Annotated in this window: 49 protein-coding genes and 1 pseudogene (2 of these 50 running past the window's edge); 20 read left to right on the top strand and 30 right to left on the bottom strand. The window is 70.5% G+C overall.

The features are described 5' to 3' along the window. The 3 genes in view from ACIBKX_RS19325 to ACIBKX_RS19315 are tightly spaced (at most 29 nt apart) and all read right to left on the bottom strand, a layout consistent with a single transcriptional unit that may run on beyond the window. Positions 1 to 181, bottom strand: the beginning of a protein-coding gene (locus ACIBKX_RS19325) for an amino acid ABC transporter ATP-binding protein (protein WP_363271491.1). It extends 584 nt beyond the left edge of the window; 181 of the gene's 765 nt are visible here — the first part of the coding sequence; it begins with the start codon at positions 179 to 181; its stop codon lies off the left edge, out of view. Then, entirely contained in the window at positions 178 to 1,152 is a 975-nt protein-coding gene (locus ACIBKX_RS19320) for an amino acid ABC transporter permease (RefSeq protein ID WP_363271490.1), read from the bottom strand. The genes ACIBKX_RS19325 and ACIBKX_RS19320 overlap by 4 nt, the downstream gene beginning before the upstream one ends. Positions 1,153 to 1,181: 29 nt before the next feature. Next, on the bottom strand, positions 1,182 to 2,141 hold the full coding sequence (locus ACIBKX_RS19315) for an ABC transporter substrate-binding protein (protein WP_363271489.1): 960 nt from the start codon (positions 2,139 to 2,141) through the stop codon (positions 1,182 to 1,184). 551 nt (positions 2,142 to 2,692) lie between these two features. On the opposite strand from ACIBKX_RS19315, the gene ACIBKX_RS19310 reads away from it, so the two are divergent. From ACIBKX_RS19310 to ACIBKX_RS19295, 4 genes are all read left to right on the top strand, one after another. Beyond that, the gene (locus ACIBKX_RS19310; protein WP_363271488.1) at positions 2,693 to 3,907 is read left to right on the top strand and encodes an NADP-dependent malic enzyme; all 1,215 of its coding nucleotides are present in this window, start codon (positions 2,693 to 2,695) and stop codon (positions 3,905 to 3,907) included. A 125-nt stretch (positions 3,908 to 4,032) separates the two neighbouring features. After that, the gene (locus ACIBKX_RS19305) at positions 4,033 to 4,995 is read left to right on the top strand and encodes a zinc-binding dehydrogenase (protein WP_363271487.1); all 963 of its coding nucleotides are present in this window, start codon (positions 4,033 to 4,035) and stop codon (positions 4,993 to 4,995) included. A 92-nt stretch (positions 4,996 to 5,087) separates the two neighbouring features. After that, entirely contained in the window at positions 5,088 to 5,297 is a 210-nt protein-coding gene (locus ACIBKX_RS19300) for a helix-turn-helix domain-containing protein (RefSeq protein WP_135334012.1), read from the top strand. Then, positions 5,297 to 5,872: a Clp protease N-terminal domain-containing protein gene (locus ACIBKX_RS19295; RefSeq protein WP_363271486.1), complete on the top strand. Its 576-nt coding sequence runs from the start codon at positions 5,297 to 5,299 to the stop codon at positions 5,870 to 5,872. Before ACIBKX_RS19300 ends, ACIBKX_RS19295 begins: the two co-directional genes overlap by 1 nt. Positions 5,873 to 5,919: 47 nt before the next feature. Here ACIBKX_RS19295 and ACIBKX_RS19290 read toward each other — a convergent pair whose 3' ends face one another. Next, positions 5,920 to 7,002 (bottom strand): helix-turn-helix transcriptional regulator, encoded by a 1,083-nt coding sequence (locus tag ACIBKX_RS19290; RefSeq protein WP_363271485.1) that lies wholly within the window; start codon positions 7,000 to 7,002, stop codon positions 5,920 to 5,922. 1 nt (position 7,003) lies between these two features. Beyond that, positions 7,004 to 7,882 (bottom strand): DUF4097 family beta strand repeat-containing protein, encoded by an 879-nt coding sequence (locus ACIBKX_RS19285; RefSeq protein ID WP_363271484.1) that lies wholly within the window; start codon positions 7,880 to 7,882, stop codon positions 7,004 to 7,006. Positions 7,883 to 8,108: 226 nt separating this feature from the next. Between ACIBKX_RS19285 and ACIBKX_RS19280 the strand changes: the two genes are divergently transcribed. Next, positions 8,109 to 8,948 (top strand): hypothetical protein, encoded by an 840-nt coding sequence (locus ACIBKX_RS19280; RefSeq protein ID WP_363271483.1) that lies wholly within the window; start codon positions 8,109 to 8,111, stop codon positions 8,946 to 8,948. 193 nt (positions 8,949 to 9,141) lie between these two features. Here the strand turns inward: ACIBKX_RS19280 and ACIBKX_RS19275 are convergent, their stop codons facing one another. Next, positions 9,142 to 9,735, bottom strand: a complete 594-nt coding sequence (locus tag ACIBKX_RS19275) for a TetR/AcrR family transcriptional regulator (protein ID WP_363271482.1) — start codon at positions 9,733 to 9,735, stop codon at positions 9,142 to 9,144. Between the two features lie 129 nt (positions 9,736 to 9,864). On the opposite strand from ACIBKX_RS19275, the pseudogene ACIBKX_RS19270 reads away from it, so the two are divergent. Continuing rightward, positions 9,865 to 10,766, top strand: a pseudogene (locus ACIBKX_RS19270) (TIGR03620 family F420-dependent LLM class oxidoreductase). A gap of 6 nt (positions 10,767 to 10,772) precedes the next feature. On the opposite strand, the gene ACIBKX_RS19265 reads toward ACIBKX_RS19270, so the two are convergent. The 5 genes from ACIBKX_RS19265 to ACIBKX_RS19245 all read right to left on the bottom strand — a co-directional run bounded on the left by ACIBKX_RS19265 (position 10,773) and on the right by ACIBKX_RS19245 (position 17,791). Continuing rightward, on the bottom strand, positions 10,773 to 10,955 hold the full coding sequence (locus tag ACIBKX_RS19265) for a DUF6104 family protein (RefSeq protein WP_003961784.1): 183 nt from the start codon (positions 10,953 to 10,955) through the stop codon (positions 10,773 to 10,775). A 171-nt stretch (positions 10,956 to 11,126) separates the two neighbouring features. Next, on the bottom strand, positions 11,127 to 14,948 hold the full coding sequence (locus ACIBKX_RS19260) for a multifunctional oxoglutarate decarboxylase/oxoglutarate dehydrogenase thiamine pyrophosphate-binding subunit/dihydrolipoyllysine-residue succinyltransferase subunit (RefSeq protein WP_363271481.1): 3,822 nt from the start codon (positions 14,946 to 14,948) through the stop codon (positions 11,127 to 11,129). Between the two features lie 265 nt (positions 14,949 to 15,213). Beyond that, positions 15,214 to 16,293: a HAMP domain-containing sensor histidine kinase gene (locus tag ACIBKX_RS19255; RefSeq protein WP_363271480.1), complete on the bottom strand. Its 1,080-nt coding sequence runs from the start codon at positions 16,291 to 16,293 to the stop codon at positions 15,214 to 15,216. Positions 16,294 to 16,306: 13 nt separating this feature from the next. Continuing rightward, the gene (locus ACIBKX_RS19250; protein ID WP_135330435.1) at positions 16,307 to 17,047 is read right to left on the bottom strand and encodes a response regulator transcription factor; all 741 of its coding nucleotides are present in this window, start codon (positions 17,045 to 17,047) and stop codon (positions 16,307 to 16,309) included. A gap of 66 nt (positions 17,048 to 17,113) precedes the next feature. Then, positions 17,114 to 17,791, bottom strand: coding sequence for a spermidine synthase (locus ACIBKX_RS19245; protein ID WP_363271479.1), 678 nt, complete (start codon positions 17,789 to 17,791; stop codon positions 17,114 to 17,116). Positions 17,792 to 17,965: 174 nt separating this feature from the next. On the opposite strand from ACIBKX_RS19245, the gene ACIBKX_RS19240 reads away from it, so the two are divergent. Further along, the gene (locus ACIBKX_RS19240; RefSeq protein WP_363271478.1) at positions 17,966 to 18,709 is read left to right on the top strand and encodes a rhomboid-like protein; all 744 of its coding nucleotides are present in this window, start codon (positions 17,966 to 17,968) and stop codon (positions 18,707 to 18,709) included. A 36-nt stretch (positions 18,710 to 18,745) separates the two neighbouring features. On the opposite strand, the gene ACIBKX_RS19235 is transcribed toward ACIBKX_RS19240, so the two are convergent. After that, the gene (locus tag ACIBKX_RS19235; protein WP_363271477.1) at positions 18,746 to 19,765 is read right to left on the bottom strand and encodes a methyltransferase; all 1,020 of its coding nucleotides are present in this window, start codon (positions 19,763 to 19,765) and stop codon (positions 18,746 to 18,748) included. 139 nt (positions 19,766 to 19,904) lie between these two features. Here ACIBKX_RS19235 and lon point away from each other — a divergent pair, with 139 nt between their 5' ends. Continuing rightward, a complete protein-coding gene (gene lon / locus ACIBKX_RS19230) occupies positions 19,905 to 22,352 on the top strand; it encodes an endopeptidase La (protein ID WP_363271476.1) in 2,448 nt (815 codons plus the stop codon). A gap of 76 nt (positions 22,353 to 22,428) precedes the next feature. Here the strand turns inward: lon and ACIBKX_RS19225 are convergent, their stop codons facing one another. Then, entirely contained in the window at positions 22,429 to 23,271 is an 843-nt protein-coding gene (locus ACIBKX_RS19225; RefSeq protein ID WP_363271475.1) for a lysozyme, read from the bottom strand. A 279-nt stretch (positions 23,272 to 23,550) separates the two neighbouring features. On the opposite strand from ACIBKX_RS19225, the gene ACIBKX_RS19220 reads away from it, so the two are divergent. Next, positions 23,551 to 24,039 (top strand): MarR family transcriptional regulator, encoded by a 489-nt coding sequence (locus tag ACIBKX_RS19220; RefSeq protein ID WP_363271474.1) that lies wholly within the window; start codon positions 23,551 to 23,553, stop codon positions 24,037 to 24,039. Positions 24,040 to 24,103: 64 nt separating this feature from the next. Here ACIBKX_RS19220 and ACIBKX_RS19215 read toward each other — a convergent pair whose 3' ends face one another. Beyond that, positions 24,104 to 24,886, bottom strand: a complete 783-nt coding sequence (locus ACIBKX_RS19215; protein ID WP_363271473.1) for a hypothetical protein — start codon at positions 24,884 to 24,886, stop codon at positions 24,104 to 24,106. Positions 24,887 to 25,240: 354 nt separating this feature from the next. On the opposite strand from ACIBKX_RS19215, the gene ACIBKX_RS19210 reads away from it, so the two are divergent. From ACIBKX_RS19210 to ACIBKX_RS19190, 5 genes are all read left to right on the top strand, one after another. Beyond that, positions 25,241 to 28,132, top strand: a complete 2,892-nt coding sequence (locus ACIBKX_RS19210; protein ID WP_399375837.1) for a nitrate- and nitrite sensing domain-containing protein — start codon at positions 25,241 to 25,243, stop codon at positions 28,130 to 28,132. Positions 28,133 to 28,140: 8 nt separating this feature from the next. Beyond that, positions 28,141 to 28,644: a roadblock/LC7 domain-containing protein gene (locus ACIBKX_RS19205; protein WP_363271472.1), complete on the top strand. Its 504-nt coding sequence runs from the start codon at positions 28,141 to 28,143 to the stop codon at positions 28,642 to 28,644. Further along, positions 28,641 to 29,045, top strand: coding sequence for a DUF742 domain-containing protein (locus ACIBKX_RS19200; protein ID WP_363271471.1), 405 nt, complete (start codon positions 28,641 to 28,643; stop codon positions 29,043 to 29,045). Before ACIBKX_RS19205 ends, ACIBKX_RS19200 begins: the two co-directional genes overlap by 4 nt. Next, a complete protein-coding gene (locus tag ACIBKX_RS19195; RefSeq protein ID WP_363271470.1) occupies positions 29,026 to 29,655 on the top strand; it encodes an ATP/GTP-binding protein in 630 nt (209 codons plus the stop codon). The genes ACIBKX_RS19200 and ACIBKX_RS19195 overlap by 20 nt, the downstream gene beginning before the upstream one ends. 129 nt (positions 29,656 to 29,784) lie before the next feature. Then, the gene (locus ACIBKX_RS19190) at positions 29,785 to 31,020 is read left to right on the top strand and encodes a styrene monooxygenase/indole monooxygenase family protein (protein WP_363271469.1); all 1,236 of its coding nucleotides are present in this window, start codon (positions 29,785 to 29,787) and stop codon (positions 31,018 to 31,020) included. A 1,530-nt stretch (positions 31,021 to 32,550) separates the two neighbouring features. On the opposite strand, the gene ACIBKX_RS19185 is transcribed toward ACIBKX_RS19190, so the two are convergent. From ACIBKX_RS19185 to ACIBKX_RS19170, 4 genes are all read right to left on the bottom strand, one after another. Then, complete coding sequence (locus ACIBKX_RS19185; RefSeq protein WP_363277642.1) at positions 32,551 to 33,690, bottom strand: C40 family peptidase; 1,140 nt, start codon at positions 33,688 to 33,690, stop codon at positions 32,551 to 32,553. A gap of 151 nt (positions 33,691 to 33,841) precedes the next feature. Continuing rightward, positions 33,842 to 34,114: a hypothetical protein gene (locus ACIBKX_RS19180; protein WP_363277643.1), complete on the bottom strand. Its 273-nt coding sequence runs from the start codon at positions 34,112 to 34,114 to the stop codon at positions 33,842 to 33,844. A gap of 60 nt (positions 34,115 to 34,174) precedes the next feature. Continuing rightward, positions 34,175 to 34,909, bottom strand: a complete 735-nt coding sequence (locus ACIBKX_RS19175; protein ID WP_363277644.1) for a TetR/AcrR family transcriptional regulator — start codon at positions 34,907 to 34,909, stop codon at positions 34,175 to 34,177. Between the two features lie 66 nt (positions 34,910 to 34,975). After that, entirely contained in the window at positions 34,976 to 35,914 is a 939-nt protein-coding gene (locus ACIBKX_RS19170; protein WP_363277645.1) for a diiron oxygenase, read from the bottom strand. Between the two features lie 214 nt (positions 35,915 to 36,128). Here ACIBKX_RS19170 and ACIBKX_RS19165 point away from each other — a divergent pair, with 214 nt between their 5' ends. Further along, a complete protein-coding gene (locus tag ACIBKX_RS19165) occupies positions 36,129 to 37,238 on the top strand; it encodes a ferritin-like domain-containing protein (protein WP_363277646.1) in 1,110 nt (369 codons plus the stop codon). A 93-nt stretch (positions 37,239 to 37,331) separates the two neighbouring features. Here ACIBKX_RS19165 and ACIBKX_RS19160 read toward each other — a convergent pair whose 3' ends face one another. The 6 genes from ACIBKX_RS19160 to ACIBKX_RS19135 all read right to left on the bottom strand — a co-directional run bounded on the left by ACIBKX_RS19160 (position 37,332) and on the right by ACIBKX_RS19135 (position 43,482). After that, positions 37,332 to 38,792 (bottom strand): penicillin-binding transpeptidase domain-containing protein, encoded by a 1,461-nt coding sequence (locus ACIBKX_RS19160; protein WP_363277647.1) that lies wholly within the window; start codon positions 38,790 to 38,792, stop codon positions 37,332 to 37,334. Continuing rightward, a complete protein-coding gene (locus ACIBKX_RS19155; RefSeq protein WP_363277648.1) occupies positions 38,789 to 40,153 on the bottom strand; it encodes an FtsW/RodA/SpoVE family cell cycle protein in 1,365 nt (454 codons plus the stop codon). Before ACIBKX_RS19155 ends, ACIBKX_RS19160 begins: the two co-directional genes overlap by 4 nt. Positions 40,154 to 40,227: 74 nt before the next feature. After that, positions 40,228 to 40,587: an SH3 domain-containing protein gene (locus ACIBKX_RS19150; RefSeq protein ID WP_363277649.1), complete on the bottom strand. Its 360-nt coding sequence runs from the start codon at positions 40,585 to 40,587 to the stop codon at positions 40,228 to 40,230. Positions 40,588 to 40,720: 133 nt separating this feature from the next. Next, positions 40,721 to 42,022: a HAMP domain-containing sensor histidine kinase gene (locus ACIBKX_RS19145; protein WP_363277650.1), complete on the bottom strand. Its 1,302-nt coding sequence runs from the start codon at positions 42,020 to 42,022 to the stop codon at positions 40,721 to 40,723. After that, positions 42,019 to 42,753 carry a hypothetical protein gene (locus ACIBKX_RS19140; RefSeq protein ID WP_363277651.1) on the bottom strand — a complete coding sequence of 245 codons (735 nt, stop codon included), beginning with the start codon at positions 42,751 to 42,753 and terminating at the stop codon, positions 42,019 to 42,021. Before ACIBKX_RS19140 ends, ACIBKX_RS19145 begins: the two co-directional genes overlap by 4 nt. A 60-nt stretch (positions 42,754 to 42,813) precedes the next feature. Beyond that, complete coding sequence (locus tag ACIBKX_RS19135; protein ID WP_363277652.1) at positions 42,814 to 43,482, bottom strand: class F sortase; 669 nt, start codon at positions 43,480 to 43,482, stop codon at positions 42,814 to 42,816. Positions 43,483 to 43,659: 177 nt separating this feature from the next. On the opposite strand from ACIBKX_RS19135, the gene ACIBKX_RS19130 reads away from it, so the two are divergent. Beyond that, the gene (locus tag ACIBKX_RS19130) at positions 43,660 to 44,466 is read left to right on the top strand and encodes a nuclease-related domain-containing protein (RefSeq protein WP_363277653.1); all 807 of its coding nucleotides are present in this window, start codon (positions 43,660 to 43,662) and stop codon (positions 44,464 to 44,466) included. Positions 44,467 to 44,498: 32 nt separating this feature from the next. Here ACIBKX_RS19130 and ACIBKX_RS19125 read toward each other — a convergent pair whose 3' ends face one another. From ACIBKX_RS19125 to ligD, 3 genes are all read right to left on the bottom strand, one after another. Beyond that, on the bottom strand, positions 44,499 to 44,927 hold the full coding sequence (locus tag ACIBKX_RS19125) for a nuclear transport factor 2 family protein (protein ID WP_363277654.1): 429 nt from the start codon (positions 44,925 to 44,927) through the stop codon (positions 44,499 to 44,501). A gap of 113 nt (positions 44,928 to 45,040) precedes the next feature. Then, a complete protein-coding gene (locus tag ACIBKX_RS19120) occupies positions 45,041 to 45,922 on the bottom strand; it encodes an ATP-dependent DNA ligase (protein WP_363277655.1) in 882 nt (293 codons plus the stop codon). Beyond that, positions 45,919 to 46,815, bottom strand: a complete 897-nt coding sequence (ligD, locus tag ACIBKX_RS19115; protein ID WP_363277656.1) for a non-homologous end-joining DNA ligase — start codon at positions 46,813 to 46,815, stop codon at positions 45,919 to 45,921. The genes ACIBKX_RS19120 and ligD overlap by 4 nt, the downstream gene beginning before the upstream one ends. Before the next feature lie 80 nt (positions 46,816 to 46,895). Between ligD and ACIBKX_RS19110 the strand changes: the two genes are divergently transcribed. After that, positions 46,896 to 47,903, top strand: coding sequence for a Ku protein (locus ACIBKX_RS19110; protein WP_363277657.1), 1,008 nt, complete (start codon positions 46,896 to 46,898; stop codon positions 47,901 to 47,903). A 321-nt stretch (positions 47,904 to 48,224) separates the two neighbouring features. Here the strand turns inward: ACIBKX_RS19110 and ACIBKX_RS19105 are convergent, their stop codons facing one another. Next, a complete protein-coding gene (locus ACIBKX_RS19105) occupies positions 48,225 to 49,022 on the bottom strand; it encodes a class I SAM-dependent methyltransferase family protein (protein WP_363277658.1) in 798 nt (265 codons plus the stop codon). Between the two features lie 121 nt (positions 49,023 to 49,143). Here ACIBKX_RS19105 and ACIBKX_RS19100 point away from each other — a divergent pair, with 121 nt between their 5' ends. Next, on the top strand, positions 49,144 to 49,413 hold the full coding sequence (locus tag ACIBKX_RS19100; protein WP_363277667.1) for a type B 50S ribosomal protein L31: 270 nt from the start codon (positions 49,144 to 49,146) through the stop codon (positions 49,411 to 49,413). A gap of 37 nt (positions 49,414 to 49,450) precedes the next feature. Then, positions 49,451 to 50,791, top strand: a complete 1,341-nt coding sequence (locus ACIBKX_RS19095; protein ID WP_363277659.1) for a DUF1254 domain-containing protein — start codon at positions 49,451 to 49,453, stop codon at positions 50,789 to 50,791. Between the two features lie 148 nt (positions 50,792 to 50,939). Here the strand turns inward: ACIBKX_RS19095 and ACIBKX_RS19090 are convergent, their stop codons facing one another. Then, positions 50,940 to 51,356, bottom strand: coding sequence for an SRPBCC family protein (locus ACIBKX_RS19090; protein WP_363277660.1), 417 nt, complete (start codon positions 51,354 to 51,356; stop codon positions 50,940 to 50,942). A 250-nt stretch (positions 51,357 to 51,606) separates the two neighbouring features. After that, complete coding sequence (locus ACIBKX_RS19085; protein ID WP_363277661.1) at positions 51,607 to 54,528, bottom strand: AAA family ATPase; 2,922 nt, start codon at positions 54,526 to 54,528, stop codon at positions 51,607 to 51,609. A gap of 553 nt (positions 54,529 to 55,081) precedes the next feature. Here ACIBKX_RS19085 and ACIBKX_RS19080 point away from each other — a divergent pair. After that, positions 55,082 to 56,606, top strand: the 5' portion of a protein-coding gene (locus ACIBKX_RS19080; protein ID WP_399375836.1) for an AAA family ATPase. It continues 1,292 nt past the right edge of the window; the window shows 1,525 of its 2,817 coding nt (coding positions 1-1,525); its start codon is at positions 55,082 to 55,084; its stop codon lies beyond the right edge, outside the window.

Below are 56,606 nucleotides of genomic sequence, written 5' to 3'. Positions count from 1 at the left end.
GTCCGGCGTTGATCTGCTCCAGGTGGTTGATGCAGCGCAGGAAGGTCGACTTGCCGGAGCCGGACGGGCCGACGAGGCAGAACACCTCGCGGGGCGCGACCTCCAGGTCGATTCCCTTGAGCACGTCCACGTGACCGTAGGACTTGTGGACGCCCTCGGCCTTCACCATGGGGGTGGTCATGCTGCGCCTCCCTTCGGGCGGCCGAGAGACAGCATGTTCGCCTTCACCTTCTGCCAGGGGGTGTCCGGGAGCTGCCGCAACGACCCCCTCGCGTAACGTCGTTCGAGGTAGTACTGGCCGACGCTGAAGACGCTGGTCATCGCGAGGTACCAGACGGATGCGACGAAGAGCATCTCCATGACCGCGAAGGACGTCGAGCCGATCACCGTCGCCGCCCGCAGCAGATCCACATAGGTGACCACGGTGACGAGGGAGGACGTCTTCAGGAGGTTGATGAACTCGTTGCCCGTCGGCGGGATGATCACGCGCATCGCCTGCGGCAGCACGATCCTGCGGGTGGTCTTCGTGCTGGTCATGCCGAGCGCGTGGGCCGCCTCGGTCTGACCGTGGTCGACCGACTGGATGCCGGCCCGGACGATCTCCGCCATGTACGCGCCCTCGTTGAGGCCGAGGCCGAGGAGGGCGACCATGAACGGCGTCATGACGTCCGTCATCTCGTCCTTGTAGATGAACGGGATGTTGAAGACGGGGAAGATCAGCGCCAGGTTGAACCACAGCAGCAGCTGTACGTAGACCGGGGTGCCGCGGAAGAACCAGATGTACAGCCAGGCGACACCGCTCGTCACCGGGTTCTTCGACATCCGCATGACGGCGAAGAGAAGGCCGAGCACCAGGCCGATGATCATCGAGAGGACGCTGATCAGAAGGGTGCGTCCGGCGCCCTTCACGATGCGGTCGTCGAAGATCATGCTTCCGACGGTGTCCCACTTCACGTTGCCCTGGGAGAACGCGTAGATCAGCATGCCGAGGAGAGCTATGACCACGACGCCGCTGACCCAGCGGCCGTAGTGGCGGACCGGGATGGCCCGGATGGCCTCGGGCGGCGTGGTCGTCTTGGTGACAGACACGGAGGCCGGTTCCGCCTTCGGCGGGATGTCGTCGCTCGGCGTCTTGTCGAACTTGTCAGTCACAGTGACTGCCCTTCAATGGTGCTCGACGGTCACTTGCCGGCGTTGATGGTGGCCTTCTTGACGGCGCTGTCCTCGACCTTCCACTTGGCGAGGACCTTGTCGTACTCGCCGTTCTTGATGATCGCGTCGAGCGCGGCCTTGAGGGCGTCACGCAGCTCGGTGTTCTCCTTGGTGACGGCGATGCCGAACGGGCCGGCGTCGGTGATGCCGCCCGTGACCTCGAAGTCCTTGCCGCCGCCGGCCGTCTTGGCGATGTGCTGGGAGACGGGGGAGTCATTGAGGTCGGCGACCGCACCGCCGGACTTCACCCGGGTCTGGGCCTCGGCGTCGTTCTCGAAGGCGCCGATGTCGAGGGCCTTCTTGCCGTCCTTCTTGCACTTCTCGGACTGCGCCTTGAACGTGTCCTCGTAGATCGTTCCGCGCTGCACGGCGACCTTCTTGCCGCACAGGTCGTCCATGGACTCGATGCCCTCGGGGTTGCCCTTCTTCACGAGGAGCGAGACGCCCGACATGAAGTAGTCGACGAAGTCGACGCCCGAGCCGACCTTCTTGCCCTTGTCGTCCAGGCCCTGCTGGCGCTTCTTGGTGTCCGACATGGCGGACATGACGATGTCCTGGCGGCCCGAGTTCAGCGAGCTGATGAGTCCGTCGAAGGTGCCGGACGTGAACTTGAACTCGACGCCGAGCTGCTTGCCGAGGGCGGCCGCGAGGTCGGGGTCGATGCCGACGATCTTGCCGCCCTCCTCGAACTCCATGGGGGCGTACTGGGCGTCCGTACCGACGTTGATGACGCCCTTGTCCTGGATCTTCTTCGGCAGCTTGTCGAAGAGCGGGGCGTCGTTCGTGCTGTCCTTGGCCTTCCCGGAGTCGGTCTGGTCACCGCAGCCGGTGAGCAGCAGTGCGCCCGCGACCGCGATCGCACCGACCGCGGTCATCCGGGACCTCACGGACCTACCGGTGGTCGAGCGACAAATGGGGCGTGCGGTCATGAGGGTCCTCCGGCGGATGAGGGAGTTGCCGAGTGGTCGTGCACACCTCTTCGAGTGTCGCGACCTCGTGTGATGACGGCATCCTGCCATTCGGACCGTCCGATTCTGGGTGCTCGAGATGTCAAAATCGGATAACGAGCAGGCTTCGAACCTCAACAGGTCAGGACAACCGGGTCGTACCGGCTGGTAGCCATGTCCCGCCATTTGAGATCTTCCCGGGATCTCGCCATCTGGACCTATGAAATGTCGCATTCGGGAAATTCGGGCAAGGGGCATCCGTCCGTCCCTCAAGGGGCATCTGCGCGTACTTGTTGGATCACCACAAGGTGCGCGCGTGTGTGAGGTAACCAATCCCACTCGCCCGTGGCAAGGGGCGTCAGGTAGAAAGGTGCGTTACACCCCTCATCCGGGGCCCAGGGCGCGTGTGCGGCGCGCCCGCGTGTCTGTACCTCCCCCCGCCGACAGGCAGGGAACAGATGCGGTGCCCGCCCACTTCTCAACCAGGAGTGGACACCCTCAACTGATGATTAAAGACTTAAGGGGTCAGAAAAGTGGCAGCGGAGATCGTCAATCCTCGCAGCGACAGCAGTACGGGTCACGAAGGCGCTGAAGAGCCCTTCGATCCGGCGTTTGCGCTGCACCGCGGCGGCAAGATGGCCGTGCAGGCCACCGTGCCCGTGCGGGACAAGGACGACCTGTCCCTGGCGTACACGCCCGGCGTCGCGAAAGTGTGCACCGCGATCGCCGAGCAGCCGGAGCTGGTGAACGACTACACATGGAAGTCGAACGTGGTGGCCGTCGTGACCGACGGCACGGCCGTGCTCGGGCTCGGTGACATCGGTCCCGAGGCCTCCCTCCCGGTGATGGAGGGCAAGGCCATTCTCTTCAAGCAGTTCGGTGGCGTCGACGCGGTCCCGATCGCGCTCGCGACGACCGACACGGACGAGATCGTCGAGACCGTGGTCCGGCTCGCGCCGTCCTTCGGTGGTGTGAACCTCGAGGACATCTCGGCTCCGCGCTGCTTCGAGATCGAGCGCAAGCTCCAGGAGCGGCTCGACATTCCCGTTTTCCACGACGACCAGCACGGTACGGCCGTCGTGACGCTGGCCGCCCTGCGGAACGCGGCGAAGCTGACCGGGCGCACGCTCGGTGATCTGCGCGCCGTGATCTCCGGTGCGGGCGCGGCCGGTGTCGCCATCGCCAAGTTCCTGCTCGAGGCGGGCATCGGCGATGTGGCGGTCGCGGACCGCAAGGGCGTCGTGAGCCGGGACCGGGAGGACCTCACCCCGGTCAAGCGCGAGCTGGCGGAGATCACCAACAAGGCCGGCCTCAGCGGCTCCCTGGAGAGCGCGCTCGCGGGTGCCGATGTGTTCATCGGCGTCTCGGGCGGCACGGTTCCGGAGCCGGCCGTCGCCTCGATGGCGAAGGACGCGTTCGTGTTCGCCATGGCCAACCCGAACCCCGAGGTCCACCCGGACGTCGCCCACAAGTACGCGGCCGTCGTCGCGACCGGGCGCTCGGACTACCCGAACCAGATCAACAACGTCCTCGCCTTCCCCGGCATCTTCGCCGGTGCGCTCCAGGTGCGGGCCTCGCGGATCACCGAGGGCATGAAGATCGCCGCGGCGGACGCGCTGGCCGACGTCGTGGGCGACGAGCTCTCCGCCGCGTACGTGATCCCCTCGCCGTTCGACGAGCGGGTCGCCCCCGCGGTCACCGCGGCGGTCGCCGCGGCTGCCCGCGCGGAGGGTGTCGCGCGCCGCTGAGCGGTGCGCCGGAAGTGTGACCACGCGCCCCGTGTCGTACGTATTCGCGTACGGCACGGGGCGCGGCGCGTGTCACAGCCGTAGCCGGTTACGCACCGGTGTGCCCGCGGCCTATCGTCGGCCCCATGTTCGCCGCCTACGCCGCCCGCATCGACCGTGACCAGCCACTGAACGGCCTTGAGTTGGGGGAGCGGCCCGCCCCCGATCCGCGCCCCGGCTGGTCGACCGTGAACGTCAGGGCCGCCTCCCTCAACCATCACGACCTGTGGTCCCTGCGCGGGGTCGGTCTCGCCGAGGACAAGCTGCCGATGATCCTCGGCTGTGACGCCGCCGGGATCGACGAGGACGGCAACGAGGTCGTCCTGCACTCCGTCATCGGGCAGACCGGACACGGGGTCGGCCCCCGCGAGGGCCGCTCGATCCTCACCGAGAAGTACCAGGGCACCTTCGCCGAGCAGGTCTCCGTGCCGACCTGGAATCTGCTGCCCAAGCCGAAGCAGCTGTCGTTCGCCGAGGCGGCCTGTCTGCCGACCGCCTGGCTCACCGCGTACCGCATGCTCTTCACCAACGCCGGGGTGCGTCCCGGCGATTCGGTCCTCGTGCAGGGCGCCGGCGGCGGGGTCGCCACGGCCGCGATCGTGCTCGGCAAGGCGGCGGGGCTCCGCGTCTACGCGACCAGCAGGGACGAGGCCAAGCGGAAGCGGGCCCTGGAGCTGGGCGCGGTGGAGGCCGTCGAGTCCGGGGCGCGGCTGCCGGAGCGGGTCGACGCCGTCATCGAGACGGTGGGCGCGGCGACGTGGTCGCACTCGGTCAAGTCCCTGAAGCCGGGCGGCACGCTGGTGATCTCCGGCGCGACGAGCGGTGACCGCCCCTCGAACGCCGAGCTGACGCGGGTCTTCTTCCTGGAGCTGAAGATCGTGGGCTCGACCATGGGGACGAAGGACGAGCTGGAGGACCTGCTGGCCTTCTGCGCGGCCACGGGTGTACGGCCCGTCATCGACGAGGTGCTGCCGCTGGACCGGGCGCGGGAGGGCTTCGAGCGGATCGAGTCGGGAGGGCAGTTCGGGAAGATCGTGCTGGAGGCGTGAGGGCCGTCGCCTTCCCTTGACGCCCGCCTGTTGCTGCCCGCCTATGTCAACCATGGTTGACACTTTCCTCCTGTCAACGTAAGTTGACATGCATGACCGAAGCAACGGATCTCGCCGAGCGCGCGGGTGACCGTGATCCACGAGTCGGGCTGCGAGCCGTCACCGCGCTGCGGAAGCTGGTGGAGCAGCTGGAGGCCGTGCAGGTGCGCAGTGCGCGCCGGCAGGGCTGGTCGTGGCAGGAGATCGCCGCGGAGCTCGGAGTGAGCAGGCAGGCCGTGCACAAGAAGTACGGGAGGCAGTGATGTTCGAGCGGTTCACCAAGGACGCGCGGGCCGTGGTCGAGGGCGCGGTCGAGCACGCCGAGCGGGAGGAGGCCGACTCCGTCGACGACGGGCACATGCTGCTCGCGCTGCTCGACCGCGAGGCGAGCCGGGCCTCCTTCGCCCTGGCCTCGCTCGGGGCCGCGGGTCGCCGGGAGTCGATCGAGCGGGCGCTGGGCGAGACCCGGCGCCGGGGCGGGCTCTCGCAGGCGGACACGGAGGCGCTGGCGGGGCTCGGCGTCGACGTGGACGCGATCGTCTCCCGCGTGGAGGAGGCGCATGGCGCCGGCGCGCTGGCCGGCGGCGGGAAGGGCGGCCGGGGCGGCGGCCGGGTCAGGCGGGCCTTCGCCGGGCACCGGCCCTTCACCCGCGAGGCCAAGGACACCCTGGAGAAGTCCCTGCGCATCGCCACGGCCCGGCGCGCCCGCACCATCGGTGACGAGCACATCCTGCTGGCCCTCACCGTCCGCCCGGGCCCCGTCGGCGAGGTCCTCGCCGATCATGGCGTCACGCATGAGTCGGTGGAGAGGGTGCTGTTCGGGTCGGGGGCGCAGTAGGGGAGGCAGGGGGGCGGGGCGGCCGGAGTCGCCGGGCGCCCCCCTTTTCACCCCTGCGGCCCGTGCAGCGCCGCGTTGATCCGGGCCGCCGCCGCCGACAAGTGGGAGCGGGCCTCGCGGAGTTGATCCTCCGTCACGCCCTGGTCCCGTGCCGCGTCGCGGATGTCGTCGCGGAAGCGGTCCAGGAGGCGGTCCAGGTCGCGGGCCGGGTTGCCCGTCGAGTCCTCCTGGGCCCAGTCGGGGACGTACTCGACCGGGATCTCGTCCTCGTGCCCCGCGCTGAACTTGGGCTCTTCGGCACCGGTCCGGGCGTCCTCGGGGGTGTCCTCGCAGGCGTCCGGCTTCCCCTTGCCGAAGGCCTGGCCGAGATCCACGCCGAACGAGCCGAACTGGTCGGCCAGTTCGGACAGGCTCTCGCGGACCTCCTTCGGCCAGTCGCCCTGCGCGAAGTGACCCTGGACCTGGTCCTGGACTAGCCGCGCCATGCGCTGCAGCTCCTCCTGGGCCTTGCCGAGGGCCTCCTCCTGTGCGTTACGGGCCTGGCGGCGGGCGCGCTGGGCGTCCTCGCGGGCCCGGCGGGTCTCGTCCTTCGCGCGGCGCGTCTGGTCCTTCCACTCCTTCTTGGCGCGCTTGAACTCCTCCTTGGCCTGGGTCCACTCCTCCTGGCCCCCGCCGCCCCAGGAGCCGCCGAGGAGATCGGCGGGGTCGGGGAATGCCTTGCCGGCAGCCGCGCTGCCCGCCGCGCGCGCCTCTTTCGTGGCCGCGCGCATCTCGCGGCGGAGGTCGCCCACCGCCCCCCGGACGCCGTCACGGATCTCGGCGGCGAGTTCCGCCACCGACTCGCGGATCTCCAGCTCCAGGTCGGCCAGCTCACCGCTGCGGTCGGCCAGTTCGGCACGGCCCGCGTCCGTGATGGAGTAGACCTTGCGGCCGCCCTCCGTGGTGTGGGTGACCAGGCCCTCGGCCTCCAGCTTCGCCAGGCGCGGGTAGACCGTGCCCGCCGAAGGGGCGTAGAGACCCTGGAAGCGCTCCTCCAGGAGGCGGATGACCTCGTAGCCGTGGCGTGGGGCCTCGTCGAGGAGTTTGAGCAGGTACAGGCGCAGTCGCCCGTGGGCGAACACGGGGGGCATTTCAGAACACCTTCTTCTCGGCCGGAGGCGTGGTCGGTGGGACCTCGTCGTAAGGATCTTCCTCTGTCGGCGACTTGCGCAGCAGCGCGACCGCCCCCGTCACCGTCGTCACCTTCAGGTCGCCGCGTCCCGAGCCGAGCCGGCCGCTGACCCTCTTCGCGCCCCACATGTCGCTGACCGCCAGCCCCTCGAACGCGTTGGACACCGAGCCGCCCGTGGTGTTCACCTCCACGTCCGCGTCCGCCGGATGGGGCAGCCGGACCGCCACCTCGCCCGACACGTTCGTCAGGCCGATGTCGGCCGGGGCGCCCACCGGATCGATGTCCACCATCAGCGAGCCGCTCACCGAATCCGCCCGAACGGAGGAGCCCGCGCCCTCGAAGACCGTGAGGTCGCCGGAGATCGAGGTGAACCGCAGGTCGCCGGTGATGCCCTGCGCCTCCACGTTCCCCGAGACCGTCTCGGCGGCCACCGGGCCCGTGAGGCCGACCAGGGTCGTGTCGCCCGTGACGCCCTTGACCTCCGTGGGTCCCTCGATGCCCGTGACGACCGTGGTCGCGCCGACGGAGCCCACCTCTACGCGGGCGCCGGCGGGGACGGTCAGGGAGATCACGGCTCGGCGCAGCCACTGCTGCCGGCCCTTGCGGTCGAACCGCTTGAGGAAGCCCTTCCAGGGCCAGTCGTCGTACGCGATGCAGACGGTGCCGCCCGTCTGGGTGACGGTCAGCGGGGAGCCCTCCAGCTCGGAGACGTCGAGCCGGACGGAATCCTCGTCCGTGCCCACCACGTTCACCGCTCCGTCGCCGACGCGCACCTGCACCGTGGTCACAGGGGCGTCGAACGAGAGCCGCCGGGGCTCGGTGACGGACCACTTCGACATCGGGCTGACCTCCTCGGGCGAGCCGGGGGCGGGCGGGCCGTGCGGCTCGCGGACCCCGGACAGGACACGCCATATCGCGTATCTGCAATACACGATATATCGCGGATGGGGAAAGTCAAGACCGGTCGCGACATCGGCCGCCGGGGTGGAGCCCGGGAGCCGGCCGCCGGGAGTGACGTTCTGCGCTGTCTGCGCTGAATGCGGTGGTTTGGCCTAGCGTGGGGCCATGTCGTCCGATGCCTCCGAGCGTGCCGAAGCAGGTGCGCTGTTGCTCTGCCGGGCCGAACCCGACGCGGTCGGACCCGCCGCCCGGCTGCTCCGCGAGCGGATGCTGCTCGCTCCGGCGGGGCACAGGTGGAGCGTCCTCGTGCCCGAGGGTAAGCCCTGGGCGCACGGCGAGGAGCCGGTGGACCGGGTGCTCACGGGGTGGGCGACCGCGCTCGCCGTAGGGGCGCCGTGGCCGGTGCTCGCCCTGTGGTGGGACTCCGACCGCTCCGGATACACGCTCGCGGCGGGTTTCCGGCGCACGGTCGGGTACGTCTGGCTGGCGAACGGGACGCCCGTCGGCGAGGACGAGGCGATGCGGACCTTCGCCGCACGCCTGGGGCTCGACCCCGTCCTGGACATGCAGGCGCTGGAGGTCCTGGGCCGCCCCGACACGGAGGCGGACGCGAGGGCGCGGCTCCTCGGGCTGCTCGCCGTCCTGACGCGGGCGGGGGTGTCGCTGCCCGCGGGCCTGGGCCCCGGAGAGCCCGCCGACCGGCTGCGGGCGGTGGCGCGGGTGCTGCCGGGGGTGCGGCAGGTCGAGTGGTCCGGTTGGCGGGACGCGGTCCGCGCCGAACTGGACGTCGTGGAGCGCGGCAGCCTGGGCCCCTGGCTGCGCGGCCCCCGGGCCCGAGCCCTGGCCGCGGCCCAGCTGGCCGCGGGCCTGCCCCTCGCGGTCTGGGGCATGCACCGCCGCAGCGGCGGCTGGGCGGTGGCGGGTGCACTGCTCCTGGTGCACGGGGCGCTGGGTTTCGCGTACGACAGAGTGCGGGCGGCCGACGCCGGGTCTTGGCGGAGCTGAGGGCCGGCGGCGGAACTTCCCGCCGTCGCGCGCGGGGCCTTGGCGGGCGGGCGCGTGTGGCGCACGTCAGGGCGGCGGCCCCTGGCTGGGCGGTCCCCGCCGTTCACACGCGGCACCCCGGCGGTCGGGTGCATCTGGCCGGCGTCAGGTGACGCCCCCGGTGTGCGGCAGTGATCAGCGGGTGTCTCGCCCCTCAATCCCCCCCGTGAATCCCATCCAGCGCCAGCCCCAGCAAACGCCCCGGCTGGCCGGGATCTGTTGTGGTGGCCGGGGTCGACAGGGCGATTCCCACCACTAGTTGGACCATGTCGGCCGGCAGCAGGTCAGCACGGGCCGTGCCCTCCCGTTGCGCGCGGGTCAGCAGTGCGGCGGCCGCTTCGTGGATGCGCTGGTGGCAGTCCGGGTCGAGGGAGTGCGCGGCCTCCAGCTCCTCCAGCATCAGCGTGCCGCCCAGGCCCTGGTTCACGCGCGCGTGGTCGAGGAAAGCGCGGAGCCAGGTGTCCAGGGCCTCGTCCGCGGGGGCGGCGGCCAGCGCGGCCGCGCGTGCGCACAGCGCGTCGACGCGGTCCTCCAGTACGGCCGTCAGCAGCGCCGCGCGGTGCGGGAAATGCCGGTAGAGCGTGCCGGGGCCCACCCCCGCGCGGCGGGCGATCTCGTTCAGGGACGCCTCGGGGCCCGCCTCCGCGTACGCCTCCCGCGCGGCCGCCACGATCCGCTCGCGGTTGCGCAGCGCGTCCGCGCGGGGCTGCCTGGTGGTCGTCCCGCGTTCCTTGGTGTCGTCGGCCATGGCCCCATCCTCTCCTTCTCGCGCAGCACCCCGGGCGGGGTGGCCATCCGGAGAACTTCTCCGTATCGTAGCCATGGTCATCCGGAGAGGTTCTCCGGAACGGGGTGATGTGACACAGGGGAGTGCGGCATGGGCGGTTCGCCGGGGCGTGTGGGGATCTGGACCTTCGACTTCGAGGGGCAGCCGGCCGGGCGCGTGCGTGAAGCGCGGCGGAGATCGAGGAGTTGGGATACGGGGCGCTCTGGTACGGCGAGGCGTTCGGACGCGACTCCGTAGGGCATGCCTGGCTGCTCCTCGGGGCGACCCGGCGGCTCGTCGTCGCGTCCGGCATCGCCAACATCGCGTACAGGGAACCCATGGCCATGGCGATGGCGGAGCGCACCCTGGGAGAGGCCCACCCCGGCCGCTATCTGCTCGGCCTCGGCGGCCACCGGGTCGACGAGACCGTCCCCGAAGTGGACGGCTTCCCCGTCCCCACCCGCGGCAAGGCCCTGACGACCATGCGCCGCTACCTGGACGCCATGGACGCCGCCCCCGCACACGGACCGGTCCCCGACCCGGCCCCGCACCGCGTACTCGCCGCGCTGGGCCCGAAGATGCTGGGCCTCGCGGCGGAACGTACCCATGGGGCCCACACGTACTTCGTGACCGTCGGGCACACCGCGCTCGCCCGCAAGATCATGGGCCCGGACGCCTACCTGGCGGTCGAGCAGGCCGTCGTACTGGACACGGACCCGGAGCGGGCCCGCGAGACGGCCACCCGGCATGTCGCGATGTACGTCGAGAGCGCCCCGCACCAGGCCGCGAACGTACGGAGGATGGGGTTCGGTGACGCGGACACCGCGGGCGGCCCGAGCCGCCGCCTCGTCGACGCGATCGTCGCCCACGGAGACGTCGACGCCCTCCACGCGCGCGTGCAGGAACACTTCGCGGCGGGCGCGGACCACGTCTGCGTACAGGTGCTCACCGGTGAACCGGGCGCACTCCCGCTGTCTCAGTGGCGCGAGCTGGCCCCCGCGCTCATCGGGTAGCGCGCCCTACTCGTCCTCGTCCTCGTCGTCCAGCCGCGCCAGCCACGTCGCGAGCCGCTCGACCGGGACCTCGAAGTCCGGGTTGAGGTCCACGAAGGTACGGAGCTGCTCGGCGAGCCACTCGAAGGTGACCTCCTCCTCGCCGCGCCGCTTCTCCAGCTCCTCGATGCCACGGTCGGTGAAGTACAAGACAGGCTCCGCAATCGGACGATGTGCTCAGGACGTCCAGGATAAGCCGATCAGGACAGGCCGATACGCCGGGCCGGTACGCCGGTACGCCGGTACGCCGGTACGCCGGTGGGCCCGGCTCCGAGCGACAAGCGCTCGGGGCCGGGCCCACCCACGTACGACAGCCGAGACCTAGGCCTCGAACACCTCGCGCACCAGCTGCTCCTGCTCCTGCTCGTGGCGCTTCTTCGAGCCCACGGCCGGGGACGAGCCGTGCGGCCGCGAGATGCGGCGCAGACGCTCGCCGTGCGGGATGTCCGCGCCGACCGCCAGGTCCAGGTGGTCGATCAGGTTGAGGGCGATGAAGGGCCACGCGCCCTGGTTCGCCGGCTCCTCCTGCGCCCACAGGTACTTCTCGGCGTTCGGGTACTTGGCGATCTCCGCCTGGAGCTCGGCACCCGGCAGCGGGTACAGGCGCTCGATGCGGATGATGGCCGTGTCCGTGACGCCGCGCTTCTGGCGCTCCGCCTCGAGGTCGTAGTACAGCTTGCCCGCGCAGAAGACGACCTTGCGGACCGCCGCCGGGTCGACCGACGCGTCGCCGATGACCGGGCGGAAGCCGCCCGTCGTGAACTCCTCCGTCTTCGAGGCCGCCGCCTTCAGGCGCAGCATCGACTTCGGGGTGAAGACCACCAGCGGCTTGTGGTGCGGGTTGTGCACCTGCCACCGCAGGAGGTGGAAGTAGTTCGACGGCAGGGTCGGCATCGCGACCGTCATGTTGTTCTGCGCGCACAGCTGGAGGAAGCGCTCGATGCGGGCGGACGAGTGGTCCGGGCCCTGGCCCTCGTAGCCGTGCGGCAGCAGCAGTGTGACGCCGGAGTGCTGGTTCCACTTCTGCTCGGCGGCCGAGATGTACTCGTCCACCACCGTCTGCGCGCCGTTGACGAAGTCACCGAACTGCGCTTCCCACATCACGAGGGACTCGGGGCGGGCCAGCGAGTAGCCGTACTCGAAGCCCATCACCGCGTACTCGGACAGCAGCGAGTCGTACACGTTGTAGCGCGCCTGGTCCTCGGAGAGGTACAGGAGCGGCGTGAAGTCCTCGCCCGTCTCACGGTCGATGAGCACCGCGTGGCGCTGACCGAACGTGCCGCGACGGGAGTCCTGGCCCGACAGGCGGACCGGGGTGCCTTCCAGGAGCAGCGAGCCGATGGCGAGGGTCTCGCCCATGCCCCAGTCGATCGTGCCCTCTTCGACCATCGTCGCGCGGCGCTGCAGCTGCGGCAGCAGACGCGGGTGGACGGTGACCCGGTCGGGGATGTTGACCTGCGACTCGGCGATCCGCTTGACGACCTCCTGGGAGATCGCCGTGTCCACGTTGACCGGGAACTCGGCCTGCGGCTCCGGCACATGGGCCTCGGCGGGCTGCGAGATGGCCTCGCGGACCTCCGTGAAGACCTTCTCCAGCTGGCCCTGGAAGTCCTGCAGCGCCTGCTCGGCCTCTTCCAGGGTGATGTCGCCGCGACCGATGAGGGACTCGGTGTAGAGCTTGCGCACCGAGCGCTTCTTGTCGATCAGGTCGTACATCAGCGGCTGCGTGAACGCCGGGTTGTCCGACTCGTTGTGACCGCGGCGGCGGTAGCAGATGAGGTCGATCACGACGTCCTTGTTGAACGCCTGACGGAACTCGAACGCGAGCCGCGCGACGCGGACGACGGCCTCGGGGTCGTCGCCGTTCACGTGGAAGATCGGCGCCTCGATCATGCGGGCCACGTCCGTGGCGTACATGGAAGAACGCGACGACTCCGGGGCGGCGGTGAAGCCGACCTGGTTGTTGATGACGATGTGGACCGTGCCGCCCGTGCGGTAGCCGCGCAGCTGCGACATGTTGAGCGTCTCGGCGACCACACCCTGGCCCGCGAAGGCCGCGTCACCGTGCAGGGCGACGGGCAGGACCGTGAAGTCCGTGCCGCCCTTGTTGATGATGTCCTGCTTGGCGCGGGTGATGCCCTCGATGACCGGGTCGACCGTCTCCAGGTGGGACGGGTTGGCCGCGAGCGAGACCTTGATCTGCTCGCCGTCCAGGCCGGTGAAGGTGCCCTCGGCGCCCAGGTGGTACTTCACGTCGCCGGAGCCGTGCATGGACTTGGGGTCCATGTTGCCCTCGAACTCGCGGAAGATCTGGGCGTACGACTTGCCCACGATGTTCGCGAGGACGTTCAGGCGGCCGCGGTGGGCCATGCCGATGACGACCTCGTCCAGGCGGGACTCCGCGGCGCTGTCGATGACGGCGTCGAGCAGCGGGATGACGGACTCGCCGCCCTCCAGGGAGAAGCGCTTCTGCCCGACGTACTTCGTCTGGAGGAACGTCTCGAAGGCCTCGGCGGCGTTCAGCCTGCGCAGGATGCGCAGCTGCTCCTCGCGCTCGGGCTTCGTGGCGTGGGTGCGCTCGATGCGGTCCTGGAGCCACTTGCGCTGCTTCGGGTCCTGGATGTGCATGAACTCGATGCCGGTGGTGCGGCAGTACGAGTCGCGCAGGACGCCGAGGACGTCGCGCAGCTTCATCATCGACTTGCCGGCGAAGCCGCCGACCGCGAACTCCCGCTCCAGGTCCCACAGGGTGAGGCCGTGCTCGGTGATGTCCAGGTCGGGGTGCTTGCGCTGCTTGTACTCCAGCGGGTCCGTGTCGGCCATGACGTGGCCGCGGACGCGGTAGGAGTGGATCAGCTCGAAGACGCGGGCGGCCTTCGTGACGTCGTCGTCGTGCGAGGCGTCGATGTCCTTGAGCCAGCGGACCGGCTCGTAGGGGATGCGCAGCGCCTTGAAGATCTCGTCGTAGAAGTCCTGCTCGCCCAGGAGCAGGTTCGCGACGATCCGCAGGAACTCGCCGGAGGCGGCGCCCTGGATGACCCGGTGGTCGTAGGTCGACGTGAGCGTCATGACCTTCGAGATGCCGAGCTTGTTCAGGGTGTCCTGGGAGGTGCCCTGGAACTCCGCGGGGTAGTCCATGGAGCCGACGCCCATGATGACCGACTGGCCGGGCATCAGACGCGGGACCGAGTGGACGGTGCCGAGGCCGCCGGGGTTGGTCAGGGAGACCGTCACACCGGTGAAGTCGTCCATGCCGAGCTTGCCGTCGCGGGCGCGCCGGACGATGTCCTCGTAGGCCTGCCAGAACTCGAAGAAGTTCAGGGTCTCGGCCTTCTTGATGCCCGCGACCACGAGCTGGCGGTCGCCGTTGGGCTTCACCAGGTCGATGGCGAGGCCGAAGTTGATGTGCTCCGGCTTGACCAGGGTGGGCTTGCCGTCCTTCTCCGTGAAGGAGTAGTTCATCGACGGCATGGCCTTGATGGCCTGCACCATCGCGTACCCGATGAGGTGCGTGAAGGAGATCTTCCCGCCGCGGGCGCGCTTGAGGTGGTTGTTGATGACGATGCGGTTGTCGAAGAGCAGCTTCACCGGGACCGCGCGGACCGACGTCGCCGTCGGGACCTCGATCGAGGCGTTCATGTTCTTCGCGACGGCGGCGGCGGGGCCGCGCAGCGTCGTGTACTCGGGACCGGCCGGAGCCTCGGTCGCGGGCGCGGCCTTGGTGGCCGCGGGCTTCGCGACGGCGGCCTTCGCGGGCGCCGCGGCGGGGGCGGCCTGTGCGGTGCCGCCCCCTGCCGGGGCCGCTGCCGCGGGCTTCGCAGCGGGGGCTGCGGGCGCGGCAGGCGCGGCGGGAGCCACGGGTGCCGGAGCGGCGGGCGTGGCGGGAGTGGTGGTGGCCGCGGCCCCCGCGGCCGCGTCACCCGCCGGCTTCACCGGGGCCGCGGCGGTGGCCGCCGCTACTCCCGGCTTGTAGTCGGCGAAGAAGTCCCACCAGGCTCGGTCAACCGAATTCGGGTCCTGGAGGTACTGCTGATAGATCTCGTCGACGAGCCACTCATTGGGACCGAAGGCGACGGCAGGGTCCTTGCCCTGCCCGTCTTGGTCGGTCGAGATGCTCGAGTTACTGGGGGACTGTGGCGACACGGCGGTAACCGCCCTCTTCCGCTTCACAAGGTGATGGACAGCGGAAATAAAGGCTACGCCTCCATCGCCGTCAGGTGCAGACCGGGCCCGTCATCCGTCGCGTAAGTCACACTGGATGAGGGGTTTCGGTGACGTAAATGGCGGGAAACAAGCCAGGTTCCGCAACGCCAGATGGCCGCGCGGGGCCTCCCCTGCGCGGCGCCTTCACCCGGGCGCGCTCTCGATGCGCCCGCGAATCGCTTCCGCTTCGAACCCTACGTCAACTTCACACTTCGGGCAGGCCCGGAAGGGTGACGCGGATCCGGCAGCCCCGAGGGGATTCGGCCACCCCGATGTGCCCGCCGTGCAGATCCACCGCCCAGCGCGCGATGGCGAGGCCGAGGCCCGTGCCGCCGTCGCTGCCGGGGCCCTGCACGGGGGTGCCGCCGTGGCTGCCCCGGTTGAAGCGCTCGAAGACCTTGTGCCACTCCGACTCCGGGATGCCCGGGCCCTCGTCGAGGACCTCCAGGTCCAGGGACTCGGGGTAGACGCCGCGCCGGGCGCGCACGGTGACGCGGCCGTGCGGCGGGCTGTGCTTGACCGCGTTGTCGATGAGATTCGCCACGACCTGGTGCAGCCGCTCGGCGTCCGCGTGCGCGGTCAGCTCGGGCGGTGTCACGTCCAGGTGCAGATGGACGTCCGTACGCGTGTGACTGCCGGAGCCCGACGCGATGCCCGCCCGCGCGGAGGCCACCATGTTGGCCTCCTTCAGCACGCCGGACAGATAGGGCCACACCTCGAAGCGGCGCGCCTTCAGGGGTACGACGCCGTTGTCGAGCCGGGAGAGGTCGAGCAGCGTCTCCACGAGCCGCCCGAGCCGCTCCGTCTGCTTGAGCGCCGTACGCATCGTCTCCGGGTCGGCGGCGGAGACTCCGTCCACGACGTTCTCCAGGACCGCGCGCAGCGCCGCGATGGGGGTGCGCAGCTCGTGCGAGACGTTGGCGACCAGCTCCTTGCGCTGCTGGTCCTGGGCCTCCAGGTCGTCCGCCATGCGGTTGATCGTGGTGGCCACGTCGCCCAGCTCGTCACGCCGGTCCGCGCCCTGCGCCCGCCGCGTGTAGTCGCCGTGCGAGACGGCGCGGGCCACCGCGTTCATCTCGTCGAGCGGCGCGGTGAGGCTGTGCGCCACGAACTGCGTGATCAGCAGCGTGGCGATCACCGAGAAGACGGTGATGAAGCGCAGCTCGGTCTCCGTCTCCATCGCGACCATCAACAGGCCGGTCGTGATGAAGACCGACACGACCACCAGGGCGCCGAGCTTGGTCTTGATGGAGAAGGGCCGCAGTCCCGCGAATGGCCTGGTCATCGGCTGCCCGGCCTCACGGGGTCGGGGTCTCCAGGGCGTACCCGACGCCGTGCACCGTGCGGATCCGCTCGGCGCCGATCTTCCGGCGCAGCGCCTTGATGTGGCTGTCCACGGTCCGGGTGCCCGACGCGTCCGCCCAGTCCCACACCTCGGCGAGCAGCTGCTCGCGGGAGAGGACCGCGCGGGGGGTGTTGGCCAGGCAGACCAGGAGGTCGAACTCCGTGGGCGTCAGGTGCACGTCCTCGGAGCGGACTCTGACCCGCCGCTGGGCGTGGTCGATCTCCAGCTCGCCGAGACGCAGGATGCCGCTGCGCGGCGTGGTCGCGGCGAGCGCGGCCCGCTCGACCCTGCGCAGCAGGACGTGCACCCGCGCCGCCAGCTCCCGCATGGAGAACGGCTTGGTCATGTAGTCGTCGGCGCCGACGCCGAGCCCGACCAGCATGTCCGTCTCGTCGTCGCGCGCCGTCAGCATGAGCACCGGAACCGGCCGCTGGGCCTGCACCCGGCGGCACACTTCAAGCCCGTCGAAGCCCGGCAGCATGATGTCCAGGATCAGCAGGTCGGGCTGCCACGCCTGCGCGGTGTCGACCGCCGCCGGGCCGTCCCCGGCCGTTTGCACAACAAAACCCTCGGCACGTAGCCGGGCGGCGATGGCGTCGACGATCGTCGGGTCGTCCTCGACCACCAGAACCCGGCGCTGGGCGCCTGGCATCGCGGCCGTCGCTCCGTTGTGGGAGGTGTGTGTCTGCTCCATCGCCCCGCCCCTGACACTGATCGCTTGTGTTCGGTCAGCAGGGTACGGGTCGCGAAGGCACCTCGGCTACGCAGCCCTGACGCCGAGATGAACCACGTCGGGTACGCCTCGGGCAACGGGGATCTCTTCGGCTCGTACCGACTGGAATCCGGCATTCCGTAGAGCGAAGTCGAAACTGGACGAGGGCTGCGCGGACCACACGGCGAGCACTCCTCCGGGGTTCAGCCGGGCATGACAGGCGGCCAGACCGGCGGACGAGTAAAGGGAGTTGTTGTCCTCCGTCACGGTCCAGTCGGGCCCGTTGTCGATGTCGAGACAGAGCGCGTCGTAGGTGTCGGGCGCTTCATGGACGTACTCGACGAGGTCCGTATGCAGAATCTCCGTACGAGGATCGGCGAGGGCGGCGCCGGAGAACTCGCCCAGCGGGCCCTCGCGATGCCAGTCGATGATGGCCCCCTCGCGCTCCACCACGGCGATACGGCCCCAGCGCGGGTCCGCCGCCGCGTGGGCGAGCGAGAAGCCGACGCCGAGCCCGCCGATGAGGACGCCCGGTCGCGGGCGGCCGTCGAGGGCGTCCAGGGCCGCGTCGATCAGCAGCCGCTCCGAGCGGCCGTCCGAAGTGTCCATCAGGAAACAGCCGTTGGCGATGATCTGCAGCAGCTCACCGTGGCGCCGCAGCACGACCTCGCCGTACGGGCCCTCGCGCCGGTCGACGACGACGGGGGCGGTGGTGTGGGTGTGCATGGCGGCCAGCGTATGGGGGAGGCGATGCGTCGGCCGGGCACCGCGGGCGGACAATGGGGGCGGACGCGTAAAAGCCCTGTGAGGTTGATGTGATTTCCGCCTCACGTGGCGCCGATCATAGACAGCGCCCGAAATCTCGGCATTGGGTGGACGGGACGGAAGGAGCGCCGCACCGTGAACCGGAGTTCTACGGCTGCCCCCGCGGCACCCGAGGAGACCGCCCGCCCCACCCTGGACGGCATCCCGGCACAGCGGGGACCCGCGACGGCTCCGGCCCGCCCCCGCCGGGTGTCCCCGTGGCGCGGGCTGCGCCCCTGGCACCTGCTTCCGACTCCGACGGGTACGCCTTTCACCTTCGGGTACGCCGTGGTCCTCGCCGCCACTTCCCTGCTCGCGCAGCACGCGGACCCGGAGCTGGTCTCGACCCTGCAGCAGGGTTCGAGCACGGACGTGGCCCACCTGACCCAGCAGCCGTTCCTCGTCCTGGTCGCGAGCGCCCTGTGGATAGCGGGCGGCATAGCGTCGCCGTACGCGATCGGCTTCCTCCTCGTCCTGACGGCACTGGAACGCCGGATCGGCGCGCTGCGCACGGCGGGGGTCTTCCTGCTCGGGCATGTCGTGGCCACCCTCGCCACGGAGGTACCGGTCGGCTTCTCGGTCCTGGCGGGTCATCTCCCGGAGAGCTCCCTGCACCGCCTCGACTACGGGATCAGCTTCGGGGTGGCGGCGAGCGTGGGCGCGCTGACCGGCCTGTTCCGCCCGTGGCTGCGCTGGGTGGTCCTCGCGGCCTTCGGCGGCATGCTCCTGGAAGACCTGATCGCCTTCACGGACCCGCTGACCAACTGGGGCCACCTGCTGGCGCTGCTGATCGGCGTGGCGACATGGCCGGTGGTACGGCGGTGGCGGCAGCCCGTCTGAGTGCGGGCCGCCGCGATCACCCGCCACCTCCACCGACTACCCGGTCACCCCCTCCACCACCGACGGAAACGCCCGCGTCGGCAGGACCCTGTTGAGGTTCAGGCCCGCCGCCCGCAGGAGTTCCGCGAACTCCGGGCGGGTGCGTTCCTGGCCGTCGACTATTGCTGCCATTGCCACGTCCAGGGCCTTTCCTGGGTGCGGCTCGTTTCCGGACGGCAGAACCGACTCGACGATCACTATGCGCGCGCCCGGCGCCATCGCCTCGCGGCAGTTGCGCAGGATGCGTACGCAGGCGTCGTCCGGCCAGTCGTGCAGGACGTGCTTGAGGACGTAGACGTCGGCGCCCGCGGGGACCTCGGTGAAGAAGTCGCCCGGGATTGCCTGCCAGCGGCCCGCCAACTCCTTGTCGTCGCCGAGGATCTGGCTGCTCACCGCCGGCGCCTGGTCCAGGAGTACGCCGTGGAGTGCGGGGCGGCGGCGCAGTACCGCGCGCAGGAGCCCGCCACGGCCGCCGCCGACGTCGACGATCGTGCCCCGCTCCGGGAAGGGGTACGTGTCCGCGATCACCTCGTCTATCGGGGCCGAGAGGGACGTCATGCCGTCGTCGAACAGGTTCCGTAACTCCGGATCCGTCGCCAGGTGCGCGAAGAACGGCTGCCCGAAGATCCGCTCGAACGACGGGCCCGCCTTCCGCACCGTCTCCTCCAGACCCGCCGACGTCCGCTGGAACGTCTCGTCGGTCAGCATCAGGATCATCGCGTGCTGCGAGTGCGGGACGTCCGTGCGCAGGGCGTCCGCGAGTGGCGTCAGGTGGAACGTGCCCGTCTCGTCCTCGCGGAAGATGCCGCGCGTCGCGAGGTAGCGCAGGACGCGGCCCAGATGCTCCGGGTGTGTGCCGGTCAGGGCGGCCAGGTCCTTCGGGGTGCGCGGGGCGGACGCCAGGTGATCGGCTATCCGGCAGCTCGTCGCCGTACGCAGTGCCGCCGAGAAGAGGTGCCCGAGGGCGTGCTCCATCAGCAGGCCTGCGTAGTCGAGGTCGTTCTGCGGTGACTCCACTTGGATCCCTCCGAAAGGACGAATGGGCGAAGTACCCACCGTCCCAGCGATCGCTCACAGCGAACAGACCCGGGGGAACATTCATGGGCTCATGAGCATTGAGTCGGTATAGCTCAACTTGAATGCCGAAAGGGAGATCATGGCTTCGACGTCCACACCGCTCACCCTGCCCGTGTTGCCGCTCGACGACGAGGTCGTGCTGCCCGGCATGGTGGTTCCGTTCGACCTTTCCGATGCCGACGTACGAGCCGCGGTGGAGGCCGCCCAAGCGGCCGCCCGTTCCAGTGGCAGTAGCAGCAAGCCGCAGGTCCTTCTTGTTCCGCGCATCGACGGGACGTACGCCGCGACCGGCGTCCTCGGCACCGTCGAGCAGGTCGGCCGGCTCTCCGACGGCGACCCCGGCGCGCTGATCCGAGGCCGCGGCCGCGTACGCATCGGCGCCGGGACCACCGGGCCCGGAGCCGCGCTCTGGGTGGAGGGGCTCAAGGTCGACGAGACCTTGCCCGAGCCTTCCCCAAGTTCTCAACTTCGTTCGAACAGGGGAGCCCCCATCCCCGGCGCGGTCGCCGAGCTCGTCACGGAGTACAAGGCGCTCGCCACCAGCTGGCTGAAGAAGCGCGGGGCCTGGCAGGTCGTGGACCGCGTCCAGCAGATCGAAGATGTGTCCGCCCTCGCCGACAACTCCGGGTACTCGCCCTTCCTCTCCACCGAACAGAAGATCCAGCTCCTGGAGACCGACGACCCCGCCGCCCGGCTGAAGCTCGCCACCGAGCAGCTCCGCGAGCACCTCGCCGAGCAGGACGTCGCCGAGTCCATCGCCAAGGACGTCCAGGAAGGCGTCGACAAGCAGCAGCGCGAGTTCCTGCTGCGGCGCCAGCTGGACGCCGTACGCAAGGAACTGCGCGAACTCAACGGAGAGCAGGAAGGCGAGGAGTCCGACGACTACCGTGCCCGTGTCGAGGCCGCCGATCTGCCGGAGAAGGTCCGCGAAGCAGCCCTCAAGGAGGTCGACAAGCTGGAGCGCGCGAGCGACCAGTCGCCCGAGGGTTCCTGGATCAGGACCTGGCTCGACACCGTCCTCGAACTGCCGTGGACCGAGCGGACCGAGGACGAGTACGACATCCGGGGCGCGCAGAACGTGCTCGACGCCGAGCACGCGGGCCTGGAGGACGTGAAGGAGCGGATCACCGAGTACCTGGCGGTGCGCAAGCGGCGCGCGGACCGGGGGCTCGGCGTGGTCGGCGGGCGGCGCGGCGGCGCCGTGCTCGCCCTCGTCGGTCCGCCCGGCGTCGGCAAGACCAGCCTCGGCGAGTCCGTCGCGCACGCCATGGGGCGCAAGTTCGTGCGGGTCGCGCTCGGCGGCGTACGCGATGAGGCCGAGATCCGCGGACACCGGCGTACGTACGTCGGAGCGCTGCCCGGACGCATCGTGCGGGCCATCAAGGAGGCCGGGTCCATGAACCCGGTGGTGCTGCTCGACGAGATCGACAAGGTGGGGTCCGACTTCCGGGGCGACCCGGCGGCAGCGCTGCTCGAAGTCCTCGACCCGGCGCAGAACCACACCTTCCGCGACCACTACCTGGAGGTGGAGCTGGACCTGAGCGACGTCGTCTTCCTCGCCACCGCCAACGTCCTCGAAGCCATCCCGGAGGCCCTGCTCGACCGTATGGAGCTCGTCCGGCTCGACGGCTACACCGAGGACGAGAAGGTCGTCATCGCCCGCGACCACCTGCTCCCGCGCCAGCTGGAGCGTGCGGGTCTCGGGGAGGGCGAAGTGGCCCTGGACGAGAGCGCGTTGCGCAAGCTCGCGGGGGAGTACACGCGAGAGGCGGGCGTACGCAATCTGGAGCGCTCCGTCGCCAGGCTGCTCCGCAAGGTCGCCGCCCAGCATGAACTGGGCGAGCGGGAGCTGCCGTTCACGGTGACGGACGAGGATCTGCGGGGTCTGATCGGGCGGCCGCACCACGTGCCCGAGTCCGCGCAGGACCCGGCCGAGCGGCGCACGGCGGTGCCGGGTGTCGCGACCGGGCTCGCGGTCACCGGGGCGGGTGGTGACGTCCTGTTCGTGGAGGCGTCGCTCGCCGATCCGGAGACGGGCGCGTCGGGTCTTACCCTGACCGGTCAGCTGGGTGACGTGATGAAGGAGTCCGCGCAGATCGCGCTCTCCTTCCTCCGCTCGCACGGCGCCGAACTGGAGCTGCCCGTCGGGGACTTGAAGGAGCGGGGCGCGCATGTGCACTTCCCGGCCGGCGCGGTCCCCAAGGACGGGCCGAGCGCGGGCGTCACCCTGACGACCGCCCTCGCCTCGCTGCTCAGCGGGCGGCTCGTCCGTACGGACGTGGCCATGACCGGCGAGGTCTCGCTGACCGGGCGGGTGCTTCCGATCGGCGGCGTCAAGCAGAAGCTGCTTGCCGCGCACCGGGCCGGGATCACCACGGTGATCATCCCGAAGCGGAACGAGGCCGACCTGGACGACGTCCCCGCGGAGATCCTCGCGAAGCTGGACGTGCACCCGGTCACGGATGTCCGCCAGGTGCTGGAACTGGCCCTGACGGAGGCCGAGGTGAGGGTGCCGGCCGCCGCGTGACGGAGGCGGTCGGTGGAGGAAGGGCCCGGGACCCCCGCGAGGGGTGTCCCGGGCCCGCTCACGTCATGCGCGTCGCTCAGCCGTTGGCGAGCGCCACCACCCTGTCGAGGGCGCCGTTGAACTTGTTGTGGTCACCGACGGTCGGGCCCGTCGAGGTGTACTGCCACATGGTGTAGAAGCCCCAGCCGGCCGGCAGCTCGCCGGGCGCGCTGGCGTAACGGGCGATCCACAGCGGGTTGTTGACGGCGAAGCCGCCGTAGTTGCCGGTGCACTGCTTCCACCAGCTGGTGGCGGTGTAGATCACCGCGTGCCGGCCGGTGCGGGCCTTGTACTGGTTCAGGAAGTCACGGATCCAGGTGACCATGGCGCTCTGCGACTTGCCGAAGCAGGCCGCCCCGTACGGATTCCACTCGATGTCGAGCGCCCCCGGCAGCGTCTTGCCGTCCCTCGACCAGCCGCCGCCGTTGTCCACGAAGTAGTTGGCCTGCGCGGCGCCGCTGGAGGTGTCGGGCGTCGCGAAGTGGTAGGCGCCGCGGATCATGCCGACGTTGTACGAACCGTTGTACTGCTGGGCGAAGTAGGGGTTCTTGTAGTACGTGCCCTCGGTGGCCTTCACATAGGCCCACTTCACTCCGCTGTTCCAGAGCGTCGACCAGGCGACGTTGCCCTGGTGGCTGCTGACGTCGACGCCCTCGGTCTGGACGGCGTCGCCGCTGGGCGGCAGTCCGCCCTGTCCGTCGTGCTCGATGACGCCCTGGCCCATCCGGGCGGTGCCGCGGGCGGGTACGTCGTCGCCGTCGGCGGCCGTCGCGGCGCCGGGCAGGGTGAGGAGGAGGGAGAGGGCGGAGAGGACTGCGAGCAGGATTCCGGCCGCTGATCTGCGCGAGCGGCGGGGCGTTCCGGGTCTGTGCACGGGCATGGGCGTGCCTCCGAAGGCCTCGGGTGAGCTCGATGGAGCTCGTGGGGGGACCTGTCGACATGTTGTGGTGTGAACATGTCACCCACGACGCTACGCACGTAGACCCGTGGCTGGGAAGAGGGCCCGGGAGGTGCCGTTGGTCTACTCCTGCGGCGGTGTCCGGGGCACGGACCGGCGCGGCCGTACGAAATACTGGCCGAGCTGCGGCAATGGGCGGGTGCCCGCCGCGGCGGCCGCCGTGCGGGGCGGAAACCTTCACGATCCGGAAAGAAGCGGGCCATGGGTGCTGACGTGCACGAGAGCGGGAACGACGGCGGAATCGAGGTGAACGGCGGGGTCGACCGCGAGTTCCTCTCCCTGGAGCGGGAGTTGACCCTGCTGCTGCGCCGGGCCCGCGCCTCGTCCGGCGAGATGGCCCGCCAGGTCCACCCGGACCTGGAGCCCGCCGCGTACGGACTTCTGGTCTGCCTCGACGACTCCGGCCCGCAGCGCGCGACCGACCTTGCCGCCTACATCGGCGTCGGCAAGGCCACGATGAGCCGTCAGCTGCGGGCCCTGGAGGAGTTGGGCCTCGTCGCCCGCGAGCCGGACCCCGCGGACGGCCGGGCGTGGCTGGTGCATCTCACGGAGTCGGGGGGCGCGCGGTTCCGTACGGTGCGGGCGGCTCGGCGCGAGCGGTACGTCCGGCAGCTTTCCGGGTGGGAGCGGAGTGAGGTCGCCGAGCTGGCCCGGCTGCTGCATCAGTTGAATTCTTCGGCTGAGGGGTAGTTGAGGGGAAGCTGAGGGGAAGCTGCTGAGGGGCGGGGGCGCTGCGGTGCCCGGGCGCCCCCAGTCACAACTCCGCGTACACCGCCGCCGCGTCGTCATGGCACTTGCCGCGGCGGAACTCCTTGCCCTCCGGGTCCCGGCGTTCCAGCTCCCTCACCCGGTCCACCAACCGCTGCGCCCCCTCCTTGCGGAGCAGGGTGAAGCAGTCCGTCCAGTCGCCCTCCCCGAACGTCTCCACCCAGCGGCCCGCGCCGTCCGTCAGGGCCGCCAGTGCCGTCACCTCGGCGCGCGGGCTCTCGCCCGTCACCGCGCGGGTCGCCGTCGACGGGTCCGCCGCCGCCGTGAAGAAGCCGCCCTCCGCGTTGCGCAGGGCCTCGATCGCGGGGACGCTCCTGCGGACCGACCGCGGGATTCGGGCGAGGCGGTCGTCGAGGACCGGGGTGACCCGGCCGGCGGGGGAGGCGAGGAGGAGGGCCGAGTCGGAGAGGACCAGGTGTTCGACGCGGGTGTCGTCCCAACGCGCGAGAACCACCGTGGCCTGAGGCGTACGCGGGTGAGAAAGGTCACAGGTTTGAGAATGTGACGCCGCTGTGCGGGTGATCGCGGCCCCGAGGATCTCAGTGAGCGTCATATCCCGCCGCGAAACGGACAGTTCGCTCAGCGTGCCGCCGAGTCGCGCCGTGAACCAGTGGACGGAATGCAGACAGCCGTCGTCCCCGGCCGGCGGAGTCACGCCGTCCAGGAGGACGAGTGAACCGCCCTGTCCGGATGCGGGAAGCATGACCGCGGCATAGTCCTCGTTGGGGCGTGCGGGGTCGCCGGGCTCGGTGGCGAGTTCGATGCGCATCCAGCCAGTCTGCACGAGGCCTTCACAAGGTCATCGGAGGGCTGCAAATGACCGTCGATTGGCCCGGACCAGCAGGTCAGACGCCGGATTTCGGCCGGAATGATCAACTCCGGCGGCGTGTGGCCGCGCATCTTGCCAAAGCCTGCGGGCGACGTCCAACCGGCGCACCGTGGCGGGCCCGAATCGTTCAACTCGGGACTTGCTCGCCAACTCCCCGCCGATGTTCACTCCTTCGGGTGGCCAGGCAGGCGATGCGCGACCGCCACTCATCGGCACTGAAAGGGTCAGGAGCCGTACCGGGGGCGCGTGTGTTGACGGATCGTCACCCGGCCCATGGGCAGACGAAAAACAAGAATGCGAGCACCGGTGCAGAAGATGCGGCCTCGGCGCAAAGGCAAGCAGACGGCTTCTGACGGGGCCACGCCGGGCGCGACCACCCCTACAGAGCGTGTGCCGGAGCAGTCGGCGGGCGAGGCCCCGACGGCCGGGCAGGCCCCCGGCGTGCCCGCTCCCGACGGGGCGAACAGCGGCGGCGGTACTCCCGCGCCGCCCGCGAAGTCCGTCAACTCCAAGCCCACCGCGCGCGTGCGCAACCGCCTCATGGTCGCCGTCGCCGTCGTGGCCGCCGCGATCGCCGGGGCCGGGGCGCCCGCCATCGTGGCCGCCTCCGGGCAACTGAGCGACGCCCAGCGTCTGGTCACGCTCGCCGAGCGCACCCAGGAGGCCGTCTCCCTCGGCCACTCCCTCGCCGACGAGCGCGACGAGGTCACCTCGTACATCGCCGCGGGCCGCCCGCGGGGCAAGGGGCTCTCCGAGAGCCGCAGCGCCCGCGTCGACCGCCAGATCGACGAACTGCGCACCGCCGATGCCCCGGCCGCGCTCCGCAAGGATCTCGCCGACATCGCCTCCGTCCGCAGAGCGGCGCTCACCGGCAAGAGCACCGCTCTCGAAGCGCACACGGCGTACTCGGACGTCATCACCGAACTGCACACCCTCACCCGCGAACTCGCCGAGCAGACCCCGCCCCGCGCGGGCACCGGCGCCTACGCCCTCGCCGACCTCGACCACGCCGTCGAGCAGGCCGCCGGGGCCCGCGGACTTCTCCTCGCCGCCCTCGCCGTCCCCCGCTCCACGCAGAGCAACACCGCCGTCGACCCCGTCACCGGTCTGCCCACCACGGTCGTCGACGAGTCCTCCGCCGACGAGAAGGCCCGCGACGGGCTGACCGCCGCAGCCCAGCGCGCCAACCTCCGTGAGCAGGCCGCCCTCGCGGACTTCCGGGACGCCGCGGCGGACGGCCCCCGTGCCACGTACGACTCGACGGTCACCGGCAACGAGGTGACCACGGCCGAGAAGTACCTGGCCCGTCTCACCGACCAGCCCACGCTCTCCACCGCCGAGCGCGGCTACAACCCCAGGAAGCTCGACGCCGCGCTCTCCGCCCGCATCGAGATGATGCGCGGCGCCGAGTCCTCGCTCACCGTCAAGCGCACCAAGGACCTGGAGAAGCTGCGCGACGACGACGTCACCGCGCTGGAGATCCGCGTCGCCCTCGTCGGCGTCACCCTGCTCGTCGCCGTCGGCATGACGATGGCGATGGCCCGTACGCTCACCCGCCCGCTCGCCGTCCTGCGCATCGGCTCCGCCCGCCTCGCGGGCGAGCCCGCGCCACAGGAGCCCATCCGCTTCACCGGCCGCGACGACGAGTTCGCCCAGGTCGTACGGTCCGTCAACGCGCTGCACGGCCACGCGGCCGCCCTCACCGAGCGGCTGACCACGCTCGAAGCCGACCGCAAGCACCTCATCGGGCAGCGCCAGTCGATGGCCGACGAGCGGGAGAAGCTGCGCGGCGAACTGGCCGAGGCCGCCGCCCACCTGGAGCGGGTGCGGCAGTCCATCCACGGCACGTTCGTGAACCTCGCGCTGCGGACGCTCGGCCTGGTCGAGCGGCAGCTCGCGGTCATCGAGAACCTGGAGGACCGCGAGCAGGACCCCGACCGTCTCGCCACGCTCTTCAAGCTCGACCACTTCGCCACGGTCATGCGCCGGCACAGCGAGAACCTGCTGGTCCTCGCCGGTGCCGAGCACGGACACCAGCACCCCGGACCCGTCCCGCTCGTCGACGTCGTACGCGCGGCCGTCTCCGAGATCGAGCGGTACGAGCGGGTGCGCATCGCCACGCTGCCGCCGCACGCGCATGTCGCCGGGTTCGCCGCGGACGACATCAGCCACCTGGTCGCCGAACTGCTCGAGAACGCGACCTCGTTCTCGCCGCCGGACGCGTCCGTGGAGGTCTCCGGGTGGCTCCTGGAGAGCGGCGAGGTCATGCTCTCCGTCCAGGACGAGGGCATAGGGGTCACCCCCGACCGGATGACCGAGCTCAACGCCCGGCTCGCGGACTTCAGTCCCGACGACGCGTACGACCAGGAGGCGGGGGACGGGCTCGGGCTCGGCCTCTACGTCGTGGCGCGGCTCGCCGCGCGGCACGGGGCGCGGGTTCGCCTGCGCGAGCAGAAGCAGGGGGGTGTCGCGGCGGTCGTCGTGCTGCCCAAGTCCATCCTCGCCGCCGCACCCGCGGTCGCGCCGCCGCCGGTGAGTGTCCCTGGTGCGGGGGCGGCGCCTTCTGTGCACCTTCCCGGCTCTGAAGCCGAGGCGAACTCCAACGTCCTTCCTGGGCGGGCTGCTTCCGGTGCCGATCCGCTGATTGCCGCCGCGGAAGTGGCCGTCCGGGAAGCCGAGGCGGAAACGACGCTGGAGCTTGTCCCTCCGGCCGTCGACGAGGGGCCGGCGACCGAGGGCGAGCCGGAGGCCGAGGCCGAGGCCGAGGCCGAGATCGAGATCGAGCCCGCAGCTGAAGCCGTGCCCGCGCCTGAAGCCGTGCCCGCAGCTGAGGCCGTGCCCGAGTCCGAAGAGGCCGCGGTTGAGCCTGAAGCCCCCGCCGAACCCAAGTGGGAGCGCGTCACCGACAAGGGGCTGCCCAAGCGGACGCCGAAGATCACCGCGCCCGAGCCGACCGTGCCCAAGCCGCGGGGCGGGGCCGTCGACGCCGAGGCGCTGCGCAAGCGGCTCGGCGGGTTCCACCAGGGGGCGATCAGCGGGCGGCGGGACGTAGCGGCCGAGCTGACGGAACGTACCGAGAAGACCGAAAGCACCACGAGCACCACGAGCACCACCGGCACCACTGGCACCACCAGCACCGCACGTACCGAAAACATGGGGGAATCAGTCGAGGAGGCAAGCAGTTGACTGCGCCCATGCGCTCGCCCAGTTCGGCCACCGGTGGCACCGCCACCGGGTTCGGACTGAGCAGCGAAGCCCGCAACCTGCACTGGCTGCTGACGAATCTCGTCGAGGAGGTGCAAGGTCTGCTCTCGGTCGCGGTGGTCTCCTCCGACGGGCTGCTCCTGCTCTCCTCCGACCCGGCCAGGAACAACGAGGCGGCGGTGGACAACAGCGCCGGGCCCAAGGGTTCGAGCGCCGACCTCGCCACCATCGTCTCCGGCCTCGGCTCGCTCTGTATCGGCGCCTCCAAGCTGATGGACGCCGGAGCGGTCAAACAGACCGTCGTCGCGATGGAGGAGGGCAGCCTCTTCGTCATGTCGATCAGCGACGGCTCGCTGCTCGGCGTACACGCGACCCCGGACTGCGACATGAGCGTCGTCGCCTACCACATGGCGCTCTTCGTCGGCCGTGCCGGGCATGTCCTCACCCCCGAACTCCGCAGTGAGCTGCGCCAGTCGATGGAGAGCCTCCGATGAGCAGTAAGCCCGGCAAGCTGCCCCAACGGGGCGGCGACCGCAAACCCGCGCGAGTACGCCCGTATTCGCTCACCGGCGGCCGTACCCGCTTCGGCCACGTCCTGCTCGTCGAGACGTTCGTGGCGGCGCTCGAAGCCCCCGAGGAGCGCCTCGAACTGCCGCAGGGCAACCTCTCCACCCGCGTCATGCCGGAGCTGCGGGCCATCGTCGAGATCTGCCGCCGGATGCGTACGGTCGCGGAGATCGCCGCGCTCCTGAAGATGCCGCTCGGCGTGGTCCGCGTACTGCTCAGCGACCTCGCAGACCAGGGAAAGATCCGCGTGTACGGAACGGGCCACGGCCCGGGACAGCCGGACCGCGCACTGCTCGAAAGGGTGCTCAGTGGACTCCGCCGTCTCTGAACTCCGGCACCCGGGCCCCGACCCGGACGAGAACCTCCAGGCCTGGCAGACGGACCGCAGCCGTGCCCCGATCGCGACGAAGATCGTCGTGGCGGGCGGCTTCGGCGTCGGCAAGACGACCCTGGTCACCGCCGTCTCCGAGATCACGCCCCTCCAGACGGAGGCGCTGATGACGCAGGCGAGCGAGGACACCGACGACCTCACGGCGACGCCGGACAAGACCACGACCACGGTCGCCATGGACTTCGGCCGGATCACGCTCGACGACGACCTGGTGCTCTACCTCTTCGGTACGCCGGGGCAGCAGCGCTTCTGGTTCATGTGGGACGACCTGGTGCGCGGCGCGATCGGCGCGGTGGTCCTCGCGGACACCCGCCGCCTGCCCGACTGCTTCCCCGCGCTCGACTACTTCGAGAGCTGCGGTCTGCCGTACATCGTGGCCGTCAACCACTTCGACGGCACAGAGGAGTTCGAGGCCGCGGACGTCCGTGAGGCGCTGACGATCCCGCCGCACATACCGGTGCTGATCATGGACGCACGGCAGCGGATCTCGGTGATCGAGTCGCTGCTCGCGCTGGTCGGCCATGCCCTGGAGGCAACGCCCGAATAGGTTTAGCCTTCACCTTTTCAGGGCTCAGGTTTACAGGCCTCAGGTTTACAGGCGTCAGGTTTTCAGGCGTCAGGTCTATCGGCCTCAGCTTTAGGCCCTCAGTTTTCAGTACGTAGGAGAAGCAGCCGCATGCGGAAGATACTCGTCGTCGGAGCCGGTCAGGCCGGGCTCCAGATCGCTCTCGGACTCCAGTCGCAGGGGTACGAGGTCACCCTGATGTCCAACCGCACGGCGGACGAGGTCCGGTCCGGCCGGGTCATGTCCACGCAGTGCATGTTCGACACCGCGCTGCAGCACGAGCGCGACATCCAGGCCAACTTCTGGGAGTCCCAGGCCCCGAAGATCGAGGGCCTCGGTGTCTCGGTCGCGGGTCCGGACTCGTCTCGCGTGATCGACTGGGTCGGCAAGCTGGACGGGTACGCCCAGTCCGTCGACCAGCGCGTGAAGATGGCCGGCTGGATGGAGACGTTCGCGCAGCGCGGGGGCCAGCTGGTCATCCACGGCGCGGCGGTCTCGGACCTGGACTACTTCTCCCGTACGTACGACCTGGTCCTCGTCTCGGCGGGCAAGGGCGAGCTGGTGTCGATGTTCGAGCGGGACGCGTCCCGTTCCCCGTACGACACCCCGCAGCGCGCGCTCGCCGTCGCGTACGTCCACGGGATGGGCCCGCGCCCCGAGCACCCCGAGTTCGACGCGGTGCGGTGCAACCTGGTGCCGGGGGTCGGCGAGCTGTTCGTCATGCCGACGCTGACGACGTCCGGCCGCGCGGACATCCTCTTCTGGGAGGGCGTCCCGGGCGGTCCGCTCGACGTCTTCCAGGGCGTCAAGGACCCCTCCGAGCACCTGGCGCTGACGCTGGAGCTCCTGGAGAAGTTCACGCCGTGGGAGTACGCCCGTGCCACCAAGGTCGAACTGACCGACGCGGGCGGCACGTTGAGTGGGCGGTACGCGCCGACGGTGCGCAAGCCGATCGGGCGGCTGCCCAGCGGCGGCCTCGTCCTGGGCGTCGCCGACGTGGTCGTCGCCAACGACCCGATCACGGGCCAGGGCTCCAACTCGGCGTCCAAGTGCGCCGCCTCGTACCTCTCCTCGATCATCGAGAACGGGCAGAAGGAGTTCGACGAGGCGTGGATGCAGTCGACGTTCGACCGCTACTGGGAGACGGCGCAGCACGTCACCAAGTGGACGAACACGATGCTGGCGCCGCCGCCGGAGCACGTCCTGAACCTGATCGGCGCGGCGGGCCAGCTCCAGCCGGCAGCGGACCGTTTCGCCAACGGCTTCAACAACCCGGCGGACTTCGAGAACTTCTTCTACGAGCCGGAGAAGACAGGGGCCTATCTGGCTTCGCTGAGCGGGGAGTGAGCTTCGCCGCGCGGGGCGGGGCCGGGGTTTGATCACTGGCGGCTGCGGGGCGCCGCCGGGTTCCTGGCGAGCGTCCCAGCGGACCGGCACTTTGCGCACGGCCCCGGGGCTGCCATGCCCCTGCTCCGAGTCGCTCCGCCTGGGCTGAACTGCCGTTCCTGGCACGACTGCCCCGCGGGTGTGAACCGTGGGGGCGGCTGCGTGGGGGTGGCCCGGTGTCTTCGATGGTTGCCGGGGCCGCCCGGCTTCTGGGGAGTGTGGCGGTTCCGGCGGTCCTGTAAAGGGCGCTTCGCTGCGCTACGCGTCGGCTTCGCCGATTCCGCTTGCGCTCCACCCTTGACAGGCCCGCCTCCACCGCAGTGACCCTTTTGACCGGGCGGCCAGGGGAGGGGACTCACGGGAGGGACCGGCAGGGCGGTTCGGTCTTCGTGCCGGGTGCGGACTAGTCCGGTGCAGCTCGCCCACTCGGTGAAGGCGGGGCCCGACAGGCCGGCTCCGCCCCGGAGCCTGGGGCGGCCGTCCTGCCGGGTGCGGACTAGTCCGTTGCAGGTACCGCTAGTTGGGAGCGGTGGGGGTGTGCGTCCGGTCCGGGGGTGGGCCCCGGCTTCGTCAAGTGTCTCCTTCTGCCGACTGGATCTTCCAAAAGGGCGGCTGGAGAGGCTTGTTGGCAGGAAAATCCCACGACACGCCGCCCCCACCCCCCAATCGGCGGGACTTTCTCGTATCCCTCCCCGAATTCCCTCTCCCGGCACCCGAGATGACCGATATGTCGAGATGAGGGTTGGGCTGCAAGACCCCGCCAGTCACACACGCCTTGACCACCTCCCCTTCATCGCGCCGCCCCTCCCAGCTTCTGCCACCGACCCCCGGCCCCCGGCCACGCGACGTCCACCACCCGGCACCGCCACCGGAGCTTCCCCGCCTGCCGGGCGGCGCCCTCTCTGTGTGACGTGCGCCCCGGAAGATCCGGTCGGTGGACGCTTGACGAAACCGGGACCCATCCCCGCACCGGCCGCGCACCCCCGTTCCTCCCATCTGGCGGCGCCTGCAACGGACCAGTCCGCAGACGGCGCGACGACCGGCCCGGCCGCCGGAGCGAAGCCGGTGCCTGCCGGGCCGCGCCCTTCTGTGTGACCGAGACTGAAACGAACCAGTCCGCAGACGGCATGAAGACCGGGCACCGGACCGGTCCCTCCCGTGAGTCCCCTCCCGTGGCCGCCCGGTCAAGAAGGTCTCTGCGGTGGAGGTGGGCCTGTCAAGGGTGGAGCGCAAGCGGAATCGGCGAAGCCGACGCGACGAAGGAGCGCCCTTTACAGGGGCGCCGGAACCGCCATACTCCGGAGCACCGGGCGGCCCCGGCGCCGATCGAAGACACCGGGCCACCCAAAGCAGCCGCCCTACCCAGCCCCACGCTGGGCCTCCACCCGTGCCGGCGACGGCAGTTCAGCTCAGGTGGGGGCGGGTGGGTGGGGGTTGGGCGGGGCCGACTGAGCGCAGGAGGGATGCACCCCGGCGGCCCGCCCGCCGGCATCAAGGCCGCGCCGTAGACACCCCCTCGTCGCTGCCCTCCCTCGCTCCCCGCGGCAGCTTCGGGGGCTTGTAGCCGCGCATTGGCTTGGCGCCGGGGTCGGGGCGGACCGCGCCGTGGACGGGGTTTGCGGCGATGGGGGAGACCTTGACCCGTGAGCCGGGGCGGGGGGCCTGGATCACCATGCCGTCGCCCAGGTACATCGCCACGTGTGTCGCCTTGGGGAAGTAGACGACCAGGTCGCCCGGCCGCAGCTTCTCCAGCGGGATCCGGCGCAGCTCCGCCCACTGTTCCTGTGACGTGCGGGGGATCGGCTCGCCTGCCGCTGCCCAGGCCTGGGAGGTGAGGCCCGAGCAGTCGTATGTCTTCGGGCCCTCCGCGCCCCACTCGTACCGCTTGCCGATCTGGCGTACGGCGAAGTCCAGAGCCGCGTTGCCGCGGCGCGACGGTGCCGCTGCCGGTGAACCGCTCAGGGCGCCCGACGCCAGGAATTCGCGCTGGGCCTCGGCCATCCCCTTTTCCTCCGCCCGCGCGAGCTCCGCCAGCTGCTCCGCGGTCAGTGAGGCGAGCAGGTCCTCCACCTCCTTGAGCCGGCCCTTCACCTTGTCCCGGTTCTTCTTCTGCCGTTCCGCCAGGGCGACTTGTGCCGCCAGCGCCCCCTTCGCCTCCGCCGCAAGCCCCGCCGCCTTCTTCTCGCCGCCCACCAGCCGGTCCACCGCCGCCGCCCGCTCCGCCGCGACCCGGCCGAGCACATGGCCCTGGTCCAGCGCCTGCTGCGGATTGCGGGCGAGCAGAAGGCGTACGTAGGGAGAGAAGTCCGAGGTGCCCTGGTACTGCTGGCGGGCGAAACGGCCCGCGTCGCCCCTGCTGTCACGTACCGAGGCGCGCGCCTTGGCCAGGCCCCGGTTCAGCCGGGCGACCTCTGTGCGCTGCTTCTTCAGCTTCTCCTCGGTCGCGTTGTACGTCTCCGTGGCGTCCTCCGCGTTCTGGTAGAGGCCCTGAAGGTCGGTCAGGAGCTGGGACACCGAGCGCTCGCCCGGTCCTTCCGGGCCCGGAGCCGCGTACGAGGGGGGAGTCGCTGCCAGGAGTGCGCCCACCGTCGCCCCCGTACCGAACCACCGCAGCAGCAGCCTGCCTGACATCCCATCACCTCCGCCGCGCGGGCGGCCCGTCCGGCCCGCACGGCGAGCATCGGCCCCGGTGCGCGGGCCCGCCTCCGGGCGGTGGGCGGGTTGGCGCAACGGGGTCACTCGTCCAGGGCGGCACGGCGCGGCGGGCTTGCCCGGAGCGGGGCTAGGCCCCCGGCTTCGACCACGGCCACTTCAGGCCGGACCCGGCCTTGTCGCCCTCGGGGTCGTACTCGTACTTCCAGCCGGGATGCAGGCCGAGCCGCTTGCCCGCGGCCTTCGCCACCCGTCGGTACACGAGCACGGTCGGCTCGCCGCCCGCCTCGTCCGGGACCGGGACGCGGTACACCTTGGGCGGGTGGCCGGTGGGGCCCAGCAGGATGGGCAGGACGCGGCCGTCCAGGGGGCCACCCACGAAGGGGGTGTCTTCGCTCTTCACCGGACCAGTGTCACAGCCGCCCGCGCCACCCGCCCACAGCAGGTGCGCCGCCCCACCCGCTCACAGCAGGTGCGCCGCATCGCTCACCACCGGCAGCACCCGCCGCGCCAGCGAGCCCGCGGGGCCGTCCGGGGGCTCCATGGCGAGCGCGGCCCGTACCGCCTCCGCCGTCTGCGGGTCGCGGCCCGCCGCGGCCACAAGCACCGCCATGAACTGTTCGACGAGCCAGTCCCGCAGCTCGTCGAGCGGCGGCTGCTTCTCCTCGTCCAGCCAGATCAGCGAGGCCGCCTCGACGGAGGTGATCCACATCCGTACGGTCATCCGCAGCCGGGGGCCCGCGTGGGCGCCGGCGACCTCCAGGTGGGTCAGGATGTGCTCCGCCGCCGTCCGGCGCACCTCGTCCACGATCGCCGTCGTACGCGAGGTCTCCACGACGCTGCCGCCCTGCAGCAGCGCGCTGAACCCCGCGTCGTGCTGGTCGACGAAGGCGAGGTAGCGGTCGAGCGCGTTGCCCAGGCGCCGGGTGAGCGGGCCGTCCGGCGGCTCGGCGAAGCACTGCTCCAGATCGTCGGCCGCCGAGCGCAGCGCCGCCTCGTACAGCTGCTGCTTGCCGCCCGGGAAGTAGCGGTAGACGAGCGGCCGTGACACCCCGGCCACCTCCGCCACGTCGTCCAGCGAGACCTCGTCGGGCGCGCGCACGGCGAAGAGGGAGAGGGCGGCTTCGAGCAGCTGCCGCCGCCGCTCCTCGACGCTGAGCCGCCGGTACGCGCGGGTGGGAGCAGCAGGCGAGGTCATGCCCGCAGCGTATCCGGCCTGTCGAACAAGCGCCCAGAACCCTGCGAACCCTGCGTACCCGCCCAGTTACGCCAGCAGCCCCGAGCTCTTCCACAGCCGCCGGCCCGCGCCCCGCAGCACCCCGATGTCGTCAAGGAAGTCCGTGAGCCGCTTGGCGCCCGTCTGCATCACCTCGCGGCGGTGGCCGCTCGCCTTCACCTGGGCCATGGCCTCCCGCTTGTCCAGGCCCACGTTCGTATAGACCTCGGGGTTGATGAAGGCGATGGAGAAGACCCGGGCGAACTCGCCCGAGGTGAGGCGGGTGAACTCCTGGGACCAGCGGGGCGCGGTCACCATCTGGCGGCGCAGCTCTTCACGGGCGTACCGGACATGGCGCGCCTCCTCCACGACGTGGATGCGCGTGACGCCCCGGATGAGGGTCTGGACGCGCTCGTCGGGGAACGTGAGGCGCTGCATCCAGTCGAGGATCTCCTCGCCGAGCAGCGTCGCCGTGAACGAACCGGGTGTCGTCGAGATGGTCTTGAAGAGGCGGCCGAGGTTCCGGTGGATCGTGCTGACCGGGTAGTAGGGCGCGTCGCCGCGTGTGATCAGGCGGGCGAACATCTTCGAGTGCCGGCACTCGTCCTCGATCTCCGTGAGGGCGTACCGCACGTGCGCGCTCGTGGCCGGCTTGTCGTAGATGTGTCGTACGAGGAGCTGCATCAGGATCAGTTCGAACCAGATGCCGAGCGAGGCGAGGGCCGCGGCCTCGTGCTGGGAGAGCGCGATGCGCTGCTCCTCGCTCATCCGCCGCCACATCGGGGTGCCGTACAGGGAGACCAGCTCCGGCGGCCAGAACCATTTGCCCTCCTCGAAGGGCGACTCCCAGTCCAGCTCCTTGTCGGGGTCGAAGGAGTGCTTGGCGGACGAGTCGAGCAGCCGCTCGGCCACCTGTTCGCGGTCCTTGAGCAGCCCGAGCGCGTCCCGCAGGCCTTCGAGCGCCGCGTCCTCCGTCATGGTCGTCATGGCTGTGCCCCTGCCTCGTCGTCGCACTTACGCACACTTACCGGCGGTCACGACTTATGAGACTGCCTGTCAGCAAGGCCGTCAATCCCTTGCGCACGACTTGTTGACCCGGCGTCAGGAAGCGTGTGAGCCTGCCCATGGGGGCGAGTGCACCGACGTAGCAAGTCCGCTGGCGAACACGAGGTTCGATCAAGGCCACCCCTAGGAGCCGTCTGTGTCCACGCAGGAGCTGTATACGCACGTACCCGACGACACCATCTGGCAGATACCGGCGAATGGCGCGGCCCGCTTCAGCTGGGAGTACGACGAAGGACGTGAGCGTCTCCTCGCCCTCTACCAGAAGGGCAAGGACAAGCAGTGGGACGGCGCCAAGCGCATCGCCTGGGACCTGGAGGTCGACCCGCTCGACCCGCTCGGCACCCCCGACGAGTCGATGTCGCTCTACGGCACCCGGCACTGGGACAAGATGAACGAGCGCGACCGGGGCGAGCTGCGCAAGCACTATGCCTCCTGGCAGTTCAGCCAGTTCCTGCACGGCGAGCAGGGCGCGATGGTCTGCGCGGCGCGCATCGTGGAGTCCGTGCCCGACCTGGACGCGAAGTTCTACTCCGCGACCCAGACCATGGACGAGGCGCGGCACGCGGAGGTCTACGGCCGCTTCCTGCACGACAAGATCGGCATGCTCTACCCGATCAACGACAACCTCCAGTCACTCCTCGGCGACACCCTGCGCGACTCCCGCTGGGACATGCCGTATCTGGGCATGCAGGTGCTCATCGAGGGGCTCGCCCTGGCCGCGTTCGGCATGATCCGCGACACGACGGACAAGCCGCTGCCGAAGCAGATCCTCGCGTACGTCATGCAGGACGAGGCCCGGCATGTGGCCTTCGGGCGGATGGCCCTGCGCGACTACTACAAGCAGCTCAGCGACGCCGAACTCCGCGAGCGCGAGGAATTCGTCATCGAGGGCTGCTACTTGATGCGGGACCGGCTGCGCGGCGTCGAGGTCCTGGACAACTTCGGCATCCCCAAGGCGGAGGCCGAGGAGTACACCGAGAACTCCGAATTCCTCGCCCTGTTCCGGCAGTTGCTCTTCAGCCGCATCGTGCCCTGCGTCAAGGACATCGGCCTGTGGGGCAAGCGCCTCCAGGAGGCCTACGTCGACATGGGCGTCTTCGAGATGGGCAACGCCAACCTCGACCAGCTGATGGCCCAGGACGAGGAGATCGCGGAGAAGCTGGACGCGGAGCGGTTCGCCGCGGAGGAAGGCGAGCGGGTGGCGGAGGTCGCGGAGACGATCGCCGCGGGTGAGGCCGCGGACTGAGGCCGACACGGCGGGCGGCGGTCACTGGACGGGCGGGCGGCGCGGCATGCTCCGACGGCTGTGGCGGACGGGTGTCGGACGACCTTGACCGGCTCAACCGCCGCTGATCACCGCCTCCATGACCGCCTTCGCGACAGGCGCCGCACTCCCACCCCCGCTGATGTCCCCCCGGTCCGCCGCCGCGTCCTCAACGACCACCGCCACCGCCACCGACGGCTCCGGGTCGTCGGTGGCCTGGGCCCACGAGATGAACCAGGCGTACGGAGTGCCGGAGTTGCCGATGCCGTGTTGGGCCGTGCCCGTCTTGCCGCCCACCGTCACGTCGGGGATCGCCGCGTTCGTGCCCGTGCCCTCCTCGACGACGTCCGTCATCAGCTCCCGCAGCTGCATCGCCGTCGCGGGGTTCATCGCCTGCTGGAGGGTCCTGGTGCCGTTGGTGGACACCACGTCGCCGTCGTCGGTGGTCGTGCTGTCCACCAGATAGGGGGATTTGACGGAGCCGCCGTTCGCGACCGCCGCCGAGACCATCGCCATCTGGAGCGGCGTCGCCCGGGTGTCGTACTGGCCGATGGAGGACAGCGCCAGCTGTGCCCTGTCCATCTCCGTGTCGAAGTTGCTGGCCGAGACGGAGGACGGGATCTTCAGGTCCGCGTCGTTGAAGCCGAAGTTCCGCGCCGTCGTCACCATGTCGCCCAGGCCGGTGTCCACACCAAGCTTGGCGAAGACTGTGTTGCAGGACCACTCGAAGGCGTACCTCAGGGACGCGTTGGTGCAGCCCTCCACCTCGTTCGTCAGCTCGGTCGTGGTGCCGGGCAGCGTGTACGGGTTCGGGGACTTGGTCGCCGCGTCCAGGTCCGTGACCTTGCCCGCGTCCAGCGCCGCCGCGGCCGTCACCACCTTGAACGTCGAACCCGGCGGATACGTCTGCCGGATCGCCCGGTTCAGCATCGGCTTGTCGGCACTGCCGTTCAGCGACGCCCAGGACCTCGCCACCGACTCGCTGGTGCCGGAGAGCCGCTCGGGATCGTACGAAGGCGTGCTCACCAGGGCGAGGATCTTCCCGGTGGCCGGCTCGATCGCGGCCACCGCGCCCTTCTTCCCGCCGAGCCCCGTGTACGCGGCCTGCTGCGCCGCCGCCCTGATCGTCGTCCGCACCTTGCCGCCCGGGTTCTGCTCGCGGCTGATGTCGTTCCACAGCGGGAGCGGGGCGAGCATCGGGTCGGTGCCGGAGAGGATGTCGTCCTCGGCGTTCTCCAGGAACGTCGTGCCGTAGACCTGCGAGGCGTAGCCGGTGACGGGCGCGTACAACGGGCCGTTCTTGTACGTCCGTTCATAGCGCAGCTGCTCTCCGGTGTCCTTGGAGCCGGTGACCGGACGGTCGTCGACCATGATGTCGCCGCGCGGCTGGTCGAAGCGGGTGATGGCCTGGCGGCGGTTGGCGGGGTTGTCGTCCAGGGAGCCGGACTGCACGACCTGGATCCGGGTCGCGTTCACAAGCAGGGCGATGAGCAGCAGCGCGCAGAACGCGGCGGCATGGCGGATGTACCGGGTCACGACGGCTCCTGGGGGAGGGGCTGGCTGCGGGCCGAGTCGCTGAGCCGGATCAGCAGCGCCACGATGATCCAGTTGGTGACGACCGACGAACCGCCCTGCGCGAGGAACGGCATGGCCATGCCGGTCAGCGGGATGAGCCCGCTCACGCCGCCCGCGATCACGAACACCTGGAGCGCCACGATCGAGGCGAGCCCCACCGCGAGCAGCCGCCCGAACGCGTCCCGCAGTGCGAGCCCGGCACGGAAGCCGCGCTCCACGAGCAGGGCGTAGAGCAGGAAGATCGCGGTGAGTCCGACCAGGCCCAGTTCTTCGCCCGCCGTCGCCAGGATGAAGTCGGACTTCGCGGCGAAGCCGATGAGGATGGAGTGGCCGAGGCCGAGCCCGGTGCCGAGCATGCCGCCCGCCGCGAACGCGAAGAGGGACTGGGCGAGTTGGTTGGGGCCCTCGCCCGCGTCGATGGAGGCGAAGGGGTGCAGCCAGTCCTCGACCCGGCTGTGCACATGGGGTTCGAGCGAGCCGACCGCGAAGGCGCCGAGCGCGGCAAGCAGCAGGCCGACCGCGATCCAGCCGGTGCGCCCGGTCGCGACGTACAGCAGGATCACGAAGAGCCCGAAGAAGAGCAGCGAGGTCCCGAGGTCCCGTTCGAGGACCAGGACGCCGACGCTGAGCAGCCAGATCGCGACGAGCGGACCGAGCACCCGGCCGGTCGGCAGCTGGAGGCGCTTCAGCTTCCACACCGTACGGCCGGTGTAGGCCAGCGCGTTGCGGTTGGCGGCCAGATAGCTGGCGAAGAAGATCGCGAGGAGGATCTTGGCGAACTCGCCGGGCTGGATGGAGAATCCGCCGATCCTGATCCAGATCCGGGCGCCGTTCACGGCGGGGAAGAAGATCGGCACGATCATCAGGACGAGGGCGGAGACCACGGAGATGTACGCATAGCGCTGGAGCACCCGGTGGTCGCGCAGGAACACGACGACGGCGATGAAGAGCGCGACGCCGGCGGTGGACCAGACGAGTTGCGTGGGCGCCGCCTCGTCGCCCGGTGTCTCCAGGTCGAGCCGGTAGATGAGGACGAGACCAAGGCCGTTGAGCAGCACGGCGATCGGCAGCAGCAGCGGATCGGCGTACGGCGCGCGGAGGCGGACCGCGAGATGGGCGAGGAGCGCGAGCACCCCGAGCCCGGCGCCGTAACCTGCGGCGCCGGGCGGGACGGAGCCGTTCTTGGCGAGGCCGACATCGCAGTAGCCGTAGACCGACAGCAGGACGGCCACGACGATCAGGGCGAGTTCGGTGCCACGGCGCCGGGGGACGCGAACAGCGGGTACGGAGGGAGGTGCCGAGCCCACTGTTGTTCCGGTCATGCCCGGAACGTAGCAAGCGATAGGCCCCAATGTCCGTTTATGTCACCGTGTGCTGGACGTGTGCTGAAGATATGTCAGCACCAGCGGGGTGCGGGCCCGATGTTCTGGATGTAGTACGCGGCGCCCCAGGCCCACGTGCCGTCGGTCAGCAGATACCAGCGGTCGTTGCCGTTCACGTGGTCGCCGGTCGTCTTGCAGAAGATGGTGACGATCGCGCCGTACGGCTCGGTGCGGATCACCTCGCTCCCGCGCGTCGGCGCCGTGCGGAGCAGTAGCCCCGTCTTGGCGGTGACCCGGCCCTTGTAGACCTGTGGGTGGTTGTTGCCGGCGTCGTCGGCCGCGGAGGCGGGGCCGGTCAGGGTGAGTGCGGCGAGCGCGCCGCCGGCCGCGAGTATGCCGAGGCGGGTGGTGGTCGCGGTGGGCCGAAGGGACATGGGGGTCTCCTCTGTGTGGGGCAGTACCAGGTGCACTGCGCGTGGGGCAGGACCAACACGACCCATAGGCCGCAATTCACACTAAAAGTGACACCCTGCGCACGCAAAAGGTCACGCGGCGTCAAACCGCCCGTCAAGCCGCCCCGTCGGCACCCTTGTCGCCGCTCCCGGCCGTCCCGTCGTGTGGCAGCGTCAGCGTCGCCACCGCGCCGCCGTCCGGCGCGTTCGCGAAGGTGAGCCGCGCGCCGAGCACCGCGGCCTGGCCGAGCGCGATCGTCAGACCGAGCCCGTGCCCCTTGCTCGTGCCCTCGGTGCGGAACCGCTGCGGACCGTGTTCCACCAGGTAGTCCGGGTAGCCGTCGCCGTGGTCGCGCACCGAGACGACGGGCCCGTCGACCGTCACCACGACGGGCGCGCGCCCGTACTTCCCGGCGTTGGCGAGGAGATTCCCGAGCACCCGCTCCAGTCGCCGACGGTCGGTCAGCACACAGACGTCGCGTACGACGACGAGCTCGGCGCCCGCCCCCGAACTGCGCGCGGCACGCTCGGCCAGTGGGGCGAGATGGTGGTCGTCCAGATCGACGCGCTCGCTCTTCGCGTCGAGCCGGGAGATCTCCAGGAGGTCCTCGGTGAGGGTGCGCAGTGCCGCCACCCGGTCACGCACCAGCTCGGTGGGGCGGCCCGGCGGCAGCAGCTCGGCCGCCGCGTGCAGCCCGGTCAGCGGGGTGCGCAGCTCGTGCGCCACGTCCGCGGTGAACCGCTGCTCGCTCGTCAGCTTGCTCTGCAGCGACGACGCCATCGTGTCGAGGGCGCCGGAGACCGCCGCCACCTCGTCCTGATGGCGTGCGGGGCCCTGGGTGCGCGGGTCGTTCACCCGGGCGTCGAGGTCGCCCGCGCTGATCCGGCGGGCCACCGTCGCCGTCTGGTGCAGGCGGCGCGTCACGCGGGTCACGGCGAACGCCCCGACCAGGAGCGTCGCCCCGATCGCGAGCACCGAGGAGCCGAGGATCGCCCGGTCGAGCCCGTCGATGGTGCGGGCGCCCTGCGCGTAGTCGACCTCGACGGCGATGGCCCGGCCGTGGTCGGCGGGCCCGGCGGCCCACATCGTCGGCCGGTCCTCGTGTGCGCCGACCATCGTCCCGCGCTCGCCGTCCGCCGCCAGCTCCCGCAGCCGCGCGGGCAGTCTCGGCGGGTCGATGCCCGCGCCGGGGCCGAGCCCGTCGCCCGCCTCGTACGCCCGGGTGACGTCGTCGAGCCGGATCAGGGCGCGCTCGCGGGCCTGCCCCACGGTCTGGTTGGTCACCGAGACGTGCACGAGTGCGCCGAGCAGCGCGGCGAGTGCGCAGCACATGACGGTGATGAAGACCGCGGCCTTCCAGGTCAGGGTCGCCGTCCAGGCGGGGAGCCGCGGCCCGCGCGGCTGACGGTGACTCATGCGGTGCCGCTCGGGGAGGGGGAGTGGGAGGGCTTCGCGGGCTTGGCCGGGGTCTTCGTCGGCGCGTTCGGGGAGCGTACGATCTCGTCGCTCGTCGGCAGCATGGTCTTCTGGTGGGAGTCCCAGGACCAGACGGTGCGGTACTCGTAGCCCGGCTGGCTGGAGACGGCGCGGATGACCACGTCACGGGCGGCGAGCTCGACGCCGAGCACCGCGTCCCCCGTCTCCATGATCTGCGTGAGGCGCCGCTTCTCCATGGCGTAGGCGCGGATGGCGAGATTCTCGTCGTGCCCCTTGGCGAGCCGGATGCCGACGATGAGGTCGTCCTTTCCGTCGCCGGTGAGGTCGCGGTAGTAGGCCTTGAGCACCGGGCAGTGGTCGTCGGCGTGGCCGCAGGTCCGCAGGCGCTGGAGGGTCTCCTTGTAGACCGCGTCGGAGCGGCTGTAGAGCCCGGGGTTCTCGTCGAAGTCGGTCTTCGCGACGGTCGCCGGATCGACCTTGTGCAGATCCCCGTCGGGTACGTCGACGCCCGTGACCGGCAAGCTCTCTATGACGCCGTAGTCCTCGGCGGGTTTGGACGGCGGCGGCAGCTCGGGCCAGAGCCGGGCGGGCCCGTCGGCCGTCGGGGTCGGTCCCGCGCTGCGCAGATCGCCCGGATCACCGCAGCCGCCGGCCAGCAGGACGGCGGACAGGGTGAGGGCGGCGGCGAGCGCGAGACGGCTCCGGTTCACTGCACTCCTGCCTGCCTGCGGGCCGCCCGTGCGGCGGCGCGACCACGGCGCTGGTTGGGGCTACGTCACGAGATCGGCGTAGAGAATGATGTTGTCGGTGCGGTGGCCGTCCCTGATCGGGCCGCCGCAGGTCAGCAGGCGCAGCTCGGGCCGGTCGGTCGCCCCGTACACCTTATGGGTGGGGAAGTCCTCTTTGCTCACCTGCTGGATCTCCCGCACCTCGAACGTCGCGGTGCTGCCGTCGGCCCGCGGCACCTCGATCGTGTCCCCCATTCTCACCTTCGCCACATCCTTCATCAGCGCGGGACCCTTCGCGGTGTCGTAGTGGGCGACGAGCACGGCCGCGCCCTTCTCGCCGGGCGTGACGCCGCCGGTCCACCAGCCCGGCTCGTCCGCCTTGTCGGCGGGCGGCACGTCGAGCGCGCCGTCGGCGCCCACGCCCAGGTCGAGCATGGACGTCGCGTCGACCCCGGCGGTCGGGATGCGCAGCCCGGTGGGGCGGGACTTCTCCAGTGGGGCCGGTGTCCGGGCGGCGGGCGCCGCGGCCGCGTTGCTCACCTTCACGTCGGGCGCGGGGGAGGAGCCCGAGCCCTGGCCGCAGGCGATCAGTCCGGCGCCGAGCGCGGCGGTCAGCGCGGCGGCGGCGATGAGGCGGGCGGTGTGGCGGGGCCCGGCGGTGGTTTCGTGCGCGGAGGCTCCTGCGGAGGCTTCTTCGGTGGGGGTGCTCACGGGGGATTCCTAACGTGGGCGGGAGGGTCGCCCACGACGTTAGGTGTCCGCTATTGCGGTAATTCGGCGGCTTTGTAACGGCGGGGCGTAACCGCGGAAGCGGTGCTGTTACGGGCCGACCCGCATATTGCCGAAGGCATGCCCCGGCTGGTCCCATGGTCGATGGGGTGATGCCGCATGAGTAGCGGACTGCGCGTCATACCGGCCTGGCGGCACGGACAGGAGCGGCTGTACGTCTGCCTGGCGGACGGCAGGAACGTGGCCTGGTACGACCGTGACCAGGCCCGCGTGAATCTGTTGAACGAGGCCCGCAGGCAGGACGTCCTGCACGTCCTCGCGCCGTTCCTGACCGGCGGCTACTCCGTGGGCCCGCCGCCCGTCCCGACCCCCGCCGAGCTGTCCCGCCTCGCGCTCCACCCGGACGACGACCTCGCGCCGAACCGCCCCGGTGAGGCCCTGCTCATCGCCCTGGACCGCGACCCGGCCACCACGCGCAGGCTGCGCGCCGACCCGCGGCGCCGGGCGCTCGCCGCCGAGCAGGCCATCGGCGGGGTGCTCGACGGCCTGGAGGCCGGGGGCTGGCACACCCTGCACTCCGTACCGCTGCCCGGCGGCGCCCGCATCCACCACCTGCTGATCGGCCCCGGCGGACTCTTCGGCGTCCATACGGTGCCGGCCCGCAAGCAGCGGGTGCGGGTCGCCGACCCGATGGTCACGGTCGGCCGCGGGGACCCGCGCCCGCTCCTGCGTGAGTTGCGCGCCGACGCGGACCGGGCCTCCTTCGCGCTGACCGCCGAGATCCGCCCGGTGCTCGCCGTGTCGGGTGCGTCGGACCTCGGCGTGACGGCGCCGCCGCGCGGTGTGCGGATCGTGCGCGACGGGGAGGTCTCCGCGCTCGCGGGCACCGGCGGCGTACTGAAACCGGCCGACGTGGAGGCGCTGCACGCGATGGCGCGGGACCGCCGGACCTGGCTGCGGCTCTAGCCCGTCCTCCTCGGTGCCGGCGGCCGCCGGTCTCAGAGGTTGTCGCCCCAGCCGCCCTGGATCATCGTCTGGAAGGCCCAGGCGCCGCCCCGCTTCACCAGGATGTCGGCGTACCGCAGCTGCTGCGTCTCGCCGTTCGCCGTCATCACGGAGTCCGTGAAGACGACGGCCATGGCGGGGGAGAGGAAGACGGGCGTGCGCGTGGACTCGAAGGTGATGTCCTCGCCGCCGTCTCCCATCACGTGCGTCATGGTCGCGACGAACTGTTCCCGGTCCCACTGAGCGGAGCGGCCGTCGCCCGCGGAGTCGTCGCTGACCAGGTTGAGCGGGAAGACGGCCATATCGGCCATGCGCTGCACGTCGCGCTTGGCGCTGTGGGCGTCGTACTCGGCGAACCAGGCGGTCAGGCTCGCGCGGTCCTCGTCGGTCGGGACGTATCCGGTCTCGGGCAGAAAGGTCACTCGGTCTCCTCGTCTGGTCAAGCTTGACTACGTACGAAGGAAGGTATGCTCGAATCCGTCGCTAGTCAAACTTGATTAGATGTGATGCCGGTCACGGAAGCGCTCGGGTGTGCTCAGCGGAAGCGGACCACCGCCGCTGTCGCGTGCCGGGTCGTGTTCTGCCGTACCTCCACCGTGACGGGCGGCTCGGCCGGCAGCGCGGCGTAGGTGACCTCGCCGATGCCGATGGCCACGGCCGTCCCCTCGCCCTTCGGGTCGGGCAGCGCCGCCGCGGCGGCCGTCCGCAGCGCGGGAGGCAGCGGGGACGACACCACGGGCGTGCCGTCCCCCGGCAGTACGAGGACCAGCGCCTGCGGCCGGGCCCTGCTCCCCGTGAACCCGACGACCAGCGCGTCCCTGGTGTCGCTGTGCCGCAATTTCAGCCACGCGCGCGTGGCGCCCCGGTAGGCCCCGTCGAGCCGTTTGACCACCAGGCCTTCGACGCCGGTGTCCGTCAGCGCCTCGTACCAGGTCAGGGCGGTCTCGCGGTCGGTCGTCATCGGTACGGGCTGCAGGGGCGGGCCGAGCGGGTCCAGGAGGTGTACGAGGTGGGCGCGCCGCTCCTCGTACGGCCGGGCCCGGTGGTCCTCGCCCTCCTCGGCGAGCAGGTCGAAGGCTGCGTACGAGGCGGGCAGATCGCGTGCGAGCAGAGCGGCACGCGCGCGGGTCGCGTTGGCCCGCTGCTGCACGGCCCCGAAGTCGATCCGCCCCTCGGACCAGACGACGACCTCGCCGTCGAGCACCGTCCCCACGGGCAGCCGCCGCGCGGCCTCGGCGAGGTCGGGGAACGCGGTGGTGACCAGCCGGCCCGACCGGGCCTGCAGCATCACCCGGCGGCGCTCGACGATCACGACGAGGCGGTGCCCGTCGAACTTGGGCTCGTACGCCCAGCCGCCGCCCTCGGGCAGCGAGGTGACCGACTCGGCGAGGGCGACCTTGACCGGCAGGCCGATCATGCCGACGCCTTCGCCGGGAGCGGCCGTGCGCGGTTCGCGTTGATCAGCGGGCCCAGCAGATCGCCGTAACGGAGCAATCGGGCCGCGATGTCCCCCGCCCGGAAGACGAGCTGCTCCGGAGACCCGCAGTCCGTGACTTCCGCCCAGGTCACCGGGGTGGAGACGGTCGGCTCGTGGCGGGCGCGCAGGGTGTAGGGGGTGGCGGTCGTCTTCGCGGCGGCATTCTGGCTCCAGTCGACGAAGACCTTGCCGGGGCGCAGGTTCCGGGCCATCCGGTGGACGACCAGGGCGGGCAGTGCGCGCTCGGCCTCCTTGGCGAGTGCCTTCGCGTACGCCGTCACGTCGTCGGACGGCGTCGGTTCCAGCGGGCAGAGCAGATGCAGGCCCTTGGAGCCGGACGTCTTGGCGTACACGTGCAGTCCGTCGGCGCGCAGCCGGTCGCGCAGCCAGAGTCCGGCGCGGCAGCACTCGACGACGGTGGCGGGGGCGCCGGGGTCCAGGTCGAGGACCAGGCGGTCGGCCATCGCGGGGGCGTCGGCCTGCCACTGCGGGGTGTGGAACTCCGTGACGAGATTGGCCGCCCACATCAGGGTGGCGAGGTCGTTGACGACGATCTGCCGGGCGTTGCCGTCCGAGCGCGGTACGTCGGCGGTGCGGACCCAGGAGGGGGTGCCCGGCGGGACGTTCTTGGCGAAGAAGCGCTGGCCGTCGGGGCCGTCCGGGAAGCGCAGGAAGGAGACCGGGCGGTTGTAGAGGTGGGCGAGGAGGGAGCCCGCCGTACTGGCGTAGTAGTGCAGCATCTCGCCCTTGGTGAAGCCCGTGGCCGGGTACAGCACCTTCTCCAGATTGCTGAGGGCCAGCCGCCGCCCCTCCACCTCGGTGATCGGCGTCATACGATGAGAATCCCATGAAAGCGGATGAACCACCCGAAAGCGGTTTTCGGCTCGGTTGGCTCGGTTGAGAGGTGCCTTACGTGCGATCCATATGGAACGGTGCGATCTCCTTCGGTCTTGTCAGCATCCCGATCAAGCTGGTGAACGCCACGGAGAGCCACTCGGTCTCCTTCCGGCAGATCCATCTGGAGGACGGCGGGCGGATCCGCTACCGCAAGGTGTGCGAGCTGGAGGAGAAGGAGGTGACGTCCGCGGAGATCGGCAAGGCGTACGAGGAAGCGGACGGGTCGATGATCCCGATCACGGACGAGGATCTGGCCTCGCTGCCGATTCCGACCGCCAAGACGATCGAGATCGTCGCCTTCGTGCCGGCGGACGCGATCGACCCGTTGCAGATGGACGCGGCGTACTACCTCTCGGCCAATGGAGTGCCCGCCGCCAAGCCGTACACATTGCTCCGGGAGGCGCTGAAGCGCAGCCAGAAGGTGGCGATCGCCAAGTTCGCGCTGCGGGGGAAGGAACGCCTCGGGATGCTGCGGGTGGTGGACGACGTCATCGCGATGCACGGCCTGCTGTGGCCGGACGAGGTGCGGGCGCCCGAGGGAGTGGCGCCGGACACCCGGGTCACCGTACGGGACGCGGAACTCGACCTCGCGGACGCGCTGATGGACACCCTCGGGGAGGTCGACATCTCCACCCTCCACGACGACTACCGCACGGCGGTCGAGGAACTGATCGCCGCGAAGGCGGAGGGCGGGGCTCCGGCGGAGCCCGCGGGTGCCGGGGAGGCGGGCGGCGGGAAGGTGATCGACCTGATGGCCGCGCTGGAGAGCAGCGTGCGGGCGGCGAAGAGCGCGCGCGGCGAGGACGGGGGTTCGGCGGACGTGACCCCGATCGCTTCCCGCCGCAAGCGGGCCGCCGCGGAGCCGAAGCAGGTGGGGGGCAAGAAGTCGACTGCGGCAGCTGCGAAGAAGACGGCCGCGAAGAAGTCGACGGCCACGAAGAAGACGGCCGCGAAGAAGTCGACGGCCACGAAGAAGACGGCTACGGGGAAGAAGACGACGGCGAAGAGGCGGAGTTCGGCGTGAGGGAGCGCCCTCGACCCAGCTCGCGTACCGCTTTGATGGGCGAACAGCCCAACCCTTGGGACCGACTCCGGCCCCAGTCTGCGGTGCGGTGCGGTTGTGGGGCGGGGCCGTGCCGGTATGTCCGTACTCGCCATCTCCTGCAAGCCCCGTTACTGCTTCGGCTCGGGAGGCCTGCGTGCCGTGCTCCGTGCGGACATACCGACCCGTCCCCTCGCGTCTCGTCGCGCGCTGCGGGTAGTGCCCCGAAGGGGCGCGGGGCTGTGACATTTGCGGCTCCGCCGCGGGGCGCGACCAGCCACGACGAATCCGCAGACAGAAGCCCTACGCCGTAGCAACCGTCACCGTGAACAGGCCCACCTGTTCCCGCCGGGTGGTGACGCCCTCGAAGCCCGCCGACCTCGCCCATTCCTCCGTCTGGTCGGAGGACCGGCACTTCATCACCCAGAGGTGCCCTTCCCGGTTCGGCAGGACATTCGCGATGAAGTCCAGTTGGGGGTGGTGCGTCTGCGTGGTGAAGACCAGCGTGCCGCCCGGCGCCAGCAGGGACCGCAGGCGCTGCATCGAGGCGCGGATCGTCGCGTCGTCGAGCAGCAGCTCGTACAGGCCCGAGACGACGATGACGTCCGGCGCCCCCTCCGCCGGCATCCGCGGAGCCAACGCGTCCCCCATCTCGTACGCGACGTTGTCAAGGCCACGCTCCCGCGCGAGCCGCTCCCCCTGCCACAGCCCGGAGCCCGCCAGATCCCGGCACAGGACCCGCACCCGGCCCGGCGGATACGGGGCGACGAGGTCCTGGAGGTAGCGGCCGGGGCCCGCGGCCACGTCCAGGACGAACACCTCGCCCCGGGGCCGGCGCTCGATCTCCGAGCGGAGGATCTCCTGGAGCAGCTCCCGCCGCGCCCGGATGGCGCGCCACCCGACGGCGTTCAGATACCCGCGGTCGATGAGCCGGCCGAGGCCGAGCGCGCCCTGCGCCCGGTTCACATAGACGTAGTCCAGCATCGAGCCGCTGTCGAAGCCGTGCCGGAATCCGACGCGGATCCCCTTCGAGGCCCGCCCCACCGTGCCCAACAGGGTCCGCAGGGCTGCCCATTTGAGTCGTACCGGGATGGATGTCATGGCAGCAAGCGTCGGCGCGGCACCCCGCCCCGCACATCCGCCCGGCTACTCGGAACGGGCTGAGTACTCCGCCTGGCGCCCCCGGCTCGCCAGTACGGCGCCCCAGGGCAACCCTGGAGGAATGACCAAGGACGAGAACGACAGCAGATACCGCCCCGTGGTCTTCCGCGACCGCTCCGCGGGCTACGCCTTCCTCACCCGGTCCACCGCCGCCACCGACCAGACGATCGAGTGGGACGACGGCGAGACGTATCCGCTGGTGGAAGTGGAGATCTCCGCCGAGAGCCACCCCTTCTACACGGGACGCGCCCGCGTCGTGGACTCCGAGGGACAGGTGGCCAAGTTCGAGCGCCGCTACGGGGACCAGGCCGCGCCGGGCACCCCCGAGTGAGTACACCCCGTACGAGCGGCGACCGAAGGCGGCAGGGATGACGGATGATCTGCAGGCGCTGGCGACCGAGGCGTACGTGTACGGCTTTCCGATGGTGGCCGGGCTCGACGAGGTCGACCGCTTCACCCGCAAGGGCATGGGCGTGATCCCGCCCGCCCCGTTCAACGAGTTCAGCCACGGCAGCGGGCTCGCGGGACCCGACGACACCTTCGTGACCATCAACAACGACACGCTCTACTCGATGGCGCAGCTCGACCTGTCCGGCGGCGCCCTGCTCCTTACCGTGCCGGACACCGACGGCCGCTACTACGTCCTGCAGTTCGTGGACGCCTGGACCAACAACTTCGCGTACGTCGGCCGCCGCGCGACCGGCACCGGCGCGGCGAGCTTCCTGCTGACGCCGCCCGGCTGGGACGAGCCGGTGCCGGCGGGCGCCACCCGGATCTCGGTGCCGACGATGGTGGCCTCGATCGTGGGCCGCTGGGCGTGCGCGGGCCCGTACGACGTGCCGGCGGTGCGCGAGCTCCAGGAGGCGACGCTGCTCGAGCCGTACTGGACGGCGTCGGGGGAGTCGCTGGGGCTTCCGGCCTACGCGTACACCCCGGAGGGCGAACCGGAGCTGCGGTTCTACGAGAAGCTGCGGTCGGGGATGGCGGCCTTCCCGCCGGCGGCGCCCGACGTCGCGTACCAGCGGCGGTTCGCCCCGCTGGGCCTGTTGGAGGTGCAGAGCCCGTACGCACAGGCCGCGCCCGAGCTGGTCGAGGCGCTGCGGGCGGGCTTCGCCGCGGGGAAGGAGCAGGTCGAGCAGGCCACCCGGGACGGCCGGAGCCCGGAGCAGAACGGCTGGCGGCTCGCCTATCACTCCTTCGACTTCAACGCCGACTACTTCGAGGTCGGGACCCTCAAGGACCCCCAATGGGTCTACACCGACCGGGAGTTGGGGCGTGAGGTGCGGGCGGCCGCGGCCCGTGCCGGGCTCTGGGGCAATCACGGCTACGAGGCGGCGTACGCGATGACGTGGGTCGACGAGGAGGGCGAGCCGCTGGACGGTTCGCGTTCCTACACGCTGCGGTTCGAGAAGCCGCCGCCCGTCGACGCGTTCTGGTCGGTCACCATGTACGACGTACCGGACTACCACCTTGTCGCGAATCCCGCCGAGCGCTACTCAGTCGGCGACCGCACCCCCGGTCTCGTGTACGGCGACGACGGCTCGCTCACGGTCACCCTCCAGGCCGGGCGGCCGGACGACGAGGTCTCGGCGGCGAACTGGCTGCCCACTCCCGAGGGGCCCTTCCGGCCGGTGCTGCGGATGTACACGCCGCGGGCCGCCGTCTTCGACGGGACGTACGAGCTGCCGCCGGTGCGGCGCGTGCGGTGAAAGGGTGGAGCCCCTGCCGGGCAGTCGGCAGGGGCTCCAGTGGCGCCGGTCAACGGCGGGGGATGCGGTGACCGGTGCGCATTAGGGGGAGGCTTCAGACGGAAGCCGCCGTGATCAGGGCGCCGTCTTGTTCAGGGGGCCGTCTTGTTCAGGAAGCGGCCTTGATCAGGGCTTCGGCGACCGTCGAGAGGTTCTTGGAGAGCTCGGAGCCGATGGCGGCGGCCAGCTCGTCGCTGCCGGGGCCGTCCAGCTCGACCTTGTGCGTCATCCGGCTGCCGCCGCCCGGCAGCGCCGTGACCTGGCAGCCGATGCGGTGCACGATTCCGCCGTCCATCGGGGACTCGACCACAAAGCTCTCCCCGTCGACCACGGAGAGCAGGCTGAACGGTATCTCGCCTGCTCCGGCGCGGAAGATCACGCCGTTCTGCCCCGCGGTAAAGGCTCCTTCGAGCTCCACCTTCTCCAGGCCGGGGTTCCAGTCGGGCCACGTCGCCACATCGACACATCGTGCCCAAACGGCGGCCTGAGTGACATCCGCCTCGACATGCAATTCGTCATTCCACATGTGTGTGCCGTCCAGTGTGAAGTCGGGCGGTGCGGCCGCCCCAGAGGTAACTGTGTATGCCGTAGATGCTTGAGTATATCTTATACACAGAGCCGCTCGGGGTGTCAACGATCCACTGCGCGAACAGGGGTGGGCAGGGGTCGGAAGGGGTGCCGTGCGCCCCGGACAGGGGTCCGGGGCGCACGACACCCCTATGAATTCGCGGAAGTGTCAGAATTATGTCGGCACGGAAGTGCGCAAGTGCGGAATGTCAGGAAGGGAGTTTCTCCCGCTGCAACTCCGCGGGGAGTTCCTCGCGGTTCCTTATATTCATCTTCCGATAGATGCGGGTGAGATGCTGCTCGATCGTGCTGACCGTGACATAGAGCTTCGCCGCGATCTCACGGTTGGTCCGCCCCTGCGCCGCGAGAATCGCGACCCGCCGCTCGGATTCGCTGAGTTTGGCCAGAACCGGCAGGTACAGCGCGGAGTATTCGTCCGGCTCGTGGTCCTGGCCGAGCGGCAGCCCCGCCGACTCGACCTCGCGCCGCAGCTCGTCGGAGTGACAGCGCTGGGCGAGCCGGCGGGCCTTGCGTGCGAAGGACTGCGCCTGGTTCCGCTCGCCGATCCGCTGGTAGGCCTTGCTCAGATCGGCGAGGACCCGCGCCGTCTCGTAGGTGTCGCCGCTGATCTGGAGCATGTCCAGGGCCTCTTCGAGCAGGGCGGGCTGGTCCGCGGGCGCCGAGATGGACGCGTACGTACGCAGCGCGAGGCCGCGGGCGCGCGGGTGGTCGAGCTCCGAGCTGATCGTCAGCTGCTCCTGGAGCAGCTGCGCCGCGCGGTCGGCGCGGCCCAGGCGCCGCCAGGTCGCCGCGGCCTCGGCCCGCCAGGGGACCAGGGTCGGGCTGTCGATGTCCCACTTGACCATGTGCTCGCCGCAGGCGGTGAAGTCGGCCAGGGCGATGTGCCGCCTGCCCACGGCCAGTTGGTGGCGTCCGCGCGCGTGCAGGTAGTGCAGTCCCACGCGGGTCTGCAGCAGTGTGGGCGGCACGGGGCGGTTGAAGAGGGTTTCCGCCGCCTCGTGGTTGCCGATCGCCGTGTAGGTGTCGGCGAGCACACTGAGCGCGAGCGCGGAGCTCTCGTTCAGTTCGAGGCCCGCCACCCGGTTGAGCGCGAGCTCCGCCTGGGTGGCGGCGGTGTTCAGGTGCCCCTGGCGGAACGAGGCGAGGGCGTGCATGGCGGCGATCACGCCCTGCCAGGTGGGGAAGGCGAGCAGCACCGCCTCGTCCATGAAGTGCCGGCACCAGGCGGCGGCCGACTCCGCGCGGTCGGCGTAGATCAGGGAGAGGATCGACGCCGAGATGGCGCGGTACGAGCTGTTGCAGAGACCGGCACCCTGCAGGACCTGCTCGGCCTGGGCCAGGGTGTGTTCGTTGGCCCGCCGGGACAGGACGGCCGACAGGGCGTGGGCCGAGCGCAGTTCGGTGGGGCAGAGCGTGGGCATGATCGTGCCGGACTCCGTGCCCGACAGCGTGCCGGAGTCCGGGCCCGGCCGCGCGGGGCCGGGCACCGGCAGCGTCAGGCCCGGATAGCTGGCCCGTACGAGGTGCTGCAGCGAGAGCAGTTCCTCGTGGGGGCCCGCCGCGGGGCTGTCGGTGTGCGTGAAGAGGTGCTCCAACACCTCGCCGGCCTCGTCGAGTTCGAGGTTCCACAGCATGATCTCGGCGGCGTTCGCGGCCTGTTGCTGGCGCACCTTGCCCGCCAGGATCGGTCTTCTGAGGGTGGCGAACATCGACTGGGCGGCGGCGGGGTCGCTGAGCCAGTGGATCAGCGCGGTGCGGACCTTGATGATGTTCAGGTCGCGTTCGTCGCCGCAGCATTCGCCGGCCAGGGTGAGATAGCGGATGGCCAGGTCGGGCTCGCCCTTGAGCAGCGACTTGAAGGCCGCCTCCTGGAGCAGCGGATCCGCCCACTCCTCGCCGGGCTGGCCGGCCAGGAGCAGATGCCGGGCGACCGTCTCGGCGGAGGCGCCGTCGTCATGCAGTAATCGGGCGGCCTTGTGGCGCAGCGCGGCGTTCTCGCTCAGCGGCATGTTGTCGAGCACCGCGTTCGGTACGTCCGGGCAGCGGAACCGGGTGCCTTCCAGTACGCCGATGTCCTGGAGGCGGCCCGCCACCTGCTGGGCCACGAGGACGCTGACGCCGATCAGGCGGGGCAGCAGATGCAGGTCCGCGGAGACGCCGAGCAGCGCGATCCCGCGGGCGACCCGGAGGGCGAGCGGTCCCGCGCGGTGCAGACAGGCCAGCACGGCGTCCTGGAGGACGCGGCGGTCCCGGTCGGCCGGCCGCGGCGACCGTCCTGCCGTCTCGGTGAGCAGGGCGTCCACCAGCAGGGGGCTGCCGCCGGTGAGCCGGTGGTACTCCTGGGCCGTCTCCTCTGCGTCTCTGGTGTCCCCGGTGTCCCGCAGGGGGCAGCGCCGTTCGATCCACTCCGCGATCTCGGCCGGTGACAGCGGGTCCAAGCGGAATCGCCGTACCGACGATTCGTAGAGCAACTCCTCCAGGAAGGGCAGCGGCTTCCGGTTCAGCGGCGGATTCCAGGTGCAGACGATCGCCAGCGGGTGCGGATAGTGGCCCTGGGCGAGGCGGCGCAGGGACTGGAGGGAGTAAGCATCCATGTAATGGATGTCGTCGACGGTGAGCAGCACGGAACCGCGCCTGGCCAGTTCGACGATCGACCGGTAGGTCTCGCGCGCCGCCGCCGACAGCTCGCCGGGCGGGCCGGCCTCCGCGGCCGTCGGGGCCGGTGCGAACAGGGAATCACCGCTCGACCTGTGGAGCCGCTCAAAGGCCGCGAACGGAACACCTTGATCTTCCGGTGTACCCGCAACGTTCAACACCGTGACACCAAGAGATTCCGCGCGCTCGAAGAGCGTGTGCAAGAGAGTGCTCTTGCCCATTGCGGTGATGCCGCTCAGCGTGGCGATTGTGGGTTTTCTGCCTTCACTGCCGTCGAGGAGGTGCAGGAGTTGGCTGATTATTCGTTCGCGTTCTTCAGGCAATGCCGCAACCCCCGTGGTCCCGACCTGGCGATTTCGCGCAAAATGTCGCAAGATCCCCGTGCCGCCGCGCGTGAGCGAGCAGCTGGGGTGCGCGGCAGAACAGTATACGAAGCGAAACTGTGTGCGACTCATACAGTACTCGCTCCGTAGGTGGTCCAGTCAAGCGTGATCTGTAATGTCAAGACCAAGAATCAGCAAAGAGAAGCGGAGTGGCCAGTTCCCGTAGTTGTTGGGTCAACTGTCGAGTGCAGGCCTTAGGGGGGTGCCCCCGCTGCACCGCCCCGCTCCCCCGCCGCAGGGCTGGCCAGCGGCTTTATGGGGCGCCCCCCTAAGGCGATCAGCACCCCGTCGGGGTGTAAGGGGGGTGGGGTGTGAGCCGGGTAGGGGTTGGCCTGTCTGGTGCGTGGACGTAGCGTTCCGGCTGTTGCGCAAGGTACTTGACAAGACAGTCGAGAGCAGTTGCGCACCTTCCACATCGTGGATTACGGGGGAAATTGATGAATCGGTTCATGCCTCAGCGCATCCTTCCTGGCGTGCGGAATTCAGTGCTGCCCGACGGCGGGCCTGCCGCCGCTTGACGCCATGGTCGACCGAGCTCCCTCAACAGGTGGAGCCGAACGTTCTGAAATTGAGTGGACCTGCCCTTCATGAATGACTGAGCAGGCGCAACATCCTGTATTTCGCGGTGTTGGACTCTGGAGGCACGTCAGTGTTGTTGGTAGCGCGTGAAGAAATCTCCGGTCAGCTTGATTCCATTCTGAGCGAGACGCCCGTGGGGGCGAGCAATATCGCTGTGATCAGCGGCCCTACTGCGATGGGCAAGAGCACGGTGCTCCGCTCCTTCAGCCGACGGGCCGCCGCTTCCGGCGTGACCGTTCTCAGCGCCGTGAGTTCGCGTGACGAGAAAACTCTTCCGTACGCCGTCCTGGGAAAGCTCTTCGATTCCCTGGGGCATGTGGCGCCCGCCGTTCCGGACGGCGGAGTACGCACCCCGGATTTCCGCAAGGACCCCATTCACGTCGCCCGAGAGGTCTATGCGGTCATCGCGGCGCTGGCCGGGCGCGGCAGGGTTCTCATCACCGTCGACGACGTACAGCACACCGACATGGAGTCGCTGCGCTGTCTCCAGTACCTCGCCAACGGGCTGCCATCCGGAATGCTCCGGCTGGTCTTCGCCTGGGAGTCGCAGGTCGAACGGGCCCCGCTCCAGGTCCTGCAGGACTTCATCTACCGCCCCGACGTCCTGCGCATCCGGGTCGCCCCGCTGAGCACCGACGACATCGAGCGCATGGTCGTCGGCAGGACCCGCTGCACCCCCTCCGCCGCCGCGGCCCGTATCCACGAACTCACCGGCGGCAACCCGCTGCTCGCCGCCGCGCTCCTGGAGGACGGCCCGCCCTGCGGCTGCGGCACCGCCCACCCCCGCGGCGCGGCCGGCGAACAGCCCCCGGCACCCGCCGGCGCGCCCGGCGCCCGCTTCCGCGAGGCCGTGTTGATCTGCCTGCACCGGATGGGTGGCAACGCTACGCGTGTAGCGCATGCCCTGGCGATGCTCGACGGCTCCGTCAACCTGCGCCGGCTGAGCCGGCTCACCGGCATCGGCATGGGCGTGACCCGCGAGATCGTCGACAAGCTCACCGAGACCGGCATCACCAACGGCCTGGAGTTCCGCCACCGCAAGGCCACCCGCGGCGCGATCCTCGGCGGCATGTCCGGCGAGGAGCGCACCCATCTGCACCACCGCACCGCCCAACTCCTGCACGAGGAGGGCGAACCCTCCCGGTCGGTGGTCCGGCATCTGATGGCCGCGGGCCCCGCACGGCACGACTGGATGCTGCCGATCCTGCTCGGCGCCGTACAGACCGCCCTCGAACAGCACCAGATCCGCTCGGCCATCGACTATCTGCGGTTCGCCGAGGAGTGCTGCTCCGACGGCAACCAGCAGTACGCGATCAAGGCGCGCACCGCCGCGCTCTACGGACTCGTCGACCCCTTCTCCTCCGCCGAGCGCTTCCTCTCCCTCAAGGCGCCGATCCTGGCCGGCAACCTCACGGGCGCCGACGCGCTCCGCCTGGCCTGCTCGCTCTTCGAGTATCTGCGGTTCGACGACGCGATGGACATCGTCGAGTACGTCGCCGACCGGGACGACGCCGCGGCGCTCGGCGCCGAGTGGCGCTTCACCCAACTGCTCGTCGCCACCAACTACCCGG

This window comes from Streptomyces sp. NPDC050658, from assembly GCF_044457025.1.
In the GTDB taxonomy this organism is placed as follows: Bacteria; Actinomycetota; Actinomycetes; order Streptomycetales; family Streptomycetaceae; genus Streptomyces.
This window is presented reverse-complemented; position numbering and strand designations above follow the sequence as displayed.

Coding starts and splice junctions, on each gene's coding strand:
- lon (WP_363271476.1), top strand. CDS start 19,905: ATGGCTTCGACGTCCACACCGCTCACCCTGCCCGTGTTGCCGCTCGAC.
- ACIBKX_RS19280 (WP_363271483.1), top strand. CDS start 8,109: ATGTCGTCCGATGCCTCCGAGCGTGCCGAAGCAGGTGCGCTGTTGCTC.
- ACIBKX_RS19105 (WP_363277658.1), bottom strand. CDS start 49,022: ATGACATCCATCCCGGTACGACTCAAATGGGCAGCCCTGCGGACCCTG.
- ACIBKX_RS19305 (WP_363271487.1), top strand. CDS start 4,033: ATGTTCGCCGCCTACGCCGCCCGCATCGACCGTGACCAGCCACTGAAC.
- ACIBKX_RS19210 (WP_399375837.1), top strand. CDS start 25,241: ATGCGAGCACCGGTGCAGAAGATGCGGCCTCGGCGCAAAGGCAAGCAG.
- ACIBKX_RS19250 (WP_135330435.1), bottom strand. CDS start 17,047: ATGGAGCAGACACACACCTCCCACAACGGAGCGACGGCCGCGATGCCA.
- ACIBKX_RS19290 (WP_363271485.1), bottom strand. CDS start 7,002: ATGCCCCCCGTGTTCGCCCACGGGCGACTGCGCCTGTACCTGCTCAAA.
- ligD (WP_363277656.1), bottom strand. CDS start 46,815: ATGACGCCGATCACCGAGGTGGAGGGGCGGCGGCTGGCCCTCAGCAAT.
- ACIBKX_RS19295 (WP_363271486.1), top strand. CDS start 5,297: ATGTTCGAGCGGTTCACCAAGGACGCGCGGGCCGTGGTCGAGGGCGCG.
- ACIBKX_RS19190 (WP_363271469.1), top strand. CDS start 29,785: ATGCGGAAGATACTCGTCGTCGGAGCCGGTCAGGCCGGGCTCCAGATC.
- ACIBKX_RS19120 (WP_363277655.1), bottom strand. CDS start 45,922: ATGATCGGCCTGCCGGTCAAGGTCGCCCTCGCCGAGTCGGTCACCTCG.
- ACIBKX_RS19090 (WP_363277660.1), bottom strand. CDS start 51,356: ATGTGGAATGACGAATTGCATGTCGAGGCGGATGTCACTCAGGCCGCC.
- ACIBKX_RS19095 (WP_363277659.1), top strand. CDS start 49,451: ATGACGGATGATCTGCAGGCGCTGGCGACCGAGGCGTACGTGTACGGC.
- ACIBKX_RS19220 (WP_363271474.1), top strand. CDS start 23,551: ATGGGTGCTGACGTGCACGAGAGCGGGAACGACGGCGGAATCGAGGTG.
- ACIBKX_RS19255 (WP_363271480.1), bottom strand. CDS start 16,293: ATGACCAGGCCATTCGCGGGACTGCGGCCCTTCTCCATCAAGACCAAG.
- ACIBKX_RS19205 (WP_363271472.1), top strand. CDS start 28,141: ATGCGCTCGCCCAGTTCGGCCACCGGTGGCACCGCCACCGGGTTCGGA.
- ACIBKX_RS19200 (WP_363271471.1), top strand. CDS start 28,641: ATGAGCAGTAAGCCCGGCAAGCTGCCCCAACGGGGCGGCGACCGCAAA.
- ACIBKX_RS19300 (WP_135334012.1), top strand. CDS start 5,088: ATGACCGAAGCAACGGATCTCGCCGAGCGCGCGGGTGACCGTGATCCA.
- ACIBKX_RS19245 (WP_363271479.1), bottom strand. CDS start 17,791: ATGCACACCCACACCACCGCCCCCGTCGTCGTCGACCGGCGCGAGGGC.
- ACIBKX_RS19130 (WP_363277653.1), top strand. CDS start 43,660: ATGAGTAGCGGACTGCGCGTCATACCGGCCTGGCGGCACGGACAGGAG.
- ACIBKX_RS19150 (WP_363277649.1), bottom strand. CDS start 40,587: ATGTCCCTTCGGCCCACCGCGACCACCACCCGCCTCGGCATACTCGCG.
- ACIBKX_RS19170 (WP_363277645.1), bottom strand. CDS start 35,914: ATGACGACCATGACGGAGGACGCGGCGCTCGAAGGCCTGCGGGACGCG.
- ACIBKX_RS19225 (WP_363271475.1), bottom strand. CDS start 23,271: ATGCCCGTGCACAGACCCGGAACGCCCCGCCGCTCGCGCAGATCAGCG.
- ACIBKX_RS19155 (WP_363277648.1), bottom strand. CDS start 40,153: ATGACCGGAACAACAGTGGGCTCGGCACCTCCCTCCGTACCCGCTGTT.
- ACIBKX_RS19085 (WP_363277661.1), bottom strand. CDS start 54,528: ATGAGTCGCACACAGTTTCGCTTCGTATACTGTTCTGCCGCGCACCCC.
- ACIBKX_RS19100 (WP_363277667.1), top strand. CDS start 49,144: ATGACCAAGGACGAGAACGACAGCAGATACCGCCCCGTGGTCTTCCGC.
- ACIBKX_RS19315 (WP_363271489.1), bottom strand. CDS start 2,141: ATGACCGCACGCCCCATTTGTCGCTCGACCACCGGTAGGTCCGTGAGG.
- ACIBKX_RS19145 (WP_363277650.1), bottom strand. CDS start 42,022: ATGAGTCACCGTCAGCCGCGCGGGCCGCGGCTCCCCGCCTGGACGGCG.
- ACIBKX_RS19215 (WP_363271473.1), bottom strand. CDS start 24,886: ATGCGCATCGAACTCGCCACCGAGCCCGGCGACCCCGCACGCCCCAAC.
- ACIBKX_RS19275 (WP_363271482.1), bottom strand. CDS start 9,735: ATGGCCGACGACACCAAGGAACGCGGGACGACCACCAGGCAGCCCCGC.
- ACIBKX_RS19285 (WP_363271484.1), bottom strand. CDS start 7,882: ATGTCGAAGTGGTCCGTCACCGAGCCCCGGCGGCTCTCGTTCGACGCC.
- ACIBKX_RS19185 (WP_363277642.1), bottom strand. CDS start 33,690: ATGTCAGGCAGGCTGCTGCTGCGGTGGTTCGGTACGGGGGCGACGGTG.
- ACIBKX_RS19175 (WP_363277644.1), bottom strand. CDS start 34,909: ATGACCTCGCCTGCTGCTCCCACCCGCGCGTACCGGCGGCTCAGCGTC.